The 57671-nt window shown below is 71.6% G+C and carries 52 protein-coding genes and 2 riboswitches (2 of these 54 only partly in view); of the genes, 13 read left to right on the top strand and 39 right to left on the bottom strand.

Features of this window, described 5'->3' with window-relative positions; translation table 11 throughout:
- The 6 genes from serA to ABD269_RS21675 all read right to left on the bottom strand — a co-directional run.
- Nucleotides 1-30 carry the 5' end (the start) of a phosphoglycerate dehydrogenase gene (serA, locus tag ABD269_RS21700; RefSeq protein WP_301892093.1) on the bottom strand. Its footprint begins 1575 nt before the window's first position, so 30 of the gene's 1605 nt are visible here — the first part of the coding sequence; it begins with the start codon at nucleotides 28-30; the stop codon falls past the left edge of the window.
- A 218-nt stretch (nucleotides 31-248) separates the two neighbouring features.
- The gene (ilvC, locus tag ABD269_RS21695) at nucleotides 249-1247 is read right to left on the bottom strand and encodes a ketol-acid reductoisomerase (protein WP_301892094.1); all 999 of its coding nucleotides are present in this window, start codon (nucleotides 1245-1247) and stop codon (nucleotides 249-251) included.
- Nucleotides 1248-1349: 102 nt separating this feature from the next.
- A complete protein-coding gene (gene ilvN, locus ABD269_RS21690) occupies nucleotides 1350-1874 on the bottom strand; it encodes an acetolactate synthase small subunit (protein WP_116214047.1) in 525 nt (174 codons plus the stop codon).
- 23 nt (nucleotides 1875-1897) lie between these two features.
- The gene (locus ABD269_RS21685; RefSeq protein ID WP_301892095.1) at nucleotides 1898-3760 is read right to left on the bottom strand and encodes an acetolactate synthase large subunit; all 1863 of its coding nucleotides are present in this window, start codon (nucleotides 3758-3760) and stop codon (nucleotides 1898-1900) included.
- Between the two features lie 245 nt (nucleotides 3761-4005).
- A complete protein-coding gene (locus ABD269_RS21680) occupies nucleotides 4006-6909 on the bottom strand; it encodes a putative bifunctional diguanylate cyclase/phosphodiesterase (protein ID WP_344120157.1) in 2904 nt (967 codons plus the stop codon).
- A 381-nt stretch (nucleotides 6910-7290) separates the two neighbouring features.
- Nucleotides 7291-8253 (bottom strand): 2-hydroxyacid dehydrogenase, encoded by a 963-nt coding sequence (locus ABD269_RS21675; RefSeq protein WP_344120155.1) that lies wholly within the window; start codon nucleotides 8251-8253, stop codon nucleotides 7291-7293.
- 72 nt (nucleotides 8254-8325) lie between these two features.
- Here ABD269_RS21675 and ABD269_RS21670 point away from each other — a divergent pair, with 72 nt between their 5' ends.
- Complete coding sequence (locus ABD269_RS21670; RefSeq protein WP_344120153.1) at nucleotides 8326-9318, top strand: aldo/keto reductase; 993 nt, start codon at nucleotides 8326-8328, stop codon at nucleotides 9316-9318.
- 116 nt (nucleotides 9319-9434) lie between these two features.
- Nucleotides 9435-10625, top strand: a complete 1191-nt coding sequence (locus ABD269_RS21665) for a PQQ-dependent sugar dehydrogenase (protein ID WP_344120151.1) — start codon at nucleotides 9435-9437, stop codon at nucleotides 10623-10625.
- 27 nt (nucleotides 10626-10652) lie between these two features.
- Here ABD269_RS21665 and ABD269_RS21660 read toward each other — a convergent pair whose 3' ends face one another.
- From ABD269_RS21660 to ABD269_RS21550, 23 genes are all read right to left on the bottom strand, one after another.
- Complete coding sequence (locus ABD269_RS21660) at nucleotides 10653-12851, bottom strand: MMPL family transporter (protein WP_344120149.1); 2199 nt, start codon at nucleotides 12849-12851, stop codon at nucleotides 10653-10655.
- Nucleotides 12852-13037: 186 nt separating this feature from the next.
- Complete coding sequence (locus ABD269_RS21655) at nucleotides 13038-13655, bottom strand: AMIN-like domain-containing (lipo)protein (protein WP_344120147.1); 618 nt, start codon at nucleotides 13653-13655, stop codon at nucleotides 13038-13040.
- Nucleotides 13656-13856: 201 nt separating this feature from the next.
- A complete protein-coding gene (gene gatB / locus ABD269_RS21650; protein WP_116214040.1) occupies nucleotides 13857-15365 on the bottom strand; it encodes an Asp-tRNA(Asn)/Glu-tRNA(Gln) amidotransferase subunit GatB in 1509 nt (502 codons plus the stop codon).
- A 14-nt stretch (nucleotides 15366-15379) separates the two neighbouring features.
- Entirely contained in the window at nucleotides 15380-15643 is a 264-nt protein-coding gene (locus ABD269_RS21645) for a hypothetical protein (RefSeq protein ID WP_240351538.1), read from the bottom strand.
- On the bottom strand, nucleotides 15640-17142 hold the full coding sequence (gene gatA, locus ABD269_RS21640) for an Asp-tRNA(Asn)/Glu-tRNA(Gln) amidotransferase subunit GatA (protein WP_301892104.1): 1503 nt from the start codon (nucleotides 17140-17142) through the stop codon (nucleotides 15640-15642). Before gatA ends, ABD269_RS21645 begins: the two co-directional genes overlap by 4 nt.
- Before the next feature lie 2 nt (nucleotides 17143-17144).
- Nucleotides 17145-17441 carry an Asp-tRNA(Asn)/Glu-tRNA(Gln) amidotransferase subunit GatC gene (gene gatC, locus ABD269_RS21635; RefSeq protein WP_116214038.1) on the bottom strand — a complete coding sequence of 99 codons (297 nt, stop codon included), beginning with the start codon at nucleotides 17439-17441 and terminating at the stop codon, nucleotides 17145-17147.
- A 97-nt stretch (nucleotides 17442-17538) separates the two neighbouring features.
- Nucleotides 17539-19650 carry a putative bifunctional diguanylate cyclase/phosphodiesterase gene (locus ABD269_RS21630; RefSeq protein ID WP_344120139.1) on the bottom strand — a complete coding sequence of 704 codons (2112 nt, stop codon included), beginning with the start codon at nucleotides 19648-19650 and terminating at the stop codon, nucleotides 17539-17541.
- A gap of 278 nt (nucleotides 19651-19928) precedes the next feature.
- Entirely contained in the window at nucleotides 19929-22178 is a 2250-nt protein-coding gene (gene ligA / locus ABD269_RS21625; protein WP_344120137.1) for an NAD-dependent DNA ligase LigA, read from the bottom strand.
- A 20-nt stretch (nucleotides 22179-22198) separates the two neighbouring features.
- The gene (locus ABD269_RS21620; protein ID WP_344120135.1) at nucleotides 22199-23221 is read right to left on the bottom strand and encodes a methionine synthase; all 1023 of its coding nucleotides are present in this window, start codon (nucleotides 23219-23221) and stop codon (nucleotides 22199-22201) included.
- 57 nt (nucleotides 23222-23278) lie between these two features.
- Nucleotides 23279-23968, bottom strand: coding sequence for an SDR family oxidoreductase (locus tag ABD269_RS21615; protein ID WP_344120133.1), 690 nt, complete (start codon nucleotides 23966-23968; stop codon nucleotides 23279-23281).
- A gap of 14 nt (nucleotides 23969-23982) precedes the next feature.
- Nucleotides 23983-24522, bottom strand: coding sequence for an LOG family protein (locus ABD269_RS21610; protein ID WP_344120131.1), 540 nt, complete (start codon nucleotides 24520-24522; stop codon nucleotides 23983-23985).
- Nucleotides 24523-24568: 46 nt separating this feature from the next.
- On the bottom strand, nucleotides 24569-25729 hold the full coding sequence (gene mnmA / locus ABD269_RS21605) for a tRNA 2-thiouridine(34) synthase MnmA (protein ID WP_344120129.1): 1161 nt from the start codon (nucleotides 25727-25729) through the stop codon (nucleotides 24569-24571).
- Nucleotides 25730-25872: 143 nt separating this feature from the next.
- Complete coding sequence (locus tag ABD269_RS21600; RefSeq protein WP_344120127.1) at nucleotides 25873-27042, bottom strand: cysteine desulfurase family protein; 1170 nt, start codon at nucleotides 27040-27042, stop codon at nucleotides 25873-25875.
- Between the two features lie 95 nt (nucleotides 27043-27137).
- The gene (locus ABD269_RS21595) at nucleotides 27138-27986 is read right to left on the bottom strand and encodes a thioesterase family protein (protein WP_301892115.1); all 849 of its coding nucleotides are present in this window, start codon (nucleotides 27984-27986) and stop codon (nucleotides 27138-27140) included.
- Nucleotides 27987-28045: 59 nt separating this feature from the next.
- A complete protein-coding gene (locus ABD269_RS21590) occupies nucleotides 28046-28705 on the bottom strand; it encodes a trimeric intracellular cation channel family protein (RefSeq protein ID WP_301892116.1) in 660 nt (219 codons plus the stop codon).
- 66 nt (nucleotides 28706-28771) lie between these two features.
- Nucleotides 28772-29821: an ABC transporter ATP-binding protein gene (locus ABD269_RS21585; RefSeq protein WP_344120124.1), complete on the bottom strand. Its 1050-nt coding sequence runs from the start codon at nucleotides 29819-29821 to the stop codon at nucleotides 28772-28774.
- A gap of 11 nt (nucleotides 29822-29832) precedes the next feature.
- Nucleotides 29833-30921: an ABC transporter ATP-binding protein gene (locus ABD269_RS21580; protein ID WP_425572953.1), complete on the bottom strand. Its 1089-nt coding sequence runs from the start codon at nucleotides 30919-30921 to the stop codon at nucleotides 29833-29835.
- 23 nt (nucleotides 30922-30944) lie between these two features.
- On the bottom strand, nucleotides 30945-31958 hold the full coding sequence (locus ABD269_RS21575) for an ABC transporter permease (protein WP_301892119.1): 1014 nt from the start codon (nucleotides 31956-31958) through the stop codon (nucleotides 30945-30947).
- Nucleotides 31959-32057: 99 nt separating this feature from the next.
- Complete coding sequence (locus ABD269_RS21570) at nucleotides 32058-33818, bottom strand: ABC transporter substrate-binding protein (RefSeq protein ID WP_301892120.1); 1761 nt, start codon at nucleotides 33816-33818, stop codon at nucleotides 32058-32060.
- Nucleotides 33819-33876: 58 nt separating this feature from the next.
- Nucleotides 33877-34875 carry an ABC transporter permease gene (locus ABD269_RS21565; protein ID WP_344120121.1) on the bottom strand — a complete coding sequence of 333 codons (999 nt, stop codon included), beginning with the start codon at nucleotides 34873-34875 and terminating at the stop codon, nucleotides 33877-33879.
- A 338-nt stretch (nucleotides 34876-35213) separates the two neighbouring features.
- Nucleotides 35214-35984, bottom strand: a complete 771-nt coding sequence (locus ABD269_RS21560; protein ID WP_344120295.1) for an enhanced serine sensitivity protein SseB C-terminal domain-containing protein — start codon at nucleotides 35982-35984, stop codon at nucleotides 35214-35216.
- Nucleotides 35985-36140: 156 nt separating this feature from the next.
- Nucleotides 36141-36938, bottom strand: a complete 798-nt coding sequence (locus ABD269_RS21555; protein ID WP_301894307.1) for an enhanced serine sensitivity protein SseB — start codon at nucleotides 36936-36938, stop codon at nucleotides 36141-36143.
- A gap of 216 nt (nucleotides 36939-37154) precedes the next feature.
- The gene (locus ABD269_RS21550; RefSeq protein WP_425572951.1) at nucleotides 37155-37820 is read right to left on the bottom strand and encodes an AAA family ATPase; all 666 of its coding nucleotides are present in this window, start codon (nucleotides 37818-37820) and stop codon (nucleotides 37155-37157) included.
- A 153-nt stretch (nucleotides 37821-37973) separates the two neighbouring features.
- Nucleotides 37974-38071: riboswitch (glycine riboswitch) on the top strand.
- Nucleotides 38072-38186, top strand: a riboswitch (glycine riboswitch).
- Nucleotides 38187-38218: 32 nt separating this feature from the next.
- Here ABD269_RS21550 and gcvT point away from each other — a divergent pair.
- The 3 genes from gcvT to glyA all read left to right on the top strand — a co-directional run bounded on the left by gcvT (nucleotide 38219) and on the right by glyA (nucleotide 41125).
- Nucleotides 38219-39367: a glycine cleavage system aminomethyltransferase GcvT gene (gcvT, locus tag ABD269_RS21545; RefSeq protein WP_344120119.1), complete on the top strand. Its 1149-nt coding sequence runs from the start codon at nucleotides 38219-38221 to the stop codon at nucleotides 39365-39367.
- Between the two features lie 78 nt (nucleotides 39368-39445).
- A complete protein-coding gene (gene gcvH, locus ABD269_RS21540; RefSeq protein WP_344120117.1) occupies nucleotides 39446-39820 on the top strand; it encodes a glycine cleavage system protein GcvH in 375 nt (124 codons plus the stop codon).
- A gap of 45 nt (nucleotides 39821-39865) precedes the next feature.
- Entirely contained in the window at nucleotides 39866-41125 is a 1260-nt protein-coding gene (gene glyA / locus ABD269_RS21535; protein ID WP_301892127.1) for a serine hydroxymethyltransferase, read from the top strand.
- Between the two features lie 62 nt (nucleotides 41126-41187).
- Here the strand turns inward: glyA and ABD269_RS21530 are convergent, their stop codons facing one another.
- From ABD269_RS21530 to ABD269_RS21505, 6 genes are all read right to left on the bottom strand, one after another.
- The gene (locus ABD269_RS21530; protein ID WP_344120114.1) at nucleotides 41188-42174 is read right to left on the bottom strand and encodes an amino acid kinase family protein; all 987 of its coding nucleotides are present in this window, start codon (nucleotides 42172-42174) and stop codon (nucleotides 41188-41190) included.
- Nucleotides 42171-43217 (bottom strand): aspartate-semialdehyde dehydrogenase, encoded by a 1047-nt coding sequence (locus tag ABD269_RS21525; RefSeq protein ID WP_344120112.1) that lies wholly within the window; start codon nucleotides 43215-43217, stop codon nucleotides 42171-42173. The genes ABD269_RS21530 and ABD269_RS21525 overlap by 4 nt, the downstream gene beginning before the upstream one ends.
- A gap of 31 nt (nucleotides 43218-43248) precedes the next feature.
- Nucleotides 43249-44211, bottom strand: coding sequence for a GlxA family transcriptional regulator (locus tag ABD269_RS21520; RefSeq protein ID WP_344120110.1), 963 nt, complete (start codon nucleotides 44209-44211; stop codon nucleotides 43249-43251).
- 87 nt (nucleotides 44212-44298) lie between these two features.
- Nucleotides 44299-44688 carry a helix-turn-helix domain-containing protein gene (locus ABD269_RS21515; protein ID WP_344120108.1) on the bottom strand — a complete coding sequence of 130 codons (390 nt, stop codon included), beginning with the start codon at nucleotides 44686-44688 and terminating at the stop codon, nucleotides 44299-44301.
- A gap of 53 nt (nucleotides 44689-44741) precedes the next feature.
- Complete coding sequence (locus tag ABD269_RS21510; RefSeq protein WP_344120106.1) at nucleotides 44742-46232, bottom strand: aldehyde dehydrogenase family protein; 1491 nt, start codon at nucleotides 46230-46232, stop codon at nucleotides 44742-44744.
- Between the two features lie 43 nt (nucleotides 46233-46275).
- Nucleotides 46276-47586, bottom strand: a complete 1311-nt coding sequence (locus tag ABD269_RS21505) for a hydroxyacid-oxoacid transhydrogenase (RefSeq protein ID WP_301892139.1) — start codon at nucleotides 47584-47586, stop codon at nucleotides 46276-46278.
- A gap of 324 nt (nucleotides 47587-47910) precedes the next feature.
- On the opposite strand from ABD269_RS21505, the gene ABD269_RS21500 reads away from it, so the two are divergent.
- From ABD269_RS21500 to ABD269_RS21465, 8 genes are all read left to right on the top strand, one after another.
- Nucleotides 47911-48981, top strand: coding sequence for an AsmA family protein (locus tag ABD269_RS21500; RefSeq protein WP_344120103.1), 1071 nt, complete (start codon nucleotides 47911-47913; stop codon nucleotides 48979-48981).
- A gap of 248 nt (nucleotides 48982-49229) precedes the next feature.
- Nucleotides 49230-50315, top strand: coding sequence for a hypothetical protein (locus ABD269_RS21495; protein WP_344120101.1), 1086 nt, complete (start codon nucleotides 49230-49232; stop codon nucleotides 50313-50315).
- 46 nt (nucleotides 50316-50361) lie between these two features.
- Entirely contained in the window at nucleotides 50362-51096 is a 735-nt protein-coding gene (locus ABD269_RS21490) for an iron-containing redox enzyme family protein (protein ID WP_344120099.1), read from the top strand.
- Between the two features lie 9 nt (nucleotides 51097-51105).
- Nucleotides 51106-51894, top strand: a complete 789-nt coding sequence (locus tag ABD269_RS21485) for a hypothetical protein (protein ID WP_344120097.1) — start codon at nucleotides 51106-51108, stop codon at nucleotides 51892-51894.
- Between the two features lie 10 nt (nucleotides 51895-51904).
- The gene (locus tag ABD269_RS21480; protein WP_344120095.1) at nucleotides 51905-53011 is read left to right on the top strand and encodes a M14 family metallopeptidase; all 1107 of its coding nucleotides are present in this window, start codon (nucleotides 51905-51907) and stop codon (nucleotides 53009-53011) included.
- Between the two features lie 157 nt (nucleotides 53012-53168).
- Complete coding sequence (locus tag ABD269_RS21475) at nucleotides 53169-54551, top strand: L-serine ammonia-lyase (RefSeq protein WP_116214022.1); 1383 nt, start codon at nucleotides 53169-53171, stop codon at nucleotides 54549-54551.
- 108 nt (nucleotides 54552-54659) lie between these two features.
- Nucleotides 54660-55211 (top strand): hypothetical protein, encoded by a 552-nt coding sequence (locus ABD269_RS21470; RefSeq protein WP_344120092.1) that lies wholly within the window; start codon nucleotides 54660-54662, stop codon nucleotides 55209-55211.
- 56 nt (nucleotides 55212-55267) lie between these two features.
- Nucleotides 55268-55576, top strand: a complete 309-nt coding sequence (locus ABD269_RS21465; protein ID WP_116215938.1) for a hypothetical protein — start codon at nucleotides 55268-55270, stop codon at nucleotides 55574-55576.
- Nucleotides 55577-55606: 30 nt separating this feature from the next.
- Here the strand turns inward: ABD269_RS21465 and ABD269_RS21460 are convergent, their stop codons facing one another.
- The 4 genes from ABD269_RS21460 to ABD269_RS21445 all read right to left on the bottom strand — a co-directional run.
- Complete coding sequence (locus ABD269_RS21460; protein WP_116214020.1) at nucleotides 55607-55831, bottom strand: EF-hand domain-containing protein; 225 nt, start codon at nucleotides 55829-55831, stop codon at nucleotides 55607-55609.
- A gap of 38 nt (nucleotides 55832-55869) precedes the next feature.
- Entirely contained in the window at nucleotides 55870-56379 is a 510-nt protein-coding gene (locus ABD269_RS21455) for an N-acetylmuramoyl-L-alanine amidase (RefSeq protein WP_344120088.1), read from the bottom strand.
- A gap of 403 nt (nucleotides 56380-56782) precedes the next feature.
- Nucleotides 56783-57286 carry an ATP-binding protein gene (locus tag ABD269_RS21450; RefSeq protein ID WP_301892150.1) on the bottom strand — a complete coding sequence of 168 codons (504 nt, stop codon included), beginning with the start codon at nucleotides 57284-57286 and terminating at the stop codon, nucleotides 56783-56785.
- A 313-nt stretch (nucleotides 57287-57599) separates the two neighbouring features.
- Nucleotides 57600-57671 carry the final stretch of an enoyl-CoA hydratase/isomerase family protein gene (locus tag ABD269_RS21445; protein ID WP_301892151.1) on the bottom strand. 696 nt of this gene lie beyond the right edge of the window, so 72 of the gene's 768 nt are visible here — the last part of the coding sequence; its start codon lies beyond the right edge, outside the window; its stop codon occupies nucleotides 57600-57602.

Raw genomic sequence — 57671 nt, 5'->3', positions numbered from 1 at the left:
GACGGGTTTACGGGACGAAGCTGTGCTCACGTGGTCCTCACTAGTCCTTTGCGGACGGCCGTCCCGACGGCCGAAGGCGGTGAAGGGCAGCCGCGTGTGACGCACGACGCTGTGAGCCTGACGCGTTTGTGCTTGGCAGTGTATCGGGGGTTGGACCCCGGGTCGGGTGCGTGCGGATGAACATCACCCCGGAGTGCGGCGCGGGGGCCTGTGGGGCGCGCCCCACAGGCCCCCGCGCCGGAAGCGGACTACTTGTCGTCGACCCAGCTCATGAGCTTGCGGAGCTTCTTGCCCGTGGTCTCCAGCAGGTGGTCCTCGTCGGCCTTCTTGTACTCGTTGTACTTCGGCAGGCCCGCCTCGTACTCCTTCATCCAGTTGGTGGCGAAGGTGCCGTCCTGGATCTCGCCCAGGACCTTCTTCATCTCGGCCTTCGTCTGCTCGGTGACGATGCGCGGGCCGGTGACGTAGTCGCCCCACTCGGCGGTCTCGGAGATCGACCAGCGCATCTTCTCCAGGCCGCCCTCGTACATCAGGTCCACGATCAGCTTGAGCTCGTGGAGGCACTCGAAGTACGCGATCTCCGGCTGGTAACCCGCCTCGACCAGGGTCTCGAAGCCGGCCTTGACCAGCGCCGAAGCACCGCCGCAGAGCACGGCCTGCTCGCCGAAGAGGTCGGTCTCGGTCTCCTCGGTGAAGGTGGTCTTGATGACGCCGGCGCGGGTGCCGCCGATCGCCTTGGCGTAGGAGAGCGCCAGCGCGAAGGCCTTGCCGGTGGCGTCCTGCTCGACGGCCACGATGCACGGCACGCCGCGGCCCTCCTCGTACTGACGGCGCACCAGGTGGCCCGGGCCCTTCGGGGCGACCATGCAGACGTCCACGTCGGCCGGGGGCTTGATGAAGCCGAAGCGGATGTTGAAGCCATGGCCGAAGAACAGCGCGTCGCCGTCCTTCAGGTGCTCCTTGACGGACTCCTCGTAGACCTTGGCCTGGATCGGGTCCGGCACCAGGATCATGATGACGTCGGCCTCGGCCGCGGCCTCGGCGGGCGTGACCACGCGCAGGCCCTGCTCCTCGGCCTTCGCCTTGGACTTGGAGCCCTCGTGCAGGCCCACCCGGACATCGACGCCGGAGTCGCGCAGCGACAGCGCGTGGGCGTGGCCCTGGCTGCCGTAGCCCAGGACCGCGACCTTGCGGCCCTGGATGATGGACAGGTCGGCGTCGTTGTCGTAGAACAGCTCGGCAGCCACTGAGGTATCTCCTTGTTTTCCGGGTTTCCGGTTGTGCGTCCCACCGTATGACGGGCGGGCGGGGAAATGTTGTCGGGTCTCGTTATGCGGAAGGTCGGGCCGTCAGGCCGTGCGGTCCAGGGCGCGCAGGCTGCGGTCGGTGATGGAGCGGGCGCCGCGCCCTATGGCGATCGTGCCGGACTGCACCAGCTCCTTGATGCCGAACGGCTCCAGCATCTTGAGCATCGCGCCCAGCTTGTCGCTGCCGCCGGTGGCCTCGATGGTGACGGCCTCCGGGGAGACGTCGACGGTCTTGGCGCGGAAGAGCTGGACGATCTCGACGATCTGGGAGCGGGTCTCGTTGTCGGCGCGGACCTTCACCAGGACCAGCTCGCGCTGGATCGCGTTGCTGTCCTCCAGCTCCACGATCTTCAGCACGTTGACGAGCTTGTTGAGCTGCTTGGTGACCTGCTCCAGCGGCAGCGACTCGACGTTGACGACGATGGTGATGCGGGAGATGTCGGGGTGTTCGGTGACCCCGACGGCGAGCGAGTCGATGTTGAAGCCGCGGCGGGCGAACAGGGCGGCGATCCGGGTGAGGATGCCGGGGGTGTTCTCCACGAGGACGGAGAGCGTGTGCTTGGTCATGGTTTTCTGTGCCTCTCCTGGCTTCAGTCGTCTTCGTTGTCGCCGAAGTCCGGGCGGACACCGCGCGCCGCGAGGATCTCGTCGTTGGAGGTTCCGGCGGCGACCATCGGCCAGACCATGGCGTCCTGGTGGACGATGAAGTCGACCACGACCGGGCGGTCGTTGATGGCGTTGGCCTTCTCGATGACGGAGTCGAGCTGGGCCGGGTCCTCGCAGCGCAGGCCCACACAGCCCATGGCCTCGGCGAGCTTGACGAAGTCCGGGACCCTGGTGCCGGCGCAGGCCTCCTTGCCGCTGGCCTCCGGGCCGGAGTGCAGGACGGTGTTGGAGTAGCGCTGGTTGTAGAAGAGCGTCTGCCACTGGCGGACCATGCCGAGGGCGCCGTTGTTGATGATGGCGACCTTGACGGGGATGTCGTTCAGGGCGCAGGTGACCAGTTCCTGATTGGTCATCTGGAAGCAGCCGTCGCCGTCGATGGCCCAGACCGTGCGGTCCGGGGCGCCGGCTTTGGCGCCCATCGCGGCGGGCACGGCGTAGCCCATGGTGCCCGCGCCACCGGAGTTGAGCCAGGTGCGCGGCTGTTCGTAGTCGATGAAGTGCGAGGCCCACATCTGGTGCTGGCCGACGCCCGCCGCGTAGATGGTGTCCTTCGGGGCGAGCTGCCCGATGCGCTGGATCACCTGCTGCGGGGAGAGGCTGCCGTCCTCGGGCTGGTCGTAGCCGAGGGGGTAGGTGTCGCGCCAGCGGTTGAGGTCGGCCCACCAGGCGCTGTAGTCGCAGGCGTGGCCTTCCGCGTGCTCGGTCTGGATGGCGACGATCAGGTCGGCGATGACCTCGCGGGCGTCCCCGACGATCGGCACGTCGGCGGCGCGGTTCTTGCCGATCTCGGCGGGGTCGATGTCCGCGTGGACGATCTTGGCGTACGGGGCGAAGGAGTCGAGTTTTCCGGTGACCCGGTCGTCGAAGCGGGCGCCGAGGGCCACGATCAGGTCGGACTTCTGCAGGGCGGTGACGGCGGCGACCGCGCCGTGCATGCCGGGCATGCCGACGTGGAGCGGGTGGCTGTCGGGGAAGGAGCCCAGCGCCATCAGGGTGGTGGTGACGGGGGCGCCGGTGAGCTCGGCGAGCACCTTGAGCTCGGCGGTGGCACCGGACTTCATCACGCCGCCGCCGACGTAGAGCACCGGCCGCTTGGCCTGGGTGATCAGCTTGGCGGCCTCGCGGATCTGCTTGGCGTGCGGCTTGGTGACCGGGCGGTAGCCGGGCAGGTCGGTGTGCGGGGGCCAGCTGAAGACGGTCCGCGCCTGGAGGGCGTCCTTGGCGATGTCGACGAGGACCGGGCCGGGGCGGCCGGTGGAGGCGACGTGGAAGGCCTCCGCGATGGTCCGCGGGATCTCCGCGGGGTCGGTGACCAGCCAGTTGTGCTTGGTGATCGGCATGGTGATGCCGCAGATGTCCGCCTCCTGGAAGGCGTCCGTGCCGATCGACTTGGAGGCGACCTGGCCGGTGATGGCCACCAGCGGGACGGAGTCCATATGGGCGTCGGCGATGGGGGTGACGAGGTTGGTCGCCCCCGGCCCCGAGGTCGCCATGCACACCCCGACCTTGCCGGTGGCCTGCGCGTACCCGGTGGCCGCGTGCCCGGCGCCCTGCTCGTGCCGGACGAGCACGTGACGGACCTTCGAGGAGTCCATCATCGGGTCGTACGCGGGAAGGATCGCACCGCCCGGGATGCCGAAGACGATCTCCGCCCCTACCTCCTCCAGCGAGCGGATGAGGGACTGCGCCCCCGTGACGTGCTCGACGGTGGCGGGCTGGTGCGCCGCGCCGTTTCGGGCCCGCGGCTGCGGATGGTGGGCCCCGGTGGCCTGCTCGGTCATCGACATTCTCTTCTCGAAGGATTCGACGGTAAGGATTCGACGGTTTCGACAGCTGCGGAGGACGGGAGGTTTGGGTGGGTCTGCGTGCATCCGGTGCAACAAAAAACCCCTCGTGCCGTGAGGCAAGCGAGGGGAGCGCGCCGGAGTGGTCAGCAGGACTTACTGGGTGGCCTGCTTCAGCCGACGCGCTTTCCAAGTACGAGAATTCGGGTGCGCATGGCTCCGACCCTCCACCCGCCGCATACGAGGTGTCAAGCGGGTGGGACGGGCGTCTCATTATTTGAGCGCAATGGAGCATGTGCGAGGGATCCCGCGCCGCCCGCGGCCCCCGAACGGGCGCCCGACGGCATGATCGCCGGGCCCGGCAGGGCGCCTCCGACGAGCACGTTCACGCCGTCGACGGAGCGGGGCACCGGATAGCTGCCGAGATCGAGAGCGTAGCGCAGCCGGTGCTCGTCGAGCGGGCCCGCGAAGGCCTTGCCCAGGCCGTGGGTGCAGCCCATGGCGCGCAGGGCGAGGGCCTGCTCGGGCACGTCGACGCCCTCGGCCACGGACTGCATCCCGAGGTCGGTGGCGATCCTCAGCAGCCCCGCGGTGATCTTGTGCAGCCGGGCGGACTCCACCACGCCGTCGACCAGCCCGCGGTCGAGCTTGAGCGTGTCGATGGGGAGCCTGCGCAGCGCGCTGATCGCCGCGTAGCCGCTGCCGAAGCCGTCGAGGGCGATCCGGACGCCGAGCCGGCGCAGGGTCACCAGCCTGCACTCCAGCTCGTCCAGCGGGACCCGGGGGTCGCTGCCGGACAGCTCCAGGACGAGCGCGCCGGAGGGCAGGCCGTGGTGGATGAGCAGCCCTTCGAGGTACTTCGGGGGCAGCGACTTGTCCATCAGACGGGTGGCCGACAGCTGGACGTACACCGGCACGGGGTGGCCGGCGCGGCAGCGGTGGGCGGCCTGCTCGACGGCCTTCTCGACCGTCCAGCGGCCGAGTTCGGCCGAGCGGGCGGCCTCGTCACCGCGCTCGCTCTCGGCCACGCGGAGGTACTCGGCGGGGGTGAACAGTATCCCCTGGGCCGAGCGCCAGCGCGGCTGCGCGGCGACGGCGGTGACCCGGCCGGTCTGGAGCTCCACCACCGGCTGGTGGAGCAGCGCGAACTCGCCGTCGTGCAGCGCGGTGCGCAGCCGGGTGGCCAGCTCGGCGCGGCGCACCACATCGGCCTGCATCTGCGGGGCGTAGAGCTCGACGCGGCCCTTGCCCGCCTGCTTCGCGCGGTACATCGCGAGGTCGGCGTTGCGCATCAGGGCGCCGGGGGTGATGCCGGGCTCCGCGAAGGCCACGCCGATGCTGGCGGCCACGCGGACCTCGGTGCCCCCTTCCACCCTGTACGGCTGGGAGAGGGTGAGCCGGAGCCGGTCGGCGATCTCGTGGATGCGGTATTCGCGCGCCGCGGGGTCGCGGGTGCCGTCGCCGATGATGAGCGCGGCGAACTCGTCGCCTCCGAACCGGGCGGTGCTGTCGCCGGACCGCACCGAGTCCTGGAGGCGACGGGCCGCCTGGACCAGCAGCTCGTCGCCGGCTTGGTGGCCGACGGTGTCGTTCACCGCCTTGAAGCCGTCGAGGTCGATGAAGAGCACCGCCGTCCCGGCGTCGGTCGCTCTGCGGCCGGCGAGGGCCTGCTGCACCCGCTTGGTGAACAGGGCGCGGTTGGGCAGGTCGGTGAGCGGGTCGTGCTCGGCGGTGTGCTGGAGCTGGGCCTGGAGCCGGACCCGCTCGGTGACGTCACGGCTGTTGAAGATGAGGCCGCCGTGGTGGCGGTTGACGGTGGATTCGACGTTGAGCCAGTCGCCGGTGCCGGAGCGGAAGCGGCACTCGATCCGGGTGGTGGGCTCCTCGGCGGGTGGTGCCGCGAGGAAGCGGCGGACTTCGTGGACGACTCTGCCGAGGTCCTCCGGGTGGATCAGCGAGGCCAGTTCGGACCCCACGAGCTCCTCGGCCTCGCGGCCGTAGACGCCCGCGGCGGCGGGGCTGACGTAGCGCAGTATCCCGGTGGGCGCGGCGATCATGATGACGTCGCTCGAGCCCTGGACCAGGGACCTGAAGTGGTTCTCCTTCTGGGCCAGTTCCTGGGTGAGCGAGATGTTGTCGAGCAGCATGATGCCCTGGCGAATGACGAGCGCGAGGACCACCGTGCAGCCGGTGAAGAGCACGACCTGGTCGACGTGGTGGCCGTCCAGGACGTTGTAGAGGATCCCCAGGGTGCAGACGGCGGCCGCGAGATAGGGGGTCAGGGCGGCGAGCGAGCCGGCGATGGGCCGGCTGGGGTGGTGCAGGTGCTGGACCGTACGGGCGGGCGCCGCGGCGTCGTCGCCCTCCTCCCGGGCCACCCAGGGGGCGTACGCCATGAGCATGTAGCCCGCGAACCAGCCCGCGTCGAGGATCTGGCCGGAGCGGTAGTGCGAGCGCAGCAGCGGCGAGGTGAACAGCGCGTCGCACAGGACGGTCAGGGCGAGGGCCGCGATGGCGGTGTTGATGGCGGAGCGGTTGGCGGTGGAGCGCCGGAAGTGCAGCGCGAGGACCATCGACACCAGGGCGATGTCCAGCAGCGGATAGGCGAGCGAGAGGGCGGCGTGCGCCACGGTCTCGCCCTGGAAGTGCGCGGTGTGCGCGAGCGCCAGGCTCCAGGACAGCGTCAGCAGGGAGCCGCCGGTCAGCCACGCGTCGAGGGCCAGGCAGACCCAGCCGGCGCGGGTGACGGGGCGCCTGGCGAGGACGAGCAGGCCGATGATGGCCGGCGGCGCGAAGAGCAGGAAGCAGAAGTCGGCCGGTGACGGGGTGGGCACGCGCTCGTCGAGGACGACCTCGTACCACCCCCAGACGGTGTTGCCGAGGCCGGCCATCGCCGAGGAGGCCGCGAAGAGCAGCCAGGCGAGCCGGAAGCGCGTCTTGTGCGTCCGCCCGTACCAGAAGCAGGAGACGGCCGCGAGGGCCGCGGCGCCGCCGAGGCCGAAGTCGCCCATGGCGGAGGCCAGCTCGCTCGATCCCCAGCCGAAGGCCGCACCCGTGGCGTAGCCGCCGCAGACGAGGGCGAGGAGGAGCTGGGAGGCCGGCCCGGAACCGCCGGCCTGCCGGCGGGGCAGCGCCGCTCCGGGGGCGCTCACCGCGCCGCCGTCCCGGGCGAGATCCCGAGCCAGGCGAAGTGGGCCCGGAGGAAGGAGAGATGAAGGCGACACCACCGACTGCCCGGCCTGGGCCGGAGGCGGATCAGCCAGGGAAGTCGGGCGAGCCGCGTCGGCGGAACCGCCGCGCCGCGCTGTCGTGGTCGGTGCGTGAGCCGCGTCGGGTTGATCGTCCAGTGGCCGTGCATCGCCCGTCGCCCCCCTCAGTGCCGGTACTTCGCTGCGCCGTACGGTGCCCGGCGCAGCCCCCGGTCCGGACGATACACCAGACTCGTCACTCAGGGACATAGCTCATATACATAGCGTAATCAGCAACGGGGTTATGAACACTGAGTGCAGCCGAACGGTACCTCTACGTGGCAACTAGGGGGCAGTGACTACGACATTTTGCAGGGGTGCGTCCAGAGCGAATCTGGCCAGCTGATCACGCAGGAGTCGTTCGGCGCGGGGCAGAAAGGCCGAAGAGGGCCCACCCACATGAGGGGTGATCAGGGCGCCGGGCGCGCTCCACAGCGGATGGCCCGCCGGCAGCGGCTCGGGGTCGGTGACGTCGAGCGCGGCCCGCAGCCTGCCGCTCTCCAGCTCGGCGAGGAGCGCCCCGGTGTCGACGATCGCGCCGCGCGCGATGTTGACCAGCAGGGCGCCGTCCTTCATCGCGGCGAGGAATCCGGTGCCCACCAGACCGCGGGTGTCCGGCGTGAGCGGCGTCGCGATGATCACGACATCGGCGTCGGGGAGGAGCTCCGGGAGCGCGGTGACAGGGTGGACAGGTCCGCGGGGCGTTTCACGCGGGGAGCGCGCGACGCGTACGACCCGCGCGCACTCAAAGGGCACGAGCCGGTCCTCGATCGCGGATCCGATGGAACCGTAGCCGACGATCAGCACGTTCTTGTCCGCGAGCGCGGGACGGAAACCCTGCGCCCACTCCCCCGCGTCCTGCGCCCGCACGAAGCCGGGGATGTCGCGCAGCGCGGCGAGGACGAGCGTGAGGGCGAGTTCCGCGGTGCTGGTGTCGTGCAGGCCGCGGGCGTTGCACAGGAGGGTGCCCGACGGGAGCGAGGGAACGGCGGGGAGGATGTTGTCGACACCCGCGGTGAGCGTCTGGACGACCCGCAGGCCCGTCATGGCGGACAGCGGGCGGACGCCGATGTCACCGCTGGTCACATAGGGCGGGACGTAGAAGGCGCAGCGGGCGGGGTCGGTGGGGTAGTCGGGTTCGCCGTTCCAGTAGGCGTAGTCCAGGGCACCGGGGAGGCCGTCGATCTCCTCGGGCCGGATCGGCAGCCAGGCCAGGGGGCGGGCGGAACCGCTGTCATCTGCACTCATGCCAGGAGGCTATGCGAAGCCGCCTGCCCGGCAGAGGTTAGTTTGGGGACGAGGAACGGGAGGGAACGGCCGGTGGAGCGCAGGACAATCGGTGCGGCGGCGCTCGAAGTGGGCGCGATCGGCCTCGGGTGCATGCCCATGCACTGGGCGTACACGGCCTCTCAGCAGAGCGGTGAGGGCGCGCTGCGCACGGTGCACGCGGCGCTCGACGCGGGGACGACCCTGCTGGACACCGCGGACATGTACGGGCCGTTCACCAATGAGCTATTGGTGGGGCGGGTGTTGCGGGAGCGGCGCAAGGAAGCCTTTGTGTCGACCAAGTGCGGGCTGCTGGTGGGCGATCAGCACATCGTCGCCAACGGCCGGCCCGGCTATGTGAAGCGGGCGTGCGACGCCTCGCTGCGCCGGCTCCAGACCGATGTGATCGACGTCTACCAGCTGCACCGGCCGGACCCGGAGGTGCCGGTCGAGGAGACCTGGGGGGCGATGGCGGACCTGGTCTCGGCGGGCAAGGTCCGGGCCCTGGGGTGGTGCGCGATCGGCGCGCGGACCCACCGCAGGTCGCGCGCCGGGCTGTACGACGCGACGATCCGCCAGCTGGAGCGAATACAGCAGGTCTTCCCGGTGAGCTGTGTGCAGGCGGAGCTGTCGGTCTGGTCCCGGGAGGCGCTGGACTCGCTCGTCCCGTGGTGTGCGTCGCGGGGCGTCGGGCTGCTCGCGGCGATGCCCCTGGGGAACGGTTTCCTCAGCGGCACGCTCACTCCGGGTCAGGGCTTCGAGCCCGAGGACATCCGGGCGCGGCACCCCCGGTTCACCGCCGAGATGATGGCGGCCAATCAACCGATAGTGGCCGGGCTGCGGCGGGTGGCGGGCCGGCACGGCGCGACGGCCGCGCAGGTCGCCCTGGCCTGGGTGCTGGCGCAGGGGCGGCACGTGGTGCCGGTGCCCGGCACGAAGAAGGCCGGGTGGGTGGTGCAGAACGCGGCGGCCGCGCAACTGCGGCTCACACCGGAGGACTTCGCGGAGATCGCGGCCCTGCCGAGGGCCATGGGGTCGTGGGACTGAGGGGTGCGTGCCCGTGGGTCGGGCCGGGTCCGCGTCGGCTCGTACGCGAGCATGTATAAGGAACAGGGCCGCGGCCGATCCGGCGCGCCGCCCCGCCCCGGCGAGAGGAACGAACCATGCGACGACGTGCGACGCGCCCCCGCCTCGCCGCTGCCACGGCCGCGCTGGCGGTCTCCGCGCTGCTGGCCGTCGCGGGCTGTTCGGACGGCGCGGGCCTGCCGGGTCGCGGCACGCCGGGCTCGGGCCCTTCGGGCGCCAACTCCCCCGGCGCGGGCGGGGCTTCGGGCGCGCCTTCCGTGCCCGCGGCGCCCGCGAAGGGTTCGGTGAAGGTCGTCCGTACGCTCACCACCAGGCTCACCTCCCCCTGGGGCGTCGCCCGGCTGCCCGGGGGTGACCTGCTGGTGGGCTCCCGCGACACGGGGAAGATCATCCGTGTGGCCGCGAAGGACGGCGCGCAGAGCGAGGTGGGCTCGGTGCCGGGCGTCGCGGCGGCGGGCGAGGGCGGGCTGCTGGGCCTGGCGCTCTCCCCCGACTACGTCACGGACCACCTGCTGTACGCCTACTTCACCACCGCCTCGGACAACCGGATCGCGCAGCTGCGCTACGACGCGGGCAAGCCCGACGGGCTGCGGCTGGGCGCGCCCAACACGATCTTCCAGGGCATCCCCAAGGGGCAGATCCACAACGGCGGGCGGATCGCGTTCGGGCCCGACGGGATGCTGTACGCGGGCACCGGCGAGGGCGGTGACCGCGGGCTCGCCCAGGACTCCAAGTCCTTCGGTGGCAAGATCCTCCGGATGACGCCGGACGGGCATCCCGCGCCCCGCAATCCGCGGGCCGACTCGGTGATCTACTCCTTGGGCCATCGCAATGTGCAGGGGCTCGCGTGGGACGCGGACAAGCGGCTGTGGGCGTCGGAGTTCGGCCAGGACACGTGGGACGAGCTCAACCTGATCGAGCCGGGCGGCAATTACGGCTGGCCGGTGGTGGAGGGCAAGGCCGGCCGCCCCGAATATCGCGACCCCGTCGCCCAGTGGAAACCGGCGGAGGCCTCGCCGAGCGGGCTCGCCTACGCGAAGGGCTCCCTCTGGATGGCCGCCCTGCGGGGCTCGCGCCTGTGGCGCATCCCCTTGAAGGGCGCGTCCTTGGCCGCGGATCCGCAGTCGTTCCTGTCGGGCGAGTACGGTCGCTTGCGCACGGTCGTCGCTACCGATGACGGCGGTCTGTGGCTGACCACGAGCAACACGGACGGCCGCGGGAAGCCGGGCCCGGAGGACGACCGCATCCTGCGCCTTGAGGTGACGTGACCCCGAAGCACGCTTCGCGCGCTGTCCTCAAACGCCGGACGGGCTGAATTGCGCACCCACCGGGATCGGCAGCGGCGCCAGCACCGCCTCCGGCGCCTCGATGCTGACCCGGGGCAGGATCCGGTCCAGCCACCCCGGCAGCCACCAATTCGCGCCCCCCAGCATGTGCATCAGCGCCGGCACCAGCAGCGTGCGGAGCACGAACGCGTCCAGGGCCACCGCCGCCGCCAGGCCGATGCCGAACATCGCGATCACCCGGTCGCCGCTCAGCACGAACGCCAGGAAGACCGCGATCATGATCACCGCGGCGGAGTTGATGACGCGGCTGGTCTCGGCGAGGCCGACCCGTACCGCGCGGCAGTTGTCGCGGGTGGCCCGCCACTCCTCGTACATCCGGCTGACCAGGAAGACCTGGTAGTCCATGGAGAGGCCGAAGAGGACCGAGACCATGACGACCGGCAGGAAGGGCTCGATGGGGCCCGCGGCGCCGAGGCCGAGGGTCTCGCTGCCCCAGCCCCACTGGAAGACGGCGACGATCAGGCCGAAGGAGGAGGCGACCGCGGCGATGTTCATCAGGGCCGCCTTCAGCGGTATGCCGATGCTGCGGAAGGCCAGCAGGAGCAGCAGGCAGCCGAGGCCCACGACGGTGCCGATGAACAGCGGCAGCTTGCCCAGGATGATGCCCGCGAAGTCGTCGTAGCTCGCGGTGATGCCGCCGACCTGGACGTCCGCCCCGGTGCCTTCGGTGGCCCGCGGCAGCACCGTGGTGCGCAGCCGGTCGACGAGGTCGCTGGTGGCGCGGGACTGCGGCGAGGTGGTGGGCACGACGGTGATCACGCCGGTGTCGCCGCTGTGGTTCAGGGTCGAGGGGCTGACGGAGGCGATGCCCTCGGTGTGGCGGAGCGCGTCGGGGAGGCGGTTGAAGGCGAGCCGGTCGGCGGCGCTGTCGAGGGGCGCGACGAGGGTCAGCGGGCCGTTGACGCCCGGGCCGAAGCCCTTGCCGAGCATGTCGTACGCCTGGCGGGTGGTGGACGTCGCCGGGTTGTTGCCCTGGTCGGAGGTGCCCAGGTGCAGGGAGAACACCGGCAGCGCGAGGATCAGCATCACGGCGGCCGCGAGGCCGCCCAGCAGCTTGGGGTGGCGCTCGACGAAGGCCGACCAGCGGGCGGCGAGCCCGGTGGGGACCTCCGGGCGGGGGCCGCGCTCGGCGAGGCTGCGGCGTTCGCGGCGGCTGAGGGCGCGGTGGCCGATCAGTCCGAGCAGCGCGGGCAGCAGGGTGATCGAGGCCGCGACGGTGAGGACGACGGTCAGCGAGGCGGCGAGGGCGACGCCGTTGAGGAAGCTCAGCCGCAGGATCAGCATGCCGAGCAGCGCCACGCAGACGGTGCCGCCCGCGAAGACGACGGCGCGCCCGGTGGTGGCGACGGCGCGCTCGGCCGCCTCCTGCACGGACAGGCCGGCCCTGAGGCCCTTGCGGTGCCGGGTGACGATGAAGAGGGCGTAGTCGATGCCCACCCCGAGCCCGATGAGGGTGCCCAGCATCGGGGCGAAGTCGGCGACGGTCATGACGTGGCCGAGCAGGACGGTGCCCATGGCGGCGGTGCCGACGCCGACGAGGGCGGTGGCGATGGGCAGCAGGCTGGCGGCGAGCGAGCCGAAGACGACGAGCAGCACGACCGCGGCCACCAGCACGCCGATGATCTCGCTGAGGTGGCCGCTCGACCCTTCGGTGGTGGAGATGGAGCTGCCGCCGAGCGCGACCTGCATATGGTCCGTGGCGGCGGCCCGCGCGGTGTCGACGACCCGCTGGACCTCCGCCTTGTCCGGATCGCCGCCCTTGTCGGCGAAGCTCAGGGAGGCGTAGGCGGTGTGCCCGTCCTGGCTGATGCGGCCCGCGCCGTCGCTGCCGTACGGGTCGACGACCCCGGCGACCCCGGGCAGCGCGGCGACCTCGCGCAGGACGGCGCTCATGCGCTGCTCGACGCCGGGGGCGCGGACGGTGCCGGAGTCGGTGTGCCAGACGATGGTGTCGTCGCCGCCCTCGCCGGGGAACGCCTTCTGCAGGAGCGCGGTGGCGCGGGCGGACTCGGTGCCGGGGACGCCGTAGTCGTTGGAGTACGCGGAGCCGGTCAGCGTGGCGGCCGCGCCCGTGCCCAGCAGGGCGACGAGCCACAGCACGATGACGACGAGGCGGCGGCGCAGGCACCACCGGGCAAGTGAGGTCATTGCCTGCTTCCCGGTTATGGCGTCGACCTCGCCGGGAGATGACCCGTGGTGACGACCGCTGGAGCTGGAGGGCGGAAGGCCCGCCGTACGCGGGAAAAGCGGGGAGGACCTCTGCCGCCACTGTGACAGGCGAAAAAGATCCTTTGTCCGCTTTGTGGTCCAGCCCACATCACCCCGGGCCGGGGGTCACGACAGCCCGTGCGGCTCCGTCGTCGGCGGGGCGGAGTCCCAGGCGTGGGCCACGTCGACGACCACGAGGTGGCCGTACTGGAAGACGCGGAACGGCAGCCGCGCCCGCAGGCCAAGCCCGATCTGGGTGTCGCCCTCGAAGCTGCTCGCGTAGCGGGTGTCCCGGAAGGTGCGGTAGCCCGTGACGTCCACGCCCCGCAGCGGCTCCCCGACCCGGCCGCGGTAGGTCGGCAGGCCCGTGGTCGGCTCGTAGCTGGGCGCGGCCACCCGGATCTCCAGGATCGCGTCGCCGCCCACCGGGACCTGGTCGCCCGAACCGTCCTGGTACAGCTTGTCGACATAGGCCACGCGATAGCCGATCGGCCGCTCGCCGGATCCCTTGACGTCGAAGACCATGCGGTCGAAGCAGTCGTGCTGTCCGGTTCTGATGTCCCGCAGTGACTTATAAGCGCTGTCCGTGCTGGCCTTGGCCAGGCTTCCCCAGGCGGTCTCGCAGCGCACGGCGGGCGAGGTGCTCCCCGTGTCGCCGTCGGCCGCGATGGCCGGAACCGTCGTCGCCGCCAGCCCGGCGCCCGCCAGCACGAGCGCCGTCAGCGCCCTGCTCAACCGTCGCATCACTACCCCCAGCCATTGGTCACGGACACACCCTGGGCCCGCACCCCGCGATCATGCCGGACCGCTTCCACCCCCGGTGGACGTAACGACTAAATCCGGCCAACTCTCGTTAAGTACGGCCGAATTCGGTTATTCGGCTATACGACAATGGCCGCCCCTCGCGTGAGGGACGGCCATTGACGGCTGTGATTCGACCGAGGATCAGCCCTCGACGCCGAGCCGCTCAAGGATGAGCTCACGGACGCGGGCCGCGTCCGCCTGGCCGCGGGTGGCCTTCATGACCGCGCCGACGAGCGCGCCCGCCGCCGCGACCTTGCCCGCACGGATCTTGTCCGCGATGCCGGCGTTGGCCGCGATGGCCTCGTCCACGGCGGTGCCCAGCGCGCTGTCGTCGGAGACGACCGCGAGCCCGCGGGCCGCCACGACGGCGTCCGGGTCGCCCTCGCCCGCGAGCACGCCCTCGATGACCTGGCGGGCCAGCTTGTCGTTGAGCGAGCCCTCGGCGACCAGCGCGCACACCCGCGCGACCTGCACCGGGGTGATCTCCAGCGCCGCGAGGTCCGTACCGGCCTCGTTGGCCCGGCGGGCCAGCTCGCCCATCCACCACTTGCGGGCGGAGGCCGCGTCGGCACCGGCCTCGATGGTGGCGACGATCAGGTCGACGGCACCGGCGTTGAGGATCGACTGCATGTCGTGCTCGGAGACGCCCCACTCCTCGCGGAGCCGGTTGCGGCGCACGCGCGGCAGCTCGGGCAGCCCCTTGCGGAGCTCCTCCACCCACTCCCGGGCGGGAGCGACCGGCACCAGGTCCGGCTCGGGGAAGTAGCGGTAGTCCTCGGCGTTGTCCTTGATGCGGCCCGCCGTGGTGGACCCGTCCTCCTCGTGGAAGTGCCGGGTCTCCTGCACGATCGTGCCACCGGAGGACAGCACCGCCGCGTGCCGCATGATCTCGAAGCGGGCGGCCCGCTCGACGGAACGCAGGGAGTTGACGTTCTTCGTCTCCGAGCGGGTGCCGAACTTCTCGGTCCCGTTCGGGCGCAGCGACAGGTTGACGTCGCAGCGCATCTGGCCCATTTCCATCCGGGCCTCGGAGACGCCGAGCGCCTTGATGAGCTCGCGCAGCTCGGCGACGTACGCCTTGGCGACCTCGGGGGCCCGCTCGCCCGCGCCCTCGATCGGCTTGGTGACGATCTCGATGAGCGGGATGCCGGCCCGGTTGTAGTCGAGCAGGGAGTGCGAGGCGCCGTGGATGCGGCCGGTGGCGCCGCCCACGTGGGTGGACTTGCCGGTGTCCTCCTCCATGTGGGCGCGCTCGATCTCCACGCGGAAGACCTCGCCGTCCTCCAGCTGGACGTCCAGATAGCCGTTGAAGGCGATCGGCTCGTCGTACTGCGAGGTCTGGAAGTTCTTCGGCATGTCCGGATAGAAGTAGTTCTTCCGGGCGAAGCGGCACCACTCGGCGATCTCGCAGTGCAGCGCGAGACCGATCTTCACGGCCGACTCGACGCCGATGGCGTTGACGACCGGCAGCGAGCCGGGCAGGCCGAGGCAGGTGGGGCAGGTCTGCGAGTTGGGCTCGGCGCCCAGCTCGGTGGAGCACCCGCAGAACATCTTGGTCCGGGTGCCGAGCTCGACATGGACTTCGAGGCCCATGACGGGGTCGTAGGACGCCAGGGCGTCCTCGTACGACACCAGGTCGATGGTGGTCACGGAAAACTAACCTCTCAGTCCGCGAGAACGTCGTCGCTGCTCATCCGGCGCAGTTCGCGCACGAGCAGGGCGACGCCGGTGGCGATGGCGGCGGCGGAGACGATGGCGTCCACGAGCTGGAGCGTGTCCTGCTCGCCCCGGGCCTTCTTGGCCTGCTTCACGACGCTGACCGCGCCGAACAGCGTGGTGCCGATGGACAGGTACGTGCCGGGCCGGGACTTCTTGAAGCCCTTGGCCTTCGCGAGCTTGCCGGTCTTCCCGGCCTTTTCGATGGTCACAGCGACGGTGCCTCCTCGAGCAGCGGGTGACCCCAGCGGGCGGTGAACGCGGCCTCGACCGCGGCACCGACCCGGTAGAGCCGGTCGTCGGCCATGGCGGGCGCGATGATCTGCAGACCCACCGGCATCCCGTCCTCGGGCGCCAGGCCGCAGGGCAGCGACATCGCGGCGTTGCCCGCCAGGTTGGTCGGGATGGTGCACAGGTCGGCGAGGTACATCGCCATCGGGTCGTCCGCGCGCTCGCCGATCGGGAACGCGGTGGTCGGGGTGGTCGGCGAGATCAGCACGTCGACACCGCCCTCGGCGAACGCCTTCTCGAAGTCGCGCGTGATGAGGGTGCGGACCTTCTGCGCGGAGCCGTAGTACGCGTCGTAGTAGCCGGAGCTCAGGGCGTACGTACCGAGGATCACGCGGCGCTTGACCTCGTCGCCGAAGCCGGCCTCGCGGGTGAGCGCGGTGACGTCCTCGGCGGACTTCGTGCCGTCGTCGCCGACCCGCAGGCCGTAGCGCATGGCGTCGAAGCGGGCCAGGTTCGAGGAGCACTCGGACGGCGCGATCAGGTAGTACGCGGCCAGGGCCAGGTCGAAGGAGGGGCAGTCCACCTCGACGACCTCGGCGCCCAGCTCCTTGAGGAGCTCGACGGACTCGTCGAAGCGCTGGAGGACACCGGCCTGGTAGCCCTCGCCGCGGAACTGCTTGACGATGCCGATGCGCATGCCCTTGACGTCGCCGTTCCGGGCCGCCTCGACGACCGGCGGGACCGGGGCGTCGATGGAGGTGGAGTCCAGCGGGTCGTGCCCGGCGATGGCCTCGTGCAGCAGGGCCGCGTCCAGGACCGTGCGGGCACAGGGGCCGCCCTGGTCGAGGGAGGACGAGAAGGCGACCATGCCGTAGCGGGAGACCGCGCCGTAGGTCGGCTTGACGCCGACGGTGCCGGTGACGGCGGCGGGCTGGCGGATGGAACCGCCGGTGTCCGTGCCGATGGCGAGGGGGGCCTCGTACGCGGCGAGCGCCGCGCTGGAGCCGCCGCCCGAACCGCCGGGGATCTTGGTCAGGTCCCAGGGGTTGCCGGTGGGGCCGTACGCGCTGTTCTCCGTGGAGGACCCCATGGCGAACTCGTCCATGTTGGTCTTGCCGAGGATGACGACGTCGGCGGCCTTCAGGCGCTGCGTGAGCGTCGCGTCGTACGGCGGGATCCAGCCTTCGAGGATCTTGGAACCGACGGTGGTCGGGATCCCCTTGGTGGTGAAGATGTCCTTCAGCGCGAGCGGCACGCCGGCCAGCGGGCCGAGCTTCTCGCCGCGGGCGCGCTTCTCGTCGACGGCGCGGGCCTGCGCGAGGGCGCCCTCGCGGTCCACGTGCAGGAAGGCGTTGACCTTCTCGTCGACGGCCTCGATGCGGGCCAGGTGCGCCTCGGTCACCTGGACGGCGGTGACCTCGCCCGAGGCGATCTTCGCGGCGATCTCCGCCGCGGTCAGCTTGATCAGTTCAGCAGTCATGGTCAGTCCTCCCCCAGGATCTGCGGCACCTTGAAACGCTGCTGCTCCTGGGCCGGGGCGCCGGAGAGCGCCTCCTGCGGGGTCAGCGACGGACGGATCTCGTCCGCGCGCATGACGTTGGTCAGCGGCAGCGGGTGGGACGTCGGCGGTACGTCCTGGTCGGCGACCTCGGAGACGCGGGCGACCGCGCCGATGATGTCGTCGAGCTGTCCGGCGAAGTGGTCGAGCTCTTCGTCCTTGAGCTCCAGACGTGCCAGCCGGGCGAGGTGGGCGACCTCCTCGCGCGTGATGCCAGGCATGCGGCGATCCTCAGGGTTCGTGACGGTTTCTGGGCTGTTTATTGGCCCAATCCTATGGCTCCGCCACCCCTGCCCGCGAAATCATTGTCCGGGCGCCCTATGTCACCGGCTGGTCCGCCTCCTCCGAGGGCGCCACGGGCGCCACCGGTGCCACGCGCAGCCGGTCGACCTCGCGGTGCCAGCCGCTCTCGCTGCGCAGCCGCAGCCAGGCCGTCGTCTCGTCCGGCGGCATCGCCGCGGCGACCAGCCAGCCCTGCACCGCGTCGCAGCCCAGGTCGCGGAGCCGCTCCCACGTCTCGTCGTCCTCGACGCCCTCGGCGACGACCAGCAGGCCCAGGGAGTGCGCGAGGTCGAGCGTGCAGCGCACGATCTCCGCGTCCTCGTTGTCGATGGCGAGGCGGGCCACGAAGGACCGGTCGATCTTGAGCTCGCTCACCGGGAGCCGCCGCAGGTGGACGAGGGAGGAGTAGCCCGTGCCGAAGTCGTCGAGGGACATCTTCACCCCGTGGCCGGTGAGCCCGGCGAGGGTGTCGGCGGCCCGCTGGGGGTCCTCCAGGAGGACGTGTTCCGTTATCTCCAGTTGCAGCGCGCCCGGCGGGACGCCGTGCCGGGCCAGCCGCGCCGCGACGGAGCCGGCGAAGCCTGGCGTGTGGACGTCGCGGGGCGAGACGTTGACCGCGACCGGGACGTTCAGCCCCATCGCCCGCCACTTCGCGACCTGGCCGAGGGCGGTCTCCAGGACGTACTCCGTGAGCCGGGGCATCAGCCCGGACGACTCGGCGATGGCGATGAACTCGTCCGGGGAGACTCTGCCGCGCTCGGGGTGGACCCAGCGGACGAGCGCCTCCAGCCCCTCGACATGGCCGTCGAAGCCGACCTTCGGCTGATAGTGCAGCTCCACGTCGCCCGCGTCCAGCGCCCGCCGGAGATCGCCCAACAGGCCCAGCCGGTCGAGGGTGTTGCCGTCGCGCCGGGCCTCGTAGACCTCGACGCCGCTGCGGTCGCGCTTGGCCTGATACATCGCCACGTCGGCCCGGCGCAGCAGGTCGCCGGCGTCGAGCGCGTGGTCGGGATAGACGGCCACGCCCGCGCTGGCCTCCAGGACGAGGGTGAGCCCCTCCAGATTGAGCGGCGAGCCGAGGGCGGCGACCAGGGAACGGGCCACGCGCTGGGCGCTGGTGAGCGAGTCGGCGGTGGGGAGCAGGACCGCGAATTCGTCGCCGCCGAGCCGGGCGGCCTCCGCGTCGCGCGGCAGGGCGAGCCGCAGGCGCTCCGCTATCTGCAGCAGCAGCCGGTCCCCGGCGAGGTGGCCGAGGGTGTCGTTGACGGAGCGGAAGCGGTCGAGGTCTATGAGGACGAGGGCGGCGCGGGTCCCCGCGCGCTCCGCCTCGTCGAGGGCGATCCAGGTGCGCTCCAGCAGCCACTGGCGGTTGGGCAGCCCGGTGAGCGGGTCGCGGAGCTGCTCCTCGGCGCGGGCGCGGGCGATCCAGAGCGTGGAGTCGAGGGCGATGAGCGGCACCGCGAACAGCGGCAGCAGCATGGGCACGTGGTCGGCGACGACGGCGATGAGCGGGGCGATGCCGAGGAGGGCGCCGCCGACGAGGGCCTGGCGGACGAGGGCGGTACGGGCGATGCTGCTCAGCCCCGCGCGGGGGGCCATGCAGTACCAGAGCAGGGCGCGGGTGACCGCGAGGTACATGAAGGCGGCCAGGGCGATCTCGGGGAGGGCGCTGAGCGGCCAGGTGTCGGGCAGCCAGGGGTTCTCGACGCTGGAGACGACTCCGCACATGGCCAGGGAGAGGCCCGCGGCCCCGATGCCGAGGATGTCGACCGCGCCGTGGAGTAATGCCTGGCGCCAGCGGTGGCGGCGGGCGGTGGCGACCAGCAGGACGACGGAGATGCTGATCAGGACGGCGGGGAGCCAGCCGTAGAGCAGCAGGACGGCCAGGGTGAGGGCGGCTCCGGAGCCGGTGCCGCCCCACCAGCGGTCACGGCCGAGCGCGACGAGGTGGGCGACGATCAGGGCGGTGAGCGAGGCGAGAGCCACCCCGACCGTATGGCCGGGGAAGAGGGCGTGGCCGTCGGTGAGTACACGACAGATCCCGGCGGCCAGCGCGAGGACGGCCAGGGTGACACAGACCATCGGCAGCGCGGGCGGAGGGACCCGGCGCAGCCGAGATGCCGGTTCGGCGCTGTCGGTGGGTTTCATGCCCGTCCCTCTCACAGCCGGCGGTGCCCGCGCCACGGCAGGCGCACATCTCAACAGTAGGCCGCAGAAGGCTACGGCGGGCAGCGATCGGCAGCGGTTGCCCGATTGGGATCCGACCTCTTGTAGCCATCTGGTATGCGCTGTAGGGGTAATGCCCACTGCCTATGCGGGCATTACTCCGGTGGGGTGGCGGACTGGGTTTTGGTAGTGATCCGGGGCCCATGTGTGGCGGGGCGGGCCCAGGTGCCGTGGGGGACGGATCCGGGGCCCGCCCGGGCCTACTCGGCCGCCGGGACCGCCGCCTCACGGGCCGCGTCGGCGCCCCGCTCCAGGAGCACGGCGAACCCGTCCTCCTCCAGCACCGGCACCTTCAGCTGCATCGCCTTGTCGAACTTCGACCCGGGGTTGTCCCCCACCACCACGAAGTCCGTCTTCTTGGACACCGACCCGGTCACCTTCGCCCCCCGGCTCTGGAGCGCTTCCTTCGCCCCGTCGCGGGTGTACGAGGCGAGCGTGCCGGTGACCACCACGGTGAGGCCCTCCAGCGGCCGGGGGCCCTCCTCCTTGCCGTGCGACTCGTCCTCGAAGCGGACGCCCGCGGCGCGCCACTTCTCGACGATCTCGCGGTGCCAGTCCTCTGTGAACCACTGCTTGACCGAGGTCGCGATGATGCCGCCGACGCCGTCGACGGCGGCAAGTTCCTCCTCGCTCGCCTCGGCGATCCGGTCCAGGGAGCGGAACTCCCTGGCCAGGGCCTCGGCCGCGACCGGGCCCACGTGGCGGATGGAGAGCCCGGTGAGGAAGCGCGCCAGCGGGCGCTCCTTCGCAGCCTGGATGTTCTCCAGCATCGCGAGGGCGTTCTTCTTCGGCTCACCCTTTTGATTCGCGAAGAAGGTGACGACCTTCTCCTCGCCCGTCTTGGGGTCGCGCTTGGGCAGGCCCGAATCCATGTCGAGGACATAAGACTTGATGGGCAGCAGCTCCTCGATCGTCAGGTCGAAGAGGTCGGCCTCGGTCCGCAGCGGCGGGGTGGCCGGCTCCAGCGGCTGGGTGAGGGCGGTGGCCGCCACATAGCCGAAGTTCTCGATGTCGAGGCACTTGCGGCCGGCCAGGTAGTAGAGCCGCTCGCGGATCTGGGCGGGGCAGGCGCGGGCGTTGGGGCAGCGGAGGTCGATGTCGCCCTCCTTCATCGGCTGGAGGGCGCTGCCGCACTCCGGGCACTCGGCGGGCATCACGAACTCCCGCTCGCTGCCGTCCCGCAGATCGGCGACCGGCCCCAGGATCTCGGGGATCACGTCGCCGGCCTTGCGCAGCACCACGGTGTCGCCGATGAAGACGCCCTTGGCCTTGACGACGTCCTGGTTGTGCAGGGTCGCGAACTCGACCTCGGAGCCGGCGACGGTGACGGGCTCCACCACCGCGTACGGCGTCACCCGGCCCGTGCGGCCGACGCCCACCCGGATGTCCACCAGCTTGGTGTTGACCTCCTCGGGCGCGTACTTCCACGCGATGGCCCAGCGCGGCGCGCGCGAGGTGGAGCCGAGCCGCCCCTGGAGGGGGATCTCGTCGAGCTTGACGACGACGCCGTCGATCTCGTGCTCCATCGAGTGCCGGACGTCGGGCTGCCCGTAGCGCGCGATGAACTCCCGCACGCCCTCCAGGGAGTCGACGACCTTGTTGTGCGCGGCGGTCGGCAGGCCCCACTCGCGCAGCAGCTCGTACGCCTGCGACTGGCGGTCGATGTCGAAGCCCTCGCGGGCGCCGATGCCGTGCACCACCATGTGCAGCGGGCGGGTGGCGGTGACCCGGGGGTCCTTCTGCCGCAGCGAACCGGCCGCCGCGTTGCGCGGGTTGGCGAAGGGCGGCTTGCCCGCCTCCACCAGGCGGGCGTTGAGCTCCTCGAACTTCTCCATCGGGAAGTAGACCTCGCCGCGGATCTCGACCAGCTCCGGGACGCGCTCGCCCTGAAGCCGGTCCGGGATCTCGGTGATCGTCCGGACGTTGGGCGTGATGTCCTCGCCGGTGCGGCCGTCGCCGCGGGTGGCGGCGCGGGTCAGCCGGCCCTGCTCGTACGTCAGGTTGACGGCGAGGCCGTCGACCTTGAGCTCGCACAGGAAGTGGTACGCCGCGCCCTCGCCGATCTCCTTGGCGAGGCGGTCGGCCCAGGCGGCCAGCTCCTCGTCGTCGAAGGCGTTGTCGAGGGAGAGCATGCGCTCGCGGTGCTCGACGGCCGTGAACTCCGTCTCGTACGCCCCCGCGACCTTCTGGGTGGGCGAGTCGGGGGTGCGCAGCGCCGGATGCCGCTCCTCCAGGGCCTCCAGCGAGCGCAGCAGCCGGTCGAACTCGGCGTCGCTGACGACCGGGGCGTCCTTCACGTAGTACCGGAAGCGATGCTCCTCGATCTGCTCGGCGAGCCGCGCGTGCTGCTCCCGAGCCTCCGCGGGTGCCACGACAAGCGCAGCCTCCGCCGCGAGCTGTTCTTCGCCGTGCTGTCCGCCAGCCACCGTCTCGTCCTCCCGTTGATCCATGGGCGAGCCCATGAGCGCCGTCACTCAGGGTTGTCCGCGAGTGATCTCGCCGCCCGGACGCAGTGGGCGAGCGCCGTGCGGGCATATGCGGGCGAAGCGCCCGCGAGTCCGCACGTGGGGGTGATCACCACGGACTCCGCGAGGGTCCCCGGCGACAGCCCCAGCCTGCGCCACAGCGTCCTGACACCCATGACGCTACCGGCAGGGTCTGACAATGGGCCGTCCACGCCCGGCACCACGCCCACGAGCAGCTTGGTGCCCGCCTCGACGGCCTCCCCGACCGCCTCTTCCTCACGCTCGGTGAACAGCGTGAAGTCGAAGGAGACCCCTTCGACGCCGGCCCGGCGCAGCAGGCCGAACGGCACGCCGGGGGCGCACGAGTGCACGACGGGCGCCGTGCCCGTGGCCTCCCGCGCCACCGTCACCAGCTCGCGCAACCCGCCCTCGACCACGGCCCGGTCGACCGCCCGGTAGGTGCGGTAGCCGCTGGCGGTGCGGACCTGCCCGGTCAGCACCGCGGTCAGCGAGGGCTCGTCCAGCTGGAGCACCACCCGGGCGCCCGGCACCCGGCGCCGCACCTCGGCGAGGTGCGCCCGCAGGCCCTCGGCCAGCGAGGCGGTCAGGTCGCGGCAGGCGCCGGGGTCGCCCAGGGCCGCCTCGCCGCCGCGCAGTTCCAGCGCGGCCGCCAGGGTCCACGGGCCGACGGCCGAGACCTTGAGCGCGCCCTCGTACCCTTGCGTGTACTCCTCCAGGGCGTCGAGGTCCTCGCCCAGCCAGGACCGGGCGCGCTTGGTGTCCCGTCCCGGCCGGTCGCCGATCCGCCACCCGCTGGGCTCCACGCGGGCGTAGACCTCGACCAGCATCCCGGCGGTCCGCCCGATCATGTCCGCGCCCGGGCCGCGGGCGGGCAGCTCCGGCAGGTACGGCAGGGCCTCCAGCGACCCCGTGACGGTCTTCGCGGCCTCCCGGGCGTCGCCACCGGGCATCGATCCGACCCCGGTGGCGACCCCGGCGCCCCAGCTCAACTCGCTCTTCTCGCTCACGCAGGAAGACTACGAGACCCTTCCGGCGGCGCGGACCGCGCGCGGCCCGCCGTGCGGTCAGCGGCCGGGGCGGACCGTCAGGTCGTTGATCTCCGCGTCCCGCGGCAGGTCGACCGCCAGCAGGATGGTCTTCGCGACCGAGTCCGGGTCGATCCACTTCGCGGGGTCGTACTCCTTGCCCTCCTGCTGGTGCACCTTCGCCTGCATCGGGGTCGCCGTGCGGCCGGGGTAGACGCTGGTGACCCGTACGCCGTTGCCGTGCTCCTCGGCGCGCAGCGAGTCGGCGAGCGCCTTCAGGCCGTGCTTGCTGGCCGCGTAGACGCCCCAGGTGGCATGGGCGTTGAGCCCGGCACCGGAGTTGACGAAGACGACGTGCCCCTGGGAGACGCGCAGCTGCGGCAGGAAGAGGCGGGTGAGTTCGGCCGGGGCGATCAGGTTGGCCGCGAGCGTGCGGTTCCAGGTGCGGGTGGTCAGGTCGCCGATGGTGCCGAGGTCGCAGACGCCCGCGATGTGCAGCAGCGAGTCGACGCGGTCGGGCAGCGTCTGCTGACTGAGCGCCCAGGAGATCCGGTCGGGGTTGGACAGGTCGGCGACGAGTGCCTTCGCCCCGGGGAAGCGGGCGGCCAGCTCCTTGGCCCGCCCGGCGTCCCGCGCGAAGAGATACAGCTCGTCGCCCCGCGCGAGCAGCCGGTCCGCGACCGCCGCGCCGATGCCGGAACCGGAACCGGTGATCAGGTGTGTTGCCATGCCCCTACCCTGCCCTATCGCGGGCCGGCGGACTCCTCCAGGTACGCCATCGCGCCCGCGCCGTCCTCGGCGAAGAAGACCAGGTCGGCCAGGGGGATCGGCAGGAAGCCCTCCGCTTCCATCCGCTGGAGCTGCTGCTTCAGACCGTCGTAGAACCCCGCGGCGTTGAGCAGCACCACAGGCTTGCCGTGCATCCCGTGCTTCTTCAGCTCCAGGATCTCCGTCGCCTCGTCCAGCGTGCCCATACCGCCGACCATGACGACGACGGCGTCGGCCCGCGCGAGCAGCTGCGCCTTGCGCTCCGCGAGGTCCTTGGTGATCACCATCTCGTCGGCGTTCTTCCGGGCGCTCGCGGCGAGGAACTCCACCGATATCCCCACGAGCCGCCCGCCGCTCTCCTGCACGCCGTCCGCCATGACCTTCATCAGCCCGGACTCGGACCCACCCCACACCAGCGTGTGCCCACCGCGCCCGATGAGCCCGGCGAACTCCCGGGCGGGGGTGGTGTAGCGGTCGTCGAGGTCGGCGGCGGAGCAGAAGACGGCGATGTTCATGGGTTCACGGTACGTCGCGGCGAACCCCGCCCATCGCCGCGGCCCGCTACGCCTGCCCGGCCGCCGTCTTCGTACGGACCCGCTCCGTCGTCGCGATCGTCGCCGACCCCACCACGCGCGTGTCGTCGTAGAGCACGATCGCCTGGCCCGGGGCCACGCCGCGGACCGGCTCCGTGAAGGAGACGCGCAGTTCGCCGTCGACCAGTTCGGCCGTGACCGGGGTCTCGCCGCCGTGGGCGCGCAGCTGGGCGGTGTACGTGCCGGGGCCGGCCGGGGCCGTGCCGCACCAGCGGGGCTTGATGGCGGTCAGGGCCGAGACGTCGAGGGCCTCCACCGGGCCGACCGTGACCGTGTTGTTCACCGGGGAGATGTCCAGGACGTAGCGCGGCTTGCCGTCCGGCGCCGGGTGGCCGATGCGCAGGCCCTTGCGCTGGCCGATGGTGTAGCCGAAGGCGCCCTCGTGGGTGCCGAGCTTCGTGCCCGACTCGTCGACGATGTCGCCGTCCGCCTTGCCGAGGCGGGAGGCCAGGAAGCCCTGGGTGTCGCCGTCCGCGATGAAGCAGATGTCGTGGCTGTCGGGCTTCTTCGCGACGGCCAGGCCGCGCCGCTCCGCCTCCGCCCGGATCTCTTCCTTGGTCGTCAGGGTGTCGCCCAGCGGGAACATCGCGTGGGCCAGCTGCTTCTCGTCCAGCACGCCGAGGACATAGCTCTGGTCCTTGGCCATGTCGCTGGCCCGGTGCAGCTCACGGGTGCCGTCGTCCTTCAGGACGACCGTCGCGTAGTGGCCGGTGCACACCGCGTCGAAGCCGAGCGCGAGGGCCTTGTCGAGCAGGGCCGCGAACTTGATCTTCTCGTTGCAGCGCAGGCAGGGGTTGGGCGTACGGCCCGCCTGGTACTCCGCGATGAAGTCCTCGACCACGTCCTCGCGGAAGCGCTCGGCGAGGTCCCAGACGTAGAAGGGGATGCCGATGACGTCGGCGGCGCGGCGGGCGTCGCGGGAGTCCTCGATGGTGCAGCAGCCGCGCGCGCCCGTGCGGAACGACTGCGGGTTCGCGGACAGCGCGAGGTGCACGCCGGTCACCTCGTGGCCCGCTTCGGTGGCTCGCGCCGCGGCCACGGCGGAGTCGACGCCGCCGGACATGGCGGCGAGCACGCGAAGTCCCTTGCGGGGGGCCTGGAGGTCGGGAGCACCCGGGAAGTCAGTCATAACCCTTCCAGGGTACGGGGTGCCCTCAGGGCGGGGCGGGCCGCGCCTACCGGGGTGCCACCTGAGACCGATTGCGTCTGCGGGCCGACGAGGGCCGGTCGCGCAGTTCCCCGCGCCCCTGACGGGGCGCGGCCCGGGCCGGGTCAGCTCAGGCCCGCGTTCCGGGCGCGCTCGACGACCGGGCCTATGGCTTGCGCCACAGCCGCCACGTCCGACTTCGTCGACGTGTGGCCCAGTGAGAAGCGCAGTGTCCCCCGTGCCAGGTCCGGGGCCGTGCCGGTGGCGAGTACCACATGGCTGGGCTGGGCCACGCCCGCCGTGCACGCGGATCCCGTCGAGCACTCGATGCCCTGCGCGTCGAGCAGCAGCAGGAGCGAGTCGCCCTCGCAGCCGGGGAAGGAGAAGTGCGCGTTGGCGGGCAGCCTGCCCGCGGGGTCGGGGTCGCCGCCGAGCACCGCGTCGGGCACCGCGGCCCGTACCGCCGCGACCAGGTCGTCCCGCAGGGCCCCGACCTCGCGCGCGAAGTCCGCGCGCCGCTCGGCCGCCAGCGTGCCGGCCACCGCGAACGCGGCGACGGCGGGCACGTCGAGCGTCCCGGAGCGCACGTGCCGCTCCTGGCCGCCGCCGTGCAGCAGGGGCACGGGCGCGTACTGCCGCCCGAGCAGCAGGGCGCCGATGCCGTACGGGCCGCCGACCTTGTGGCCGCTGACCGTCATCGCGGCCAGCCCGGAGGCGGCGAAGTCCACGTCGAGCTGGCCGAACGCCTGCACCGCGTCGGCGTGCAGGGGTATGCCGAACTCGGCGGCCACGGCCGACAGTTCGCGGACCGGCATGACCGTGCCGATCTCGTTGTTGGCCCACATCACGGTGGCGAGGGCCACGTCGTCGGGGTTGCGGGCGATCGCCTCGCGCAGCGCGTCGGCGTGCACCCGGCCGTGCGCGTCGACGGGGAGGTACTCGACGGTCGCGCCCTCGTGCTCGCCGAGCCAGTGGACCGCGTCGAGCACGGCGTGGTGCTCGACGGGGCTGGCGAGGACGCGCGTACGGGCGGGGTCCGCGGCCCGGCGGGACCAGTAGAGACCCTTGACGGCGAGGTTGTCCGCTTCGGTGCCGCCCGCGGTGAACACCACTTCGCTGGGGCGCGCGCCGAGCGCCGCGGCGAGGGACTCGCGCGACTCCTCGACGGTGCGGCGCGCACGCCGCCCGGCGGCGTGCAGCGAGGAGGCGTTGCCCGTGCGGGCGAGCTGGGCGGTCATCGCCTGCACCGCCTCCGGGAGCATCGGAGTGGTGGCGGCGTGGTCGAGGTAGGCCATGGTGGGGACGATTCTACGAGCTGGGGCGCGGGCCCGTACCGGGCGTTCCCGGCTGCATCCGATATGCGGCTCCGCCGCGGCCGGGCCCGCCCGGGCTACGCCCCCCGCGGGGCCAGCGCGAGTTGGCGGGACTGGGCCACCAGGCGGTCCTCGCTGTCCCAGACCTCCGCGTCCTCCTCCAGGAAGCCGCCCGCGAGGTTGCGTGTGGCGAGGGAGACGCGGAGGGGGCCGGGCGCGGGCCGGCGGCGGATGTGCGCGGTGAGTTCGACCGTCGGGACCCACCCGTTCAGGCCCAGGTCGAAGGCCGCGGGCGGCAGCGTGTCCACCGCCAGCAGCAGCGAGAGCGCGTCGGCGGGGCGCCCGTCCGCCAGCCCGAACCAGCCCCGCATCTCGCCCCGCCCGCTCGGCGCGCCCGCCGCCCAGCCCGCCGTGGCGGGGTCGAGCCGGATGTCGAGCCGCCCGGAGATCTCGGGGGCGACGGCCGCGGCCGGGCCGTGGTCCTTGCCGAGGCAGTGCTCGTACGGCGGCAGGGCGGGCGGCTTGGCCGTCGTGCGGACGTCGTCGGGGAGGGCGCCCAGGTCGCCGTGGGTGGCGAGGACGCGGATCCGCTCGACCTCGGTGCCGTCCGGGGCGTACTGCACCAGGGACGCCTGCCCGGTGGAGAGCGTACGGCCGGCGCGGATCAGCTCGGTGCGCACGACGGCGGGGCCGGGCCGGGAGGCGGAGAGGTAGTGCGCGGTGACCGAGAAGGGGTCCGGGTGCGGCAGGGCGTCGCCCAGGGCGCGGCCGAGCAGGGCGAGGAGGTAGCCGCCGTTGACGGCGCCGAAGATCGTCCACCCGGCGGAGAGGTCCGCGTCGTAGACCCCGCGCCCGCCGTCCCGCTCGCGCGGCGACACCGCGGTGTCGCGGTCGAATTCGCTGTTACCGATGGTTCCCAGTGCCATGCTCCGACGCTACACCGCGAAGTTACTGATGGGTAGGTCAGATGGTGAGGACCACTCTCTCACGCCTCCTCGGCCGCCGCGCTCCTGCGGTGCCACGCGCGCGGCGCCCGCCAGTGGAAGTGCATGGCGAGCAGCCGCAGCACGAACGCCGTGAGCACGGGCAGCGCGCTGGTCGAGGCGTTGAGCGCGTCGAAGCGGATCAGCACCGCTGCCATCGTCGCACCCACCATCGCGGGCACGGCATAGAGGTCGCGGTCCCAGCGCAGCAGCGAGGGGACCTCGTGCGCCAGTACGTCGCGCAGCACTCCGCCGCCGACCGCCGTGGCCAGCCCCAGGGTGGCGGAGGAGGTGAGGCCGAGCCCGTGCGCGTACGCCTTCATCGTGCCGGTCACGCAGAACAGCCCGAGACCGGCGGCGTCGAAGACCCCCACGGCCTTGGTGATCCGCTCGACCTCGGGGTGCAGGAAGAAGACGAGCAGCGTGGCGAACAGCGGGGTCAGGAAGTAGCCCAGGTCGGTGAAGGCCGCGGGCGGCACCGCCCCGATGATCAGGTCCCGGAACAGCCCGCCGCCCAGCGCGGTGACCTCGGCGAGCACGGCCATGCCGAAGACGTCGAAGTTCTTGCGCACGGCGAGGAGCGCGCCGGAGATCGCGAAGACGAAGATCCCGGCGAGGTCCAGCGAGTGCTGGACAGAGGGGCTGAACAGATCGGTGAGCACGCGACATTCTTACTCGTACGCGGGCCGGAGCCCCGGACGGGCCGGGCGGACCGGCCCGTCCGGCTGTCAGGCGGCCGGTGCCGGGTCCGGCGCGTTCTCCGGGTGGTGGCAGGCGACCCGGTGGCCGGTGGCCAGTTCGAGCAGCGGCGGCTCCTGCGTGGCGCAGACCTCCGTCGCCTTCCAGCACCGCGTGTGGAAGCGGCACCCCGACGGCGGCGAGATGGGCGACGGCACATCGCCCTTGAGCAGGATCCGCTCCCTCTTCGCGCGCCGTTTGGGGTCCGGCACCGGCACCGCGGAGAGCAGCGCCTTGGTGTACGGGTGCATCGGCTTCTCGTAGAGCGACTTGCGGTCGGTGAGCTCCACGAGCTTGCCGAGGTACATCACCGCGATCCGGTCGGAGACGTGGCGGATGACGGACAGGTCGTGGGCGATGATCACATAGGTCAGGCCCAGCTCGTCCTGGAGGTCGTCCAGCAGGTTGACCACCTGCGCCTGGATGGAGACGTCCAGGGCGGAGACCGGCTCGTCGGCGACCACGAGCTTCGGGTTGAGGGCGAGCGCCCGGGCGATGCCGATGCGCTGCCGCTGGCCGCCGGAGAACTCGTGCGGGTAGCGGTTGTAGTGCTCGGGGTTGAGGCCCACCAGCTCCAGCAGCCGCTGGACCTCCTTCTTGACGCCGCCCTCGGGCGCGACGCCCTGGAGCTTGAAGGGGGCGCTGACGATCGTGCCGACGGTGTGCCGGGGGTTCAGCGAGGAGTACGGGTCCTGGAAGATCATCTGTATGTCGCGGCGCATCGGGCGCATGCCCGAGGCTCCGAGGTGGGTGATGTCCCTGCCCTGGAACTCGACCTTGCCGCCGGTGGGTTCGAGCAGCCGGGTGATCAGCCGGCCCATGGTCGACTTCCCGCAGCCGGACTCGCCGACCACGCCGAGGGTCTCCCCCGCGCGCACCTCGAAGCTGATGCCGTCGACCGCCTGCACCGCGCCGACCTGGCGGCGCAGCAGGCCCTTGGTGATGGGGAAGTGCTTGACCAGCCCCTCCACCTTGAGGAGGGGCCCGGCCTCGTCGGGTGCCGTCTGCTGCCCGGGGATGGTCACTTCTCGCTCCGGCACGGTGTCGTCCTTCACAGCTTGGGCGCAATCTCTTCGGTCCAGATGCGGGTCCGCTCCTCCTGGGACATGTGGCAGGCGGAGAAGTGCCGGCCGTCGCCCTCGCCGGAGACCAGCCGCAGCTCGGGCCGTTCGGTGCGGGTGATGCCGCCCTCGGGGACGTCGGCGTAGGGGCAGCGGGGGTTGAAGGCGCAGCCGGACGGCACGTTGATCAGGCTGGGCGGGGTGCCCTTGACGGGGATCAGCCGCTCGGTCTGGTCGCGGTCGATCCTCGGCATGGAGCCGAGGAGCCCCCAGGTGTAGGGGTGGCGGGGTTCGTAGAAGACCTTCTCGGCGGGGCCGCGTTCGACGCACCGGCCGCCGTACATCACGAGGATGGTGTCGGCCAGTTCGGCGACCACGCCCAGGTCGTGGGTGATGATGATGACCGACGAGCCGAACTCCTTCTGGAGGTCGCGGATCAGGTCGAGGATCTGGGCCTGGACGGTGACGTCGAGGGCGGTCGTCGGCTCGTCCGCGATCAGCAGCTCGGGGTTGTTCACCAGCGACATCGCGATCATGGCGCGCTGGCGCATGCCGCCGGAGAACTGGTGCGGATAGTCGTCGACGCGGCGGTGCGGCTCGGGGATGCCGACGCGGTCGAGCATCTCCACGGCGCGCTTCCTGGCCGTCTTGCGGTCGGACTTGTGGTGCACGCGGTGGGCCTCGGCGATCTGGGCGCCGACGGTGAAGTACGGGTGCATGGCCGACAGCGGGTCCTGGAAGATCATGGCCATCTTCCGGCCGCGCAGGGTGCGCACGTGGTCGGGGTCGGCGGAGATCAGCTCCTCGCCGTCCAGCCACACCTCGCCGGAGATCAGGGCCTTCGACGTGCGGTGCAGGCCCATGATGCCGAGCGAGGTCACGGACTTCCCCGAGCCCGATTCGCCGACGATGCCGAGCGTCCTGCCGGCCCGGACGTCGAAGCTCACGCCGTCGACGGACTTCACCAGGCCGTCGTCGGTGTCGAAGTGGATGCGCAGGTCGCGCACGGAGAGGAAGGCGTCGGTGCCGTCGGCCGGAGGGGTGGCGACGGGCTCGCCCACGGCCGCGTCCGCGCTCACGCGCTGTTCCTTGTCGAGCTCGCTCACGAGTACCTCACCCTGGGGTCGATGGCCGCGTAGACCAGGTCCACCAGCAGATTGCAGAAGACGATGAAGAAGGCGGCGACCAGGGTCACGCCCATCACGATGGGCAGGTCGTTGTCCTGGATGCCCTTGACGGCGTATTCGCCGATGCCCTTGAACGAGAACACCGTCTCGGTGATGACCGCGCCGCCGAGCAGCAGACCGAAGTCCATGCCGAAGATGGTGACGATCGGGGTGAGGGCCGAGCGCAGCCCGTGCTTGGCGACGACCGTGCTCTCCTTGAGGCCCTTGGCGCGGGCCGTGCGGATGTAGTCCTCGCTCATGGTCTCCAGCATCCCGGCGCGGGTGAGCCGGGCATAGAGCGCGGAGTAGAGGAAGGCGAGGCTGCACCAGGGGACGAGGAGGTTCCACGCCCACTGCGCGGGGTTGTCGGTGAAGCTCACGTAGTTGATCCCGGAGCCCCACACGGGCCATTGGACGGTGAGGACGCCCAGGGCCAGCATGCCGGTGAAGAAGATCGGCAGGGAGACGCCGGCCAGGGCCACGCCCATGAAGAAGCGGTCGAAGAAGGTGCCCCGCTTGAGCGCGGAGAGCACGCCGACGGCCACGCCCGAGACCAGCCAGATCACGGCGGCGCCGATCGCCAGGGAGAGGGTGACCGGGATGCGCGAGGTCAGCTGCGGCCAGACCTCGATGTGGCTCTTGAAGGAGTAGCCGAAGCAGGGTGCGGCGCAGTGGGAGGCGTCCGGGCCGAACTTGTAGTCGGCGCCCGCCACGATGGCCTTGATGAAGTGCCAGTACTGCTCGTAGAGCGGCTGGTCGAAGCCGAGGTTCTGCTTGACCGCGGCGATGGCGTCGGCGTTGGCGTCCTTGCCCACGTACTGGGCGGCCAGTTGGTCGACGGTCTGCCCGGCGATGCGGGGGACGAGGAAGAAGATCGCGAAGGTGACTGCGCTGACCACCAGCAGCAGTAGGACCGCGGCGAACAGGCGTCGGATGATGTACGCAGCCACAGCTGTGCGGCACCGGCGTCCGCCGGCCGGAGGTGTTCCGGCCCGGTGGACGCCGGCACCTTCACCTGCCTTTCGAAAACTCGGCGGGCTGGCCCGCTGCTACTTGGAGGAGCCCATCAGCAGGTAGTCGTACATGCCGAGGTAGGCCTGGGTGACCGTGACGTTGGTCGCGGATTCGGGCCGGAAGAGCAGGTTCTTGCGGTAGATCAGCGGCACCGCCGAGGCGTTGTCGACGACCATCTTGTCGATGTCGCCCCATGCCTTGGTGCGGGCGGCCGCGTCGGTGTTGCCGATGGCGTCGTTGAGCGCCTTGTTGATCTGCGGGTCGTCCAGCTCCTGGACGTTGTTGCCGCCGGAGGGCTTGATGGCCGAGCCGTTGACGATCTGGTCGAGGAAGCCGAAGCCGGTCGGCCAGTCGGCACCCCAGGCGGTCATGATCATGCCCAGGTCGTGGCTGTGGACGTAGTCCGGCACACCCACGAAGTTGGTGAAGTACTTGCCCGTCGGGAACGTCTTGATGTTCGCCGTGATCCCGATCTTCTTCATCGACGCCTGGACCGCGGTGGCCATGGCCATCTCCGCCGGGCGGTCGGAGCGGGCCGTCAGGTTGGTCGTGAAGCCGTTCGGCTGACCGCACTGCTTGAGCTCGTCCTTGGCCTTGTTGATGTCACCGGCGCTGTTCGGCGTCGGGTACAGGTCGAACTTCGAGTAGCCGTTGACGGTCGGCGGCAGCAGCGTCGAGGCGACGTCGCCCTTGGGGTCGCCGCCCTGGGCCTGCTGGACCGAGGCCTTGTCGATGCCCCACTGGACCGCCTTGCGGCAGTGGATGTTGTCGAACGGCTTCACATGGACGTTCAGGCCGATGTACGAGCTGGCACCGGCGTACGAACTGTCGGTCTGCTTCTTGTACTTGCCGCCCAGGACCTTCGGCTGGGTCTGCGGGGCGACACCGGTCCCGGCCGCGTCGGTGGTCAGGCTGTCGTTGAGCAGGCTGTTGTCGATGGTCGGCTGGAGGATCTTGAACTTGATCGAGATCTTGTCCGGGAGGGCCGGACGGATGGTGTCCGTCTTCTTGTCCCACTGCGGGTTGCGCACCAGCGTCGCGCTCTTGCCCTCCTCGTACGAGGAGAACTTGTACGGCCCGGTGGAGATGATGTGCTTCACGTAGTCGGCGCCCTTGTCCGCCTTCTGCGGCACGGGGGCGGTCTGCGAGAAGGTCGCGAGGTAGTCGAAGTCGGCGAAGGCGTCCTTGAGATGGAAGACGATCGTCTGGTCGTCGGGCGTCTCGATGGACTTCAGGCCCTCGGGCGACGTGTCCTTGTACGGGCCCTCGTACTTGTCGCCGCCCTCCAGGTGCGCCTTGAAGTAGGTGGGGCCGTTGGACAGCGCGGCGGGCGCGAAGTTGCTGCGCTCGATGGCGTATTTGACGTCCTTCGAGGTGACCGGCGTGCCGTCCTCGTACTTCACCCCGGCGCGCAGCTTGTACGTCCAGGTCTTGGCGTCCGGGCTCGGCTTGCCCAGGGACTCGGCGAGGTCCGGGACGACCTCCAGGCCCTCCTTGCCCGCGGCGGGCTTGAAGCTGGTGAGCGAACGCCCGTAGAGGCGGGAGAAGTTCTGCACCCAGCCGTAGTAGGTGTTGCCCGGGTCGAGGGAGTCGGGCACGTCCGAGACCTCGTAGGTGGCCGTTCCCCCCTTCTTGTCGGACTTGTTGACGATCGAGGAGAGGGCGGCGTCGGCGACCGCGTTCTTGTCCCCGCCGCCCTTGCCGCCATCGCTCTTCGAACTGCTGCTGCACGCGGACGCCCCCAGCGCCAGCACCACGGCGGTGGTCAGCACCGCCGTCCCTTTTCTTGTCTTCACCTGAGGAAAACCCCCTCTGTGGATGGTTGTGGCGCGGTGGACGGAAGGTCGCCGCGGATCACTTGCTGCGGGGGTCGAGGGCGTCCCGCAGCCCGTCGCCCAGCAGGTTGAATGCCAGCACCGTGATGAAGATGGCGAGACCTGGCACGAACATGTACTGCGGATCGGCCTGGTAGAGGTCCGTCGCGCTGGTGAGCATGCCGCCCCAGGACGCCTGCGGCGGGGCGATGCCGACGCCGAGGAAGCTGAGCGCGGCCTCGAAGAGGATGTTCGTCGGGATCAGCAGGGTGGAGTAGACGAGGATCGGGGCCACCAGATTGGGCAGCAGTTCCCGGAAGAGGATGAACGGCCCGCGCGCCCCGAGGCTGCGGGACGCCTCGACGAACTCCCGCTCCCGGAGGCTGAGCGTCTGGGCCCGCACGATCCGGCCCATGTAGGGCCAGTTGAAGAAGCCGATCACGAAGATCAGCACGCAGATGCGCAGCGGCAGACCGGAGAGGCCGAACGCGCCGTCCTGGAGCGCCGCCGAGATGGAGATCGCGAACAGCAGGAGGGGGAAGGCGAGGAAGGTGTCCATCATCCGGCTGATGACGCTGTCCACCCAGCCGCCGTAGAAGCCCGCGACGACGCCGAGTACGGTGCCGATCACCACGGAGAGGAGGGTGGCGCCGGTGGCGACGATCAGGGAGACCCAGGAGCCCTCGATGACGCGGGAGAGGATGTCGCGCCCGTACTGCGGGTCGACGCCCAGCGGGTGCTCCCAGCTCATCCCGCCGAACCCGCTTTTGGGAGCGAGCAGTTCGGGGTCGATGAGGTCCTGGTGGAACTGGTTGGGATCGAGTCCGAACACCGACTCGATCGGCTTGGCCAGCACGGCGAGCAGGATCAGCAGGACCACCACGACGCCGCCGGCGACGGCGACCTTGTCGCGCTTGAAGCGGATCCAGGCGATCTGGGTGAGCGAACGCCCCTCGATCTGGCTCTTCCTGGCCCCGGCGAGTACGGCCTCGGGCTGCGCCCCGGCAGCCGCCCCGGTGGTATCGATAGGTGCGGTCACAGTGCCTTTGACCCCTCTCGGCCGGGGGTGACCGGCCCACGCCCGCCGCTGACGGCGGCTTGGATCTCACATGTACACGTGCAGACTGGTGCAGTTGGTACCGGTGGAGCGGAAGGTCACAAAGGGGTTCGTACGCAGGAGCGACGTCCCTTGGAGCGGGAGTCTTCAACGCGGCCGCGATCACCCGCCAGCCCTGGCCGGGAATGGATGCGCAACCGTGATCTGACCAGTCGGCTTCCGTTATCCGAACGCCAGGCGTCAGTGAGCGGATCATTACCTGCCGGACGGCAACTCGTGCCGCCTGCAAGCATATTGGGGCTGCCGCGGAACGGACCCGCTCAGTACGCCTGCGCGGTGCCGCCGGGGTGGCCGACCGGCGGATAGCCGTAGCCCCCGGCGGGGGACGGCGCGGCCGGGGCCCCGCCGTGGACGTCGCGGTCGAAGAAGGGGCGGGTGTTGGCACGCATCCACATCGCGACCGGGTCGTGCTCGTCCGACATCGCCACCGTGGAGACCGGCAGCCCCTCGGGAACCGCGCCGATCGACTGGCGCATCATCAGCCGCACCGATTCCACGGCGGCCTGCGAGCCGTCGTAGAGATCGAGGCCGATGGCCAGATAGGGGGTGCCGAGCGCGGGCTGCACCCAGGCGCGGCGCAGCGCCCGCACCGCGGGGGTGCGGTGGGCGTTCTGCCCGAGCAGGGCGTAGAACTGCGGGAGTTCCAGGGCCGGCTCGCTCAGGTGCAGCGGCCCGGCGGGCAGCCGGTCCAGTCCGGCCGCGATCCGCCGCAGGTCCAGCCAGGGCACGCCGACGCCGCCGCCGGGGGCGTGCGGGTTGAGCCACAGGCCCCAGCGGTCGGGGTAGAGCGAGCTCGCGACGGCGCGGCCGGGGACGACGGCGTGGGCGCGGTTCCAGCCGCTGGCGGCGAGCTCCTGCGCGGAGGTCACGCACGGGGCGTAGCCGAGGCCGTCGACCTCCATGTTGCCGTACTGCGCGTCGGGCGAGCCCGCCTGGCCGTGCCAGAGCAGCATCCAGACGCTGCCCTCGGCCAGCGCGTGCAGGAGCGCCTCGTACGTGTCGTACCGACCGGGCGCCACCTGGCGCAGCATCTGCTCCACGCCGCTCTCCGCGCCCGCGCTCACCTGGGTCCGCCTCTTCTCTCGGCCGTCTCCCGGCCGCTTACTCCTGTGCCCCGGGGCGCGGCAGCGCACCCGGTCCGGTCATCCAACCAGCTTACGAGCCCGCGGCGGCGGGCATGGGTGGAGTCACAGGTCACGGTCGTAGAACGGGCGGACCTGCGTCGACATCCAGTCACCGACCGGGTCCCGCGCCACGTCGAGGAAGACCAGCTGCACGGGCCAGGCCACGGGCGCGGTCCCGAGCGCCCGGCCGAGTGCGGCCATGACGGCCTCGCGGCTGCCGGGGTCGGGCAGGTCGAGCTCGACGCCGACGAACAGCGCGGGGGCGCCGCCCTCGACGCTGGCGAGCGCCCGGCGCGCGGTCCGTACGACCTTGGCCGCCGCGAACTCCAGCCCGGCGGCGGCGAGGAAGCCGGTGGGCTCGTCCTGCCAGTCCGGCTCGAAGAGGCGCACCCGGCCGCCGGTGGCGTCGCCGTCGAGGAGCGTGCGGCCCGCCCGGCACAGCTCGGCGACGGCGGGCGGCGGGAGGGGCGCGCCGACGGCGCCCTCGGGGTTGACCGCGATGCCGACCTGCGGGGGCAGGCCGCGGGCGAATTCGACGGCGGGCGCGACGGTGAAGGACATCCGGTCGCCGACGACCCGCAGGAACTCCGCCTCGGAGCTGAACACCGGCACATAGGCGGCGCCGTCGAGCTCCAGGGTGGGGAGGTCGAGGTCCCGGCTGTCGGGTCCGCCGCCGTTCGGCAGCGGCACCCACACATGGCTGCGGCCGAGCGCCTCGACGATGCGGGCGCCGGCGCCGGGCACGCCCAGGGAGGCGGCGAGCACGGCTTCGAGTTCATTGGCGGGCCAGCCCTCGGGGAGGCCGCCCAGGGGGGCACCGGCCGGGGCCGCGGGCCGACCGTACTGCTCGGGGATGCTCATCTCGTCCAACTCGCCCAACGCCGTCCAACCACCGTATCGACAAAGCCGCAACCGAACCCTAACGGCTGCACCCCCGTCCGCTCCCGTCGGCTGCCGGAATCGACACCGATGTCCCAGGTCAGGACGGATCAGGGGATGACTCCTCCCTCACAGGGAACGACGCTCGCAGCAGGCAACGGGTTGCCCGGTGCCACCGGCTGTCACACGGTGCTCATTTCAGCCGCCGGCCGGCGTGGACGGACCGAAGGCGATCCCCCGCAGCGCGTCGGCCGCCGCGCGGTCCACCAGCACCATCGACCGCATGCCCGGCGGCAGGCGGCCCGCGGCCACGAGCCGCCCCACCCCGCGCCGGTGGCGGCGGAACGCCCAGGCCGAGACCAGCCGCCCCCGGGCCCACTGCCCGGCGAGCGCCGTGCCCACCGGCACGTCCAGCACCACCAGATGCGCGCCGCCCCCGCGCCGCCGCGCGGCGCGCACCGCCCACCGCCGCACCCAGCTCCGCTCCCCGCAGTCGTGCACGACCGCGCTCGCACCGGAGCGCAGCGCCCGCCGCAGGGCGGCGTAGTGGACGGCCCGCACGACCGGCCGGTAGGCCCCGTACGGCAGCCAGCGCGGCGTGCGGCGCTCCAGGCGCTCGCGGGAGTCCTGCGAGTCGACGCACCAGACGAGACCCCCGCGCCCGTCCAGGGCGGGCACGGCCCTGCGTATGAGCGTGGACTTCCCGCTGCCCGGCAGCCCGGAGACGATGACGAGATCCCCCGCGGGATACCGCAGCTCCGCGCGGCCGGCGCCGCCGCGCAGATCCACCACCCCCGCCGGCGTCACCGCGCACCCGGGCGGCGCCGCCTCCGCCCGCCCCGCGTCCGTACTTCGCGCCCGCACGCCGATCGCCCTCCCCCGTCCCGCCCCCTGCCCCGCACCCACGGAACGTAAAGAAAAGGTAATCCAATTGAGAGGGCGGTGGGCAGTCCCTCACGCGCCGGTCCGTGCAATGATGTGCGCGCCAACTGCGTACTCAATTGCATACCGGCCGCTCGAATCCACGCGGGAGAGTTCCAGCCACTGATGTCGCTGGGCGCCGAAGGAGCAAGTTCCTCCCTTGAATCTCTCAGGCCCCGTACCGCGTGGGCGAGGCAGATCTGAAAAGCGGGCCGCCCTGTGCGGTCCCACCCAAGGTGCAAGCCGAGGAAGCGCTCGTCGCCGACGCTCCCGGTGAACCTCTCAGGTTCCGATGACAGATGGGGAGGACGTCCTCACCGCCATGCCTGGGAGCCCACACCATGACTGATGCCCCTCGCCGTCAACGGAGTAATGCCGTTAGGCACACGGCCCTCGACGCGCTGCACCGCGCGCTCGGCGCCACGATGACCGATTTCGCCGGCTGGGACATGCCCCTGCGCTACGGCAGCGAGCGCGACGAGCACCTGGCGGTGCGCACCCGCGCCGGGCTCTTCGACCTCTCCCACATGGGCGAGATCACGGTGACCGGACCGCAGGCCGCCGCCCTGCTGGACCACGCGCTCGTCGGCAACATCGGCGGCGTCGCCGTCGGCCGCGCCCGCTACACCATGATCTGCCGGGAGGACGGCGGGATCCTGGACGACCTGATCGTCTACCGCCTCGAAGACGAGGGCTACCCGAAATACATGGTCGTCGCGAACGCCTCCAACGCCCAGGTGGTGCTGGACGCGCTGACCGAGCGGGCGGCGGGCTTCGACGCGGCCGTGCGCGACGACCGGGACGCCTACGCGCTGCTCGCGATCCAGGGCCCCGAGTCCCCCGGCATCCTGAAGTCGCTGACGGACGCCGACCTGGACGGCCTCAAGTACTACGCGGGCCTGCCGGGCACCGTGGCGGGCGTGCCCGCGCTGATCGCGCGCACCGGCTACACCGGCGAGGACGGCTTCGAGCTCTTCGTCGCCCCGGCCGACGCCGAGAAGCTGTGGCAGGCGCTGACCGACGCGGGCGCCGGTGCGGGTCTCGTGCCGTGCGGCCTCTCCTGCCGGGACACGCTGCGCCTGGAGGCGGGCATGCCGCTGTACGGGCACGAGCTGACGACCGCCACCACGCCCTTCGACGCGGGCCTGGGCCGGGTCGTGAAGTTCGACAAGGAGGGCGACTTCGTGGGCCGCGAGGCGCTCGCCGTAGCCGCGGAGCGCGCGGAGAGCAACCCGCCGCGCAAGCTGGTCGGCCTGATCGCGACGGGCCGCCGGGTGCCGCGCGCCGGATATCCGGTGGTCGTCGGCGGCGAGGTCGTCGGCGAGGTCACCTCCGGTGCCCCCTCCCCCACGCTCGGCAAGCCGATCGCCATCGCGTATGTCGACGCGGCGCACTCCGCGCCCGGTACAAATGACGTATCCGTGGACATTCGCGGCAGCCATGAGCCGTACGAGGTCGTCGCCCTGCCCTTCTACAAGCGGCAGCGCTGACCCCTCCCCGAGCCCCTTCCGTCTCACCTGTCAATACCCGTTGCACAAGCACCCACGCGCATCCAGGAGAATCAAGCCATGAGCAACCCCCAGCAGCTGCGCTTCAGCAAGGAGCACGAGTGGCTGTCGGCCGCCGAGGACGGCGTGGCGACGGTCGGCATCACCGAGTTCGCGGCCAACGCGCTCGGTGACGTCGTCTACGCCCAGCTCCCGGCGGTCGGCGACACGGTCACCGCGGGTGAGTCCTGTGGCGAGCTGGAGTCGACCAAGTCGGTCAGCGACCTCTACTCCCCGGTGACCGGCGAGGTCGTCGCGGCCAACCAGGACGTCGTGGACGACCCCGCGCTGGTGAACTCCGCCCCCTTCGAGGGCGGCTGGCTGTTCAAGGTGAAGATCACGGACGAGCCGGGGGACCTGATGTCCGCCGACGAGTACACCGCCTTCGCCGGCTGATACCCGCCCCGCCCTTCTCCCGCCCAGGAAGTCCAGGAAGAACTCATGTCGCTTCTGAACAGCTCCCTCCATGAGCTCGACCCCGACGTCGCCGCCGCTGTCGACGCCGAACTCCACCGCCAGCAGTCCACCCTCGAGATGATCGCGTCGGAGAACTTCGCTCCGGTCGCCGTCATGGAGGCCCAGGGCTCGGTCCTCACCAACAAGTACGCCGAGGGCTACCCGGGCCGCCGCTACTACGGTGGCTGCGAGCACGTCGACGTCGTCGAGCAGATCGCCATCGACCGGATCAAGGCGCTCTTCGGCGCCGAGCACGCGAACGTCCAGCCGCACTCCGGTGCGCAGGCGAACGCGGCCGCGATGTTCGCGCTGCTCAACCCCGGCGACACCATCCTGGGTCTGAACCTCGCCCACGGCGGGCACCTGACCCACGGCATGAAGATCAACTTCTCCGGCAAGCTCTACAACGTGGTCGCCTACCACGTCGACGAGAAGACCAACCTGGTCGACATGGAGGAGGTCGAGCGCCTCGCCAAGGAGCACCGCCCGAAGCTGATCGTCGCCGGCTGGTCGGCGTACCCGCGCCAGCTGGACTTCGCGGCCTTCCGCCGGATCGCGGACGAGGTCGGCGCGTACCTGATGGTCGACATGGCCCACTTCGCGGGTCTCGTCGCCGCCGGGCTGCACCCCTCCCCGGTGCCGCACGCGCACGTCGTCACCACGACCACCCACAAGACGCTGGGCGGCCCCCGCGGTGGTGTGATCCTCTCCACGGCCGAGCTGGCCAAGAAGATCAACTCCGCGGTCTTCCCCGGTCAGCAGGGTGGTCCGCTGGAGCACGTGATCGCCGCGAAGGCCGTCTCCTTCAAGGTCGCCGCGAGCGAGGAGTTCAAGGAGCGCCAGCAGCGCACGCTGGAGGGCGCGAAGCTCCTGGCCGAGCGCCTGATGCAGGCCGATGTCACCGAGGTGGGCGTCTCCGTCCTCTCCGGCGGCACCGACGTGCACCTGGTGCTGGTGGACCTGCGCAACTCGCAGCTGGACGGCCAGCAGGCCGAGGACCGCCTCCACGAGGTCGGGATCACGGTCAACCGCAACGCCATCCCGAACGACCCGCGGCCCCCGATGGTCACCTCGGGTCTGCGGATCGGCACGCCGGCGCTGGCCACCCGCGGCTTCCAGGCCGAGGACTTCCGCGAGGTCGCGGACATCATCGCCGAGGCGCTGAAGCCGTCCTACGACGCGGAGTCGCTGCGCGGCCGGGTGAGCGCCCTCGCGGCGAAGCACCCGCTGTACCCGTCGCTGTAGTCACGGGCATCCGACGGCCGGTACGGAGGTTCTCCTCCGTACCGGCCGTCGTTGCGTGGGCGTCAGGTGATGAGGACGCCGCTGTACGCGGAGCGGGCCTTGGGCGGCGCCGGCGGGGCGTCCTCCGCGGAGTCCGGGAACAGCTCCCGGTGGGCGCGGCGGGCCCGGTCCGCCGCGTCGGCGCCGGGGACGAGGGTGTGCTCGGCCGGGCCGTCCTCGCGCAGCGTCGTGATCCGGGTGAGGCCGCCCCCCTCGGCGGACACCACCACGGCGGGGGCGGGCGGCCCCTGGCCGACGACCGTCCCGTCGCCCTCGCTCGGCGGCAGCGGGCGGCAGTGGAGCAGGACCCCGTGCCGTTCGGCCCAGTCGACGGCCCGGGTGTGGACGACCTTCGCGCCGTGGTGGGACATCCGGCGGACCGTCTCGTAGGCGACACGCTCCAGGGTGCGGGCGGCCGGGACGAGGTACGGGTCGGCCGTGCAGATCCCGGGGACGTCGGAGAAGAGCTCGCAGACGGGGGTGCCCAGGGCGCCTGCGAGGGCGACGGCGGAGAGGTCGGAGCTGTTGCGGCCCAGCATGACGGTGCGGCCGGCGCCGTCGACGGCCCGCCCGCCGGGGACCACGGCGACCGGGCGGGCGGCCAGGGCGGCGGCGAGCGGCCCGGGGTCGGCGCGGAGCAGGGCCGCGTGCTGCGGCGGGCCCTCGGCGAGCAGTCCGATGCCCGCGGCGGCGAGCGGGCTCGCCCGCAGGCCGACCATGTCGAGCACGGCGGTGAGCAGGGCCACGCTGACCGTCTCGCCGCTGGTCAGCAGCATGGCGGCCGCCTCGGGGTGCGGGTCGGGGGCGAGCCGTTCGAGGGTCTCCTTCAGCCGACCGGTCGTGCCGGACATGGCGCTGACCACGACGACCACGGGGCGACCGCTCTCCGCCGCGCGCCCGGCCACATAGCGGGCGACACGGGTGAACCCCTCCAGTTCGGCGAAGGCCGAGCCGCCGAACTTCAGCACCAGCGGGGTGAGCGGCCCGCTCGCCCTTCTCGGCCCGGTCACCGCAGCCACCCCGCTTCGACTGCGGTCTCCACGATCTGCAGGGCGTTCAGGGCGGCGCCGACCCGGAGGTTGTCGGCGACGACCCACAGCCACACGGCGTGCGGATCGTCCGGCTCGACGCGGACGCGGCCGACGTGCACCAGGGCCCGGTCGCGGGGGGTCGCGAAGACGGTCCGGGGCGTCGGGTAGCCGTCGCGGTACAGGCGGATGCCGGGTGCGGCCGCCAGGGCGTCCTCGACCAGCGCCGTGGTGACGGGCTCGCGCAGCCTCACGTGCACGGCCTCGGAGTGGCAGTGGAAGACGGGGACACGCACGGCGGTCGCGGTGAGTCGGAGGTCCGGCAGCCCGAGTATCTTCCGCGGCTCGCGGGCGAGTTTGCGCTCCTCGTGGGTGAAGCCGCTTCCGTCGGGCAGCCCGATCCCGGGCACGAGGTCGAACGCGAGCGGCTGCCCGAAGCGGCCCGGGGGCCCGCCCGGTTCCGGGGCGGCCGTGGGATCGTCCAGGGCGCGCCGGGAGTCCCGGGCCAGTTCGCCGAGGCCGCGCAGCCCGCCGCCGGACGCCGCCTGGTAGGTGGTGAGGACGACGGACTCCAGCCCGGCCGCCGTGTGCAGCGGGTGCAGGGCGCGGACGAGCTGGATCGCCGAGCAGTTGGGGTTGGCGACGATGCCGCCCGGCGGCCGGGCGGCGAGGGCGTCCGGGTTGACCTGCGGGACGACGAGGGGCACGTCCGGCTCCATGCGGAACGCGGAGCTGTTGTCGACGACCAGCGCGCCGGCCGCGGCCAGCCGCCGCCCCTCGCGCCGACCGATCTCCGCGCCCGCGCTGAGGACGGCGACGTCCAGCCCGTCCGTATCGAGGCCGTCGAGGGTCACCACCGGTCCGGCGTCGCGTGCGAGGCCCAGCTCGGCGCGGAGATCGCGGCCGGCGCTGCGCGCGGACGCCACGGGGGTCACCCGCTTCACCGGGAGCGTGCCGCCGTCGAGCAGGGCCAGGCACTCCCGGCCGACCGCCCCGGTCGCGCCGATCACCGCGATGTTGAGCATGGCTCCTCCAGTCGACTCCGGGCGAGGGGGCTCACAGGCGGGCCGGCCCCCGGAACATCCGCCGGTAGGCGTGCGGGGTGGTGCCGAGCGAGCGGACGAACTGGTGCCGCAGGGCTGCCGCGTTGGGGAATCCGGTACGGACCGCCACGGCCTCCACCGTGTCGTCCGTCCGCTCCAGCAGCCGCTGGGCGAAGAGCACGCGCTGGCCGAGCAGCCAGCGGTAGGGGGTGGTGCCGGTCTCCTGGCGGAAGCGGCGGGCGAAGGTGCGCGGTGACATGCGGGCGTGTCCGGCCAGCTGTTCCACGCTCAGGTCCTGGTCGAGGTGGAGCTCCATCCAGGCGAGCACCTCCCGCACGCCGCCCTCGCGGCACTCCGGCACGGGGCGCTCGATGTACTGGGCCTGGCCGCCCTCGCGGTGCGGGGGCACCACCATCCGGCGGGCGATGGCGTTGGCGACCTCGCTGCCCTGGAGCTTGCGGACCAGGTGCAGGCAGGCGTCGATGCCCGCGGAGGTGCCGGCGGAGGTGATCAGGGGGTCCTCGTCGACGTAGAGCACCCCGGGCTCCACGAGCGCCTTGGGGAAGCGCTCGGCGAGCGCCGCCGCGTACCGCCAGTGGGTGGTGCAGCGGCGGCCGTCCAGGAGGCCGGCGGCGCCGAGGACGAACGCGCCCACGCAGACGCTGAGCACCCGGGCGCCGCGGAACACCGCCCGGCGCAGGGCTTCGAGGAGCTCCGGGGGGAAGTCCCGGGTGTGGAAGTCGTCCCCCACCGGCACGGCTATGAGGTCGGCCTCCTCCAGCCGGTCGAGGCCGTAGGGGGTGCTGATGGTGAAGCCGGGGACGGCGCGCACCGAGAAGGACTCCGCCGCGACGAGCGCGAAGTCGTAGGCGGGCAGCCCCTCGGACCGCCGGTCGATGCCGAACACCTCGCAGACGACCCCGAGTTCAAAGGGGTGGACGTTGTCGAGCAGCACTGCGGCCACATTCTTCAACATGTCCCCCAATGTGGCAGGTATTCGTGGTCGGCCGACAGTCCATCCACTGTCCACCGGCCACGAATTCCCGCACACTGGCACCGTGGCTCACGCGGCCCCGCCGATCGGGACGAGGCCGCCGCGTATCCCGAACACCACGGCCTGGGTCCGGTCCGAGGCCCCCACTTTGGAAAAGATCGCGGACAAATGATTCTTCACGGTCTTCTCGGATATATCGAGGGAGTTGGCCACCTGCCGGTTCGACTTCCCCTGGGCGACCAGGCCCAGGACCTCGCATTCGCGGGGGGTCAGCAACGACAGGGCCTTGCGGACGGAGGCGTCCCGGCAGCCCGGCAGGTCCCCGAGGGGCGGGCTCTGGTTCTCGCCGAGTTCTATGAAGAAGTCTGCGAGGGATTTCTGTGCCGCGCGGAGCGCGACATGCATTTCGTCCAGTGCGTCGACCAGCGCGTCCACCGAGGCCGCCCGGCCGCCGCACACACCACAGATCCGTTGATCCGATACGTGGGAACTTCGCTCCCCTCCTACAGGCTTCACCCTGCACTCTCCTCTGCACTGGAAGATATTGGTCCCCGCGATCCGGTATCGAGCACGACCGTCTTGCAGCGGGTGTATTCGCGCAGCGCCTCGAAGCCCTTTTCCACGCCGATGCCCGAGCGCTTGGCGCCGGCGAAGGGGAGTTCCACCCCGCCGGCCGCGCTGTAGTTGTTCACGAAGACCTGGCCGACCCGCAGCCGCCGGGCCAGCCGGTGGGCCGTGGCCACGTCCCGGGTCCAGATGCCCGCCGCGAGGCCGTAGTCGGTGGCCTCGGCGAGACGGACGGCCTCGGCCTCGGTGTCGAAGGGGGTGACGGCGAGAACGGGGCCGAAAATCTCCTCGGTGAAGACCGGGTGGTCCGCCGGCACCCCGGCCAGGATCGTGGGCTCGACGTAGAAGCCGCCCTCGTGGCCGGGCACGTCGGGCACCCCGCCGCCGGTGACGGTCGCGCAGTCCCGGGCGCCCCGGGCCACGTACGCGAGGACCCGGTCGCGCTGCCGGGCGGAGATCAGGGGGCCGAGGTCCGGGTCACAGCTGCCGGGGCCGATGCGCAGGGCGCGGAAGGCCGTGGTCAGCGCCGCGAGCAGTGCGTCGTGGACCGAGGAGTGGACGAGGAGCCGGCTGCCCGCCGAGCAGTTCTGGCCGGCGTGCTCGGTGATCGAGTCGACGATGCGGGGCACGGCGAGGCCGGGGTCGTGGTCGGGGAGCACGATGTGGGGTGATTTCCCGCCGAGTTCGAGGGTGACGGGGACGATGTTGCGGGCCGCCGAGGCCATCACGGACTGGCCGACCTCGCGGGAGCCGGTGAAGGAGAGGTGGTCCACGCCCGGGTGGGCGGCGAGGGCGGCACCGGCTTCCGCCCCGTACCCCGGTACGACGTTGAGCGCACCGGGCGGCAGCCCCGCGTCCAGGGCGATGTCGGCGAGGAGCAGGGGGGTGAGGGGGGCGTCCTCGGCCGGTTTGAGGACGCAGGTGTTGCCCGAGGCGAGGGCGGGGGCGACGGTCCGGGCGGCGATCTGCAGCGGGTAGTTCCACGGGATGATGTGCCCGCACACGCCGTAGGGCTCGCGGAGGGTGAAGGCCAGCAGGCCGGGCCGGCTGAGGAGGGTCTCGCCGGTGAGCGCCTCGACCGCGCCGCCGTAGAACTCGAAGTAGCGTGCGGCGACTTCGACGTCCGTGCGGGCCTGGCCGATCGGCTTGCCGGTGTCCCGGGTCTCGGCCTCGGCGAGGGCCGCGGCCCCGGCGCGCAGCGCGGCGGCGACGCGGTGGCAGATCCGGGCGCGCTCGGCGGGCCCGGTGTCGCCCCAGGTGTGCTCGTAGGTGTGCCGGGCGGCGGCCACGGCGTCGTCGACCGTGTCGGCGGAGCACCGGGCGACGCGGGCGAAGGGGCGGCCGTGGGCGGGGTCGAGGACGTCGATCCAGTCGGCCGCAGGCGCGTGCTTCCCCGCGATGACGGCTGTGTACTGCGGCAGGTCCGCTGCGTTCACGGGGACTCCAGGATCCTCGGTGAAGGGGTCGCGCCGGGCGGGGTCAGCCGGCCAGTGAAGCGGCCAGAATCCTCCGCAGGTCGTGGTCGGCGACGTCGCGCGGGCAGCACACCAGCAGCCGTTGCTGCTTGAGCGCGCCCTCGACGAGCGCGGGCAGGTCCTGCCGGGTGAAGCCGAACTCCGCGGGGCCGGCGGGCCCGCCGGTGTCCGCGACGAGGGCCGTCAGGGCGGCGGGCAGGGCGTCGGCGCCGTTGGCGGCGGTGACGCCGGCGAGGTTCGCGCCGAGCAGCTCGGCCGCCCTCAGGTGCCGTTCGGGCGCGGTGGGGTAGGTGAAGGCGAAGGCGGCGGCCGCGGTGGACACGACGGCGCTGCCGTGCGGCACCATCGCGTGGCCGACCTGGTATCCCGGCGGCCGGTACTCGCGGACGAGGCCCGCGATCGGGTAGGCGCAGGCGTGCGGGATGTGGGTGCCGGCGTTGCCGAAGCCGAGGCCCGCGAAGGTCGCGGCCCGGCTCATCCCGGCCCTGGCCTCCAGGTCGTGGGGGTTGAGGACGGCGCGCCGCAGATAGCGGCCGACGAGCCGGAGCGCCTCCTCGGCCCAGATGTCGCTGATGGGGTTGGCCCCGATGTACAAAGGCCGCTCCCCGGGGGTGCGATAGGCGGGCCGGCGGTCGTAGGGGCGGGCCGTGTACGACTCGCAGGCGTGGGTGAGCACGTCGTAGCCGGAGGAGGCGGTGACGGCTGCGGGCAGGGTCACGGTGTTGAGCGGATCGACCAGGGCGAGGGCCGGGCGCAGCCGGATGTCGCTGATGCCGGTCTTCACGCCGAGACCGGTCACGCCGAGGGCGACCATGGCGGTGCACTCGCTGCCGCTGCCCGCGGTCGTCGGGACCGCGATCAGGGGTTTGAGCGGCCCGGGGACGGAAACCCCGCCGCCGATCGGCTTGTTGAGGTAGTCGCGGACGGCCCGGCCGGGGTGGCTGTGCAGCAGGTTGATCATTTTGGCGGTGTCGATCGCGCTGCCGCCGCCCAGGCCGATGTATCCGTCGACGTCGAGGTGGGCGAGCTCGCGGGCCGCCTCCGCGCAGCTGGCGTCGGTGGGTTCGACGAGCGCCCGGTCGAAGACGGTCACCGCGATGCCGTCCTGCTCGATGCTCTTCGCGACGCGGGCCGGCAGTCCGAGTGCCGCGAGCGTCGGGTCGGTCACCAGGAGGACCGAGCGCACCCCGGCTCTCGAGAGTTCATAGGCGATCTCCCGGGTGGCGCCCATTCCGAACTTCAGTGGCGGCGCCTGCCAGGTGATGAGGGTCTCCCCTTCCGCGGTGCCGCCGTTCGCCCCCGTAGCCAGGTCCACTTTCGGCCCTCCTCGGCTCCCTGTGGAACACCAGGGTGTGATACTAACCACGCTTTTGCTCCGCCGCATGGGGCTGAGGACCCATGGCCGCGACAGGGACTTTGGCCCTATCCCGCCTTTCGGTCAACACTTTCGACGGGACTGCGGCGCCGGGGATCCCTGCGGGTCCGCGGGGCGTGACCGGAGCCGTGGCGGGCGGTGCGCGACCGCGAATTACTGCCACCGCCCGGGCGGGACCATCGGCCTATGGCAGCCCGACAGGCGTCTTCGACAAGGTGGTTGGCACGGCGGCGGCCGCCGAAGAGGACGCAGGACGGAGTTGCCATGAGCCCACGCGTGTCCATCGACCCGGGCAAGCTCAGCCAGTTCGGCGCGGCCACCGGAAGCACGTTCTGCCTGATCACCAACCCGGAGCTGGCCGACGCGATCGAGATCGTCGAGAACGCCTCCTACGACCGGTATCTCACCGTTCCTTTCACGGCGGGCGACCGTTTCGAGGACCTGCTGGAGAAGAGCATTCCGGAGCCGGCGCACATTCTCGTCGTCTCGCCCCACCGGTTCTTCGAATCGCCCGATCCCGAACTGGTGGGCCGGCGCAAGATCATGGGGATGGCGTGCAATTCCACGCCCACCACCCTGACGGAGATCCGGCACTTCCTGTCGGTGATGGAGCGCACCTCGGCCGCCGAACAGGCCGCGTTCTCGGACACGTTCTTCGAGATCGCGGAGGAGGCCGGCCACCTGGAGTACGTCGACCCCCGGCACGGCACCCGCGCGGTGCTGGACCACCTCCGGGAGGACCTGGTGTGGAACCAGCAGGCGGGGCCGCTGGACTGGGGCGACCAGCAGATCGTCCCGGCCGGTGAGATCAGCGTGCTGCCCATCGAGATCCGTGAGTTCCAGGAGAATCTGAAGCTGCCGCTGGAGGGCGAGATCACGCTGCGCGGCTACCCGATCCTGCACAACGGCACGCCGTCGTTCTCCCGTACCGATCAGGCCCGGGTCCACTCCCGGCTGTGGGCGCTGCGCGACAACGCCGTCAAGGCGACGGTCGAGGACGGGCGGATCACCCACCTCACCGCGCTCGACCCGGGGGCCGCCCCGGCGCTTGAGATGCTTGAGCAGATGTTCGCCGTGGACTCCCGCTACCGCATCGTGTGGGAGATCGGCCACGCCCTCAACACCGCGCTCGACATCCTCCCGGGCAACCACGCCATGAACGAGGTGTACGGCGGCACCGAGGGGTGTCTGCACTACGGGCTGGGGCTCACCCCCTTCACGCAGTACCACCTCGACGTCATCTCGCCCGACACCCGCGTCCTGAGCAGCAACGGACCCGCTCTCATCGGGCACTTGGACCACCCCACCGTGGAGCGAGTCGTCGCCGGCGGGTGACCGCCGGCGATACGTCACCCGCTCGCCGCCCGGTCCGGGGTGCGCACAACACCGGCCGCCGACAGAAGCGACAGGAGGTGACAGTCATGAGGAAGATCAAGGTTCAGAAGAACCGCAACTACCTGGGCACGCTGCTCGGCTGAGCACCGACCCGTGGCGGGGCCCGTGCCCCGTCACGGGGGCCGGAAGACCGGCCCCGGAGGAACCCCCGCCAGGGGTTCGCCGGGCATTCTCTAGGGAGTCCGCTCGTGCCACCGCTGGAAATCACCGCAAGCGACTTCGGCCAGTTCGGCGCTCCGTCCGGGACGTTCTGCCTGGTCACCGACGAACCGGGCCACAGGACGATCCACTGCCGGCCCGGGAGGTACGACCGGGTCCTGCATCTGACGCTGCCGCCCGAGGTGGACCTCGGGGAGCTCCTGGCGCAGCATGTGCCGCCGGGCGCCCATGTGCTGGTGGCCTGCCCGGGGCGGTTCCTCGCCTCCCCCGGCCCGCGGGAGCTGGGCGACCGGAGGCTGGTGGTGCTGCCGGCGGGCTCCACGCCGCTGACCGCGGGGCACGTCCGCTACCTGCTGCGGACCGCCACGCGCACCGACATCGCCCGACAGGAGGCCGTGGCCGAGGAGTTCTTCGACCGGGCGGGGACCACCGAGCGGCTGCTGATCACCGACGACGACGCCGGTACCGAGGCGGAGTTCGACCTCGACTCGCCGGACTGCGTGTGGAACCAGCAGGCCGGGGTCCTCGACGACGGCGAGCAGCAGATCTTCCCGCCGGGGAAGCTGAGCGTGACCGCCGCGGAGATCACCACCTTCTCCGCCGGCGCCCGGCTCAGTGGTCTCACCGGGGCGCTGACCCTGCGCGGGTGGCCCATCGTGCACCGGGGCGCCGACCCGGCCGACGTGCCCGTCCAGCAACGGCTGTTCGAGGCGCTCGCACCCCTGGTGAACGTGCCGGTGCGGCTGGACGTGACCGGCGGGCTGATCACCGGTGTCGCCCCCGGGCAGCCCTCGGCCGCCCCCGTCGCGCGAGCCCTGGAAGAGCTGCTGTCCGCCGAGCCGCTCTACCGCACCGTGTGGGAGCTGGGCTTCGGCATCAACACCGACACGGAGATCGTCCCGGCGAACTGCGGCCCCAACGAGGTGTACGGCGCCGGCCACGGGGTGGTGAACCTGGGGCTGGGCGTCACCCCCACCACCCGGTTCGCCCTCGCCTTCCTGATGCCGCGCAGCTCGCTGCTGACCTCGGACGGCACCGCGCTCCTGGGCGCCCGCAAGGCGGTGCGGCGCGGCCGGATGCAGCGGGTCGCCGGCGCGGGCTGCGGCTGCCATTGACGTCACCACCGGTCCGCACAGCCTCAGTTCAGAGAAGGGATCACCCATGGCGACCAAGCCGAGGCCCGAGCTGCGGGAGCGCATCGACGCGCTCCTCGACTCGTTCATCAAGGACTTCTACCAGACCGTCCCCTACGCCCAGCACCAGCGGGACGCCGCCGAGATCAACCTCGACTACTACAAGCGGCACAACATCGAGACGATCCTGCGCCTGCGCCGCAAGCGCACCATCGACGCGCTGGCCATCAAGTACTTCACCAAGGTGGACCCCGTCCAGGCCAAGGCGTGGGCGCACTACACCGACGACGAGATGCTGCACGACCGGCTGTTCGCCGCCGACCTGGCGAAGGCCGGGGTGACCAAGGAGGAGATCTACTCCACGGAGCCGCTGCTCGCCACGAAGCTCCTGACCGGCTATCTGCAGTACGGCATGGAGTTCGAGGACAGTCCGCTGGCCCTGATCACCAGCGTGTACTTCGTCGAGTACACCACCACCCGGACCCAGCCCGAGTGGCTGGACAACCTGGAGAAGGTCCTGGGCCCGGACGAGGTCAAGGGCGCCCGCGCCCACGTCAACACCGACCTCGACGACGACCACGACGACTTCGTCTGGCGGGTGCTGACCTCCCTCGCCACCACCGAGGAGGACGAGCGGGCCGTCGAGCGCCACCTGCACCACATCTTCTGGCTGTGGAAGCTCTATTTCGTGGAGCTGCACCAGCGCACGGTGCTCGGCGCGAAGGACGAGCAGATACCCCTGCCGACCGCCGCCGACGCCTGAGCCCGGGCGATGGCGAGCCGAACCCGCCGGGAGGCCGGTCCCGGCACCCCGGCGCCGGCCGGGGCCGTGGAGGTGCGGGTCCTGCCACCGGGCCGCGAGCTGGACCCCCTCACCGAGCACCGGATCGTGGACGGGCTGGTGGCCGCCATGCCCGACCTGCGGGCCCGGGAGCTGTTCACCCTGCGCCGGGACATGCTCACCGAGGCCGAGTACATCGTGCTGGGCGTCGACCGGGAGCGGGACGCGGTGGTCTCCCTGCTGACGTCCCGGTGGGCGAAGCTGCCCTCGGGCCGGACCGCGCTCCATGTGATGACGCAGTTCGTCGGCGACGCCTACCGGCACGGTCCGATCTTCGGTCACAGCTGGACCGCGCACTTCACCCGGCTGCTGGCCGACGGCGGGCCCTTCCCCGAAGTGATCGCGCTCAAGACGTACAACCCCGTGGCGTACTGCGCCATGAACGCCTTCAGCGGGCACCCGGAGGTCAGCATGTACCCGGACCCCGCCCGCCCCGCCGCCTCGGCCCTGGCCGCCGAAGTGGCCGAGGCCGTCGCGCCCGGGCACCCCTTCGACGCCGCGCACGGCGTCCTGCCCGGCATCGGGCGCCCGGTGGACCTCTACCGGCAGCGGCCGACGAGCTCGGCGAAGGCGGTCAACGCGTACTTCGCCGCGCACCTGAAACCCGGCGACCGGATGCTGTGCGTCCTGCACGCCCCGACGGCGGCCGGGCAGAACGCCGTCCTGCGGGCCCTGGGGATACCCCCGCCGCCCGGAGCCGGCCCGCACCCCTCCCCCTGAAAGGCGGCCCATGCCCAGCCCTTCCTCCTGGCCGACGGACTACGCACGGGCGCGAGCGGACTTCCTGGCCGCCGCCGAAGCGGCCGGCGCGGCCCTGCGCTCCTTCCAGCTGCCGGGCCACCGCGGCCCGGACGGCGGCCCGTTGTGCGCCGACACCGCCTACCTCGGCCCCGCCACCCCGGCGAAGCTGCTGGTCGCGGTCTCGGGCACCCATGGCATCGAGGGATTCTGCGGCTCCGCGTGCCAGACCCGGGTGCTGCTGGAGGAGGGGCAGGCGCGGGCCGGGGGCCGGGACACCGGCGTCCTGCTCCTGCACGCCCTCAACCCGTACGGCTTCGCCTACCTGCGCCGGGTGAACGAGGACAACGTCGACGTCAACCGCAACTTCGTCGACCACGACGACCCCCCGCACAACGACGCCTACGACCGGGTCCACCCCGCCCTCGTCCAGGGGGACGGTGCGGACTTCCCGGTCCGGGAGACCACCGCCCGGGCCCTCGCGCTCCGCGACCGGCTCGGCCCCGCGGTCTTCCAGGAGGCCGTCACCCGCGGCCAGTACCGCCACCCCGACGGCCTCTTCTACGGCGGGTTCGCCCCGGCCTGGTCGCACCGGACGCTGCGCCGCGTCGTCGCCGAGCACATCGCCGGTGTGCCGCACATCGCCTATGTCGATCTGCACACGGGGCTCGGCGAGCGCGCCCTCGGCGAACCGATCTTCCGCGGCGGGCGGGACGCGGGCGCCCACGACCGGGCCCGGGCCTGGTACGGGCCCGCCCTGACGGCGTCCGAGCGGGGCACCTCCTCCTCCACCCCGATCGTCGGCAACACCGCGACCGCGGTCGCCGACGGCCTGCGCGGCCACGAGGAACTCACGGCGATCACCCTGGAATTCGGCACCCTGCCGGGCCCGGAGGTGCTGCTCGCCCTCTGCGCCGACAACTGGCTCCACCTCCACCACCACCCGGCCACGGCCGTGCGGAATCCGGCCAAGGACCTGATCCGGGCGGCCTTCGCCCCCGACGACGACGCCTGGCGCCGGGCGGTGCTCCAGCGGGCCCGGGAAGTGTTCGGTCAGGCTTTCAAGGGCCTCGCCGACTCGGATTCCCAGGCGGCGTGACCCCTTCGTAACCTGAAACAGAGGGTTCACAAGGCTGTCACCTCGCTGTGGCCGCGGAGGTGCCCGAGGGACGGGTTACGCTCATGGGCAGGGACATTTTTTTCGCGCCTCCTCCAGCACCTCCGCCCCTCATGAGCAGACAAGGGAGTCCGCCACCGTGGCCATCTCCGTATTCGATCTCTTCTCGATCGGCATAGGCCCGTCCAGCTCCCACACGGTCGGCCCGATGCGCGCCGCGCTGATGTTCACGCGGCGGCTGAAGAACGAGGGGCTGCTGGCCCACACCACGTCCGTGCGGGCGGAGCTCTTCGGCTCGCTCGGTGCCACCGGGCACGGCCACGGCACCCCCAAGGCCGTGCTGCTCGGTCTTGAGGGCCACTCCCCCCGCACCGTCGACGTGGAGACGGCGGACGACGAGGTCGAGCGCATCCGCTCCTCGAAGCGGCTGCGGCTGCTCGGCGCGGAGATCGGCTCGACCCACGAGATCGACTTCGACGAGTCGACCCAGCTGATCCTGCACCGCCGCCGCTCCCTGCCGTACCACGCCAACGGCATGACTCTCTTCGCCTACGACGAGACCGGCGCGCCCCTGCTGGAGAAGACGTACTACTCCGTCGGCGGCGGCTTCGTCGTGGACGAGGACGCGGTCGGCGAGGACCGGATCGTCCTGGACGACACCGTGCTGAAGTACCCCTTCCGCACGGGTGACGAGCTGCTGCGGATGTCCCGCGAGACGGGCCTGTCGATCTCCGCCCTGATGCTGGAGAACGAGAAGGCCTGGCGCACGGAGACCGAGATCCGCGAGGGCCTCCTGGAGATCTGGCGCGTCATGCAGGCGTGCGTCTCCCGCGGCATGTCCCGCGAGGGCATCCTCCCCGGCGGCCTCAAGGTGCGCCGCCGTGCGGCCAACTCCGCCCGCCAGCTGCGCGCCGAGGGCGACCCGCAGGCCCGCGCGATGGAGTGGATCACGATCTACGCCATGGCCGTCAACGAGGAGAACGCCGCGGGCGGCCGCGTCGTGACCGCCCCCACCAACGGCGCCGCGGGCATCATCCCGGCCGTGCTGCACTACTACATGAACTTCGTGCCCGGCGCGGACGAGGACGGCATCGTCCGCTTCCTGCTCGCCGCGGGCGCGATCGGCATGCTCTTCAAGGAGAACGCCTCGATCTCCGGCGCCGAGGTCGGCTGCCAGGGCGAGGTCGGCTCGGCCTGCTCGATGGCGTCCGGCGGCCTCGCGGAGGTCCTCGGCGGCTCGCCCGAGCAGGTCGAGAACGCGGCCGAGATCGGCATGGAGCACAACCTGGGCCTGACCTGCGACCCGGTCGGCGGCCTGGTCCAGATCCCCTGCATCGAGCGCAACGGCATGGCCGCGGCCAAGGCCGTCACCGCCGCCCGCATGGCCCTGCGCGGCGACGGCCGCCACCACGTCTCCCTCGACAAGGTCATCAAGACCATGAAGGAGACCGGCGCGGACATGAAGGTGAAGTACAAGGAGACGGCCCGCGGCGGGCTCGCGGTCAACGTCATCGAGTGCTGAACCGGCGCTCCCCGCTTGGGGATCATGGCTGGAATCAGTGTGTCACTGTGTGACTTCTGTAAGTAATGTCGGCGCCCTCGTACCGTCACACCACGAGGAGCCCCAGCCATGCGCCACCATGCCCGTGCCACTGCCGCGATCCTCGGCAGCGTCGCCGCCGTCCTCGGTCTCGCGGCGCCGTCCGCCGTCGCCGCACCCGAGGCGGCACCCGCCTCGGCCGTGCGGATGCACAGCGGCGCGTACGGGGGCTGTCTTACGGCGGAGGGTTCCGGCTACCGCGACCCCCGGGGCGTGGCGCGGCCGCGGCTGGTGGCACTCCAGGCATGCGACGCGAGCGCGCCCGCCCGGCAGTCCTGGATCTACAGCCCGGCCACCCACCAGTTCTCCTCGGTGGCCGAGCCGTACCACTGCATCGACCGGCAGGGTCCGCTGCTGGTCACCGCGCCGTGCGACGCGGACGCTCCGGAACAGCGGTTCCGCACCGCGCCGGTCGCCCCGGGCGGCCTGCGCAAGGTCGTGTCCGAGGCGGACGGCCGGATCTGGGCGCAGGATTCGCACCGCGCGGGCGCGGCCCGGTCGGCGCGGGGCGAGGGGGTGCGGGAGGCGCGTGACGCGGCCTCCGTCCCCGCGGACCGCGGCTGGGCGCTGACCGCGGTCTGAGCGGGCCCGACGTCACGCGGAAGGCGTTGTCAGTGGTGGCGCGTACGCTCTCCAGCATGAGTTACGCAGACCTGCGCGAACTCCAGAGCGCGCTCAGCACCGCCTCGGACATCGCCTTCGCCCTCGACGCCGCTCCGGCGCCCCATGAGGCCGACCAGCTTCTCGACGCCCTGCGCCGGGCGTTGGCCGCGGCCGGCGCCCTGGGCGCCGGGATAGGCACGACGGCGTGCGCGGAGCACCCCAAGGGGCCCGTGGATCCGTTGTACGGCGACAAGGAGGACCCGCTGCCGCCGGGCTGGGGCCGGTGCCTGCTGTGCAACGACCGGCGGCGGCGGGCCAGTGCGCAGCGGCGGGGCTGGCGCTGACCCGCGGGCCGGGGTCCGTGCGTGGCCGGGTCAGCCGTTGAGGGAGGCCCAGAACTCCTCGAAGGACAGCACGCCGTCGCCGTTGCCGTCCTTCTTGTTGATGATGGCCTGCGCCACGGTCTCGGTGACGTTGAAGTCGCCGAGCTGAGCCATCACGCTCTTGTACTCGGCGGCGGTGATCAGACCGTCCCCGTTCGCGTCGAACCGGTCGAACGCCTTGCGTGCTTCGGCCTGGCGCGTCTCGATGTCGGCCATGTGGGCCTCCCCTTGTGTGCTGGTGTGACCGGCACACATTAGCCGCCGCTGATCACCAGGCCGATATAGCGGTCCCAGTCCCAGTGCGGGCCGGGGTCGGTATGGGTGGAACCGGGCACTTCGACGTGGCCGATGATGTGGTCGCGGGTCGTGGGGATGCCGTAGCGGGCGCAGACGGCGGCGGCGAGGCGCGCCGAGGAGCGGTACATCGCGTCGGTGAAGTATTCGGGGCGGTCGATCCAGCCCTCGTGCTCGATACCGATGCTGCGGGTGTTGTAGTCCCAGTTGCCGGCGTGCCAGGCGATGTCCTTCTCGCGGACGAACTGGCCGATATAGCCGTCCGCGGAGGCGACCATGTAGTGCGCCGAGACCTTGGCCGCGGGATTCTTGAAGATCTTCATCGCGTCGCCGAAGGTCTCCTGCGTCACATGGATCACGAGGAAGTCGATCGGATGGGCCGTGGGGCGGCTGGAGACCGTGTAGTTGGCGCTGTCGGCCGGTATCCAGTGGGTGGGGGGATAAGGGGCGGTCGCGGGGTCTTCGTCCATGGGGGCTCCCGGGTGGCGGGCACGCCGGTCGGCGGCCCGGCGGGGACATGACACTCCAGAACACTCGGGCCCGCAAGAACCGACATGGCGTCTGCATAAAAATAAAGTTACCTGTCGGTTCATTCATGGAATTCAAGGCGGGTGTTGCAACTCACCTTTGATTGGCGAGAACTCTCTCCTGAATTGCCCGAATCTGACCCGATAGCCGCTTTGGCTGGAACGCGGCTGTCTGCCATAGTCGAGGTCACGACCCCCATTGACCCGGGCCAGGTCGTTTTTATCCGGCCGCGGAACACACCCCAATTCTCCGCGGCCGCACGCAGAGGCCCCCGGCCCGTCGCACTCCGACGGATGGGGGCCTCTGCGTTTCCCGGCCTCCGCCCCTGCGGGGGGGGCGTCGCGCTCAGCGGTCGGCGACCCTCATCTCGAACCACGTCGTCTTGCCGCGCGCCAGCAGATCCACGCCCCAGCGGTCCGAGAGCTTGTCGACCAGGAAGAGGCCCCGCCCGCTCGTGTCGAGCTCGTGCACCGGCATCAGACAGGGCAGCCCGCGGGACGGGTCGCGCACCTCTATCCGCAGCCAGCCGCGGCGGCGCAGCATCCGCAGCCCGAAGTAGCGCGCCCCGGTGTGCCGGACGGCGTTGCCCACCAACTCGGAGACCAGCAGCACGGCGTGCTCCGCGAGCTGGGCGGACAGCCCCCAGTGGCGCAGCACGACGGACTGCGTCAGCCGCCGCGCGGCGACCGCCGACTCCGGGCGGGAGGGCAGCTGGACTTCACCGAGCGTGGGGTCGCCGAACAGATCGAGCGCCTTGAGCGCCAGTTCATCCTCTACGGACGGCATCCAGCGCACAGCGGCCGTGCCGGTTCGCTGCCGCGGCTGATCCGTTCCTTCCAGGCCCGCCATGCACCCCATCATGGCCGCCGTAAAGACGCCGTGGGCTGGAACGAAGGGATTCACTGGAGCGGAATCCATGCCTCCAACGGCGCTCCGCGACATATGCCATGGGCAGCCAGTCGATCAGAAAATGCCGACTGACCTGCGGTGACCTCAGGTGCACAGATGATCGCTCAGCGCATGGAACAAGGTCATTTCGAGGCGTTCGCACACCTCGGGGAATTCCCCCACAAGGGGCAACAGTCCGTCATGCCGGAGCAAGGGAGACGGGGCCGCCGAGCACTCGGCGACCCCGCGACGACCTGTCCCAACCTGCCGATTTTCAGACGAACTTGGCCTTGCCGGGCCCGTCCTCGACAAAGCTGCGCATCCCGATCTCCCGGTCCTCGGTGGC

The sequence above is a fragment of the Streptomyces blastmyceticus genome, assembly GCF_039521185.1.
GTDB lineage: Bacteria > Actinomycetota > Actinomycetes > Streptomycetales > Streptomycetaceae > Streptomyces > Streptomyces blastmyceticus.
The sequence above is the reverse complement of the archived record's forward strand: the minus strand, read 5'-3'. Positions and strand labels throughout refer to the sequence as shown.

Bases quoted from the DNA above. Each gene is read 5' to 3' on its own strand.
- ilvN (WP_116214047.1), bottom strand. From the start codon at position 1,874: ATGACCAAGCACACGCTCTCCGTCCTCGTGGAGAACACCCCCGGCATC.
- ABD269_RS21685 (WP_301892095.1), bottom strand. From the start codon at position 3,760: ATGTCGATGACCGAGCAGGCCACCGGGGCCCACCATCCGCAGCCGCGG.
- ABD269_RS21675 (WP_344120155.1), bottom strand. From the start codon at position 8,253: ATGAGTGCAGATGACAGCGGTTCCGCCCGCCCCCTGGCCTGGCTGCCG.
- ABD269_RS21665 (WP_344120151.1), top strand. From the start codon at position 9,435: ATGCGACGACGTGCGACGCGCCCCCGCCTCGCCGCTGCCACGGCCGCG.
- ABD269_RS21660 (WP_344120149.1), bottom strand. From the start codon at position 12,851: ATGACCTCACTTGCCCGGTGGTGCCTGCGCCGCCGCCTCGTCGTCATC.
- ABD269_RS21655 (WP_344120147.1), bottom strand. From the start codon at position 13,655: ATGCGACGGTTGAGCAGGGCGCTGACGGCGCTCGTGCTGGCGGGCGCC.
- gatA (WP_301892104.1), bottom strand. From the start codon at position 17,142: ATGACTGCTGAACTGATCAAGCTGACCGCGGCGGAGATCGCCGCGAAG.
- gatC (WP_116214038.1), bottom strand. From the start codon at position 17,441: ATGCCTGGCATCACGCGCGAGGAGGTCGCCCACCTCGCCCGGCTGGCA.
- ABD269_RS21630 (WP_344120139.1), bottom strand. From the start codon at position 19,650: ATGAAACCCACCGACAGCGCCGAACCGGCATCTCGGCTGCGCCGGGTC.
- ligA (WP_344120137.1), bottom strand. From the start codon at position 22,178: ATGGATCAACGGGAGGACGAGACGGTGGCTGGCGGACAGCACGGCGAA.
- ABD269_RS21615 (WP_344120133.1), bottom strand. From the start codon at position 23,968: ATGGCAACACACCTGATCACCGGTTCCGGTTCCGGCATCGGCGCGGCG.
- ABD269_RS21610 (WP_344120131.1), bottom strand. From the start codon at position 24,522: ATGAACATCGCCGTCTTCTGCTCCGCCGCCGACCTCGACGACCGCTAC.
- mnmA (WP_344120129.1), bottom strand. From the start codon at position 25,729: ATGACTGACTTCCCGGGTGCTCCCGACCTCCAGGCCCCCCGCAAGGGA.
- ABD269_RS21600 (WP_344120127.1), bottom strand. From the start codon at position 27,042: ATGGCCTACCTCGACCACGCCGCCACCACTCCGATGCTCCCGGAGGCG.
- ABD269_RS21595 (WP_301892115.1), bottom strand. From the start codon at position 27,986: ATGGCACTGGGAACCATCGGTAACAGCGAATTCGACCGCGACACCGCG.
- ABD269_RS21560 (WP_344120295.1), bottom strand. From the start codon at position 35,984: ATGCTGCGCCAGGTGGCGCCCGGTCGGTACGACACGTACGAGGCGCTC.
- ABD269_RS21555 (WP_301894307.1), bottom strand. From the start codon at position 36,938: ATGAGCATCCCCGAGCAGTACGGTCGGCCCGCGGCCCCGGCCGGTGCC.
- gcvT (WP_344120119.1), top strand. From the start codon at position 38,219: ATGACTGATGCCCCTCGCCGTCAACGGAGTAATGCCGTTAGGCACACG.
- gcvH (WP_344120117.1), top strand. From the start codon at position 39,446: ATGAGCAACCCCCAGCAGCTGCGCTTCAGCAAGGAGCACGAGTGGCTG.
- glyA (WP_301892127.1), top strand. From the start codon at position 39,866: ATGTCGCTTCTGAACAGCTCCCTCCATGAGCTCGACCCCGACGTCGCC.
- ABD269_RS21525 (WP_344120112.1), bottom strand. From the start codon at position 43,217: ATGCTCAACATCGCGGTGATCGGCGCGACCGGGGCGGTCGGCCGGGAG.
- ABD269_RS21520 (WP_344120110.1), bottom strand. From the start codon at position 44,211: ATGTTGAAGAATGTGGCCGCAGTGCTGCTCGACAACGTCCACCCCTTT.
- ABD269_RS21500 (WP_344120103.1), top strand. From the start codon at position 47,911: ATGAGCCCACGCGTGTCCATCGACCCGGGCAAGCTCAGCCAGTTCGGC.
- ABD269_RS21490 (WP_344120099.1), top strand. From the start codon at position 50,362: ATGGCGACCAAGCCGAGGCCCGAGCTGCGGGAGCGCATCGACGCGCTC.
- ABD269_RS21485 (WP_344120097.1), top strand. From the start codon at position 51,106: ATGGCGAGCCGAACCCGCCGGGAGGCCGGTCCCGGCACCCCGGCGCCG.
- ABD269_RS21480 (WP_344120095.1), top strand. From the start codon at position 51,905: ATGCCCAGCCCTTCCTCCTGGCCGACGGACTACGCACGGGCGCGAGCG.
- ABD269_RS21470 (WP_344120092.1), top strand. From the start codon at position 54,660: ATGCGCCACCATGCCCGTGCCACTGCCGCGATCCTCGGCAGCGTCGCC.
- ABD269_RS21465 (WP_116215938.1), top strand. From the start codon at position 55,268: ATGAGTTACGCAGACCTGCGCGAACTCCAGAGCGCGCTCAGCACCGCC.
- ABD269_RS21460 (WP_116214020.1), bottom strand. From the start codon at position 55,831: ATGGCCGACATCGAGACGCGCCAGGCCGAAGCACGCAAGGCGTTCGAC.
- ABD269_RS21455 (WP_344120088.1), bottom strand. From the start codon at position 56,379: ATGGACGAAGACCCCGCGACCGCCCCTTATCCCCCCACCCACTGGATA.
- ABD269_RS21450 (WP_301892150.1), bottom strand. From the start codon at position 57,286: ATGGCGGGCCTGGAAGGAACGGATCAGCCGCGGCAGCGAACCGGCACG.